Source organism: Microbacterium sp. RURRCA19A (genome assembly GCF_900156455.1).
GTDB lineage: Bacteria > Actinomycetota > Actinomycetes > Actinomycetales > Microbacteriaceae > Microbacterium.
This window is the reverse complement of sequence record NZ_FTNQ01000002.1, coordinates 286,781-342,574: the sequence shown is the minus strand read 5'-3', so window position 1 is coordinate 342,574 and position 55,794 is coordinate 286,781. Positions and strand designations below refer to the sequence as shown.

57 protein-coding genes and 1 tRNA gene (2 of these 58 only partly in view) are annotated in these 55,794 nt (G+C 70.4%); 28 read left to right on the top strand and 30 right to left on the bottom strand.

Translation table 11 applies throughout. The annotated features are described in order from the left end of the window. The 5 genes in view from BW982_RS09540 to BW982_RS09520 are tightly spaced (at most 46 nt apart) and all read right to left on the bottom strand, a layout consistent with a single transcriptional unit that may run on beyond the window. Positions 1–22 carry the beginning of a peptidoglycan D,D-transpeptidase FtsI family protein gene (locus BW982_RS09540; RefSeq protein WP_076492663.1) on the bottom strand. It extends 1,448 nt beyond the left edge of the window, so only the first 22 of its 1,470 coding nucleotides appear in the window; it begins with the start codon at positions 20–22; the stop codon falls past the left edge of the window. A gap of 46 nt (positions 23–68) precedes the next feature. Beyond that, complete coding sequence (locus BW982_RS09535; protein ID WP_076492661.1) at positions 69–1,469, bottom strand: FtsW/RodA/SpoVE family cell cycle protein; 1,401 nt, start codon at positions 1,467–1,469, stop codon at positions 69–71. Next, positions 1,466–2,704 (bottom strand): PP2C family protein-serine/threonine phosphatase, encoded by a 1,239-nt coding sequence (locus BW982_RS09530; RefSeq protein WP_076492659.1) that lies wholly within the window; start codon positions 2,702–2,704, stop codon positions 1,466–1,468. The genes BW982_RS09535 and BW982_RS09530 overlap by 4 nt, the downstream gene beginning before the upstream one ends. Before the next feature lie 9 nt (positions 2,705–2,713). Next, on the bottom strand, positions 2,714–3,256 hold the full coding sequence (locus BW982_RS09525; protein ID WP_076492657.1) for an FHA domain-containing protein FhaB/FipA: 543 nt from the start codon (positions 3,254–3,256) through the stop codon (positions 2,714–2,716). Then, positions 3,253–3,990: an FHA domain-containing protein gene (locus BW982_RS09520; protein WP_076492655.1), complete on the bottom strand. Its 738-nt coding sequence runs from the start codon at positions 3,988–3,990 to the stop codon at positions 3,253–3,255. The genes BW982_RS09525 and BW982_RS09520 overlap by 4 nt, the downstream gene beginning before the upstream one ends. Before the next feature lie 153 nt (positions 3,991–4,143). Here BW982_RS09520 and BW982_RS09515 point away from each other — a divergent pair. Next, positions 4,144–4,227 (top strand) — tRNA-Leu (locus tag BW982_RS09515). Positions 4,228–4,346: 119 nt separating this feature from the next. On the opposite strand, the gene BW982_RS18225 is transcribed toward BW982_RS09515, so the two are convergent. Further along, positions 4,347–4,517, bottom strand: a complete 171-nt coding sequence (locus tag BW982_RS18225; RefSeq protein ID WP_175611077.1) for a hypothetical protein — start codon at positions 4,515–4,517, stop codon at positions 4,347–4,349. An 8-nt stretch (positions 4,518–4,525) separates the two neighbouring features. After that, positions 4,526–4,714, bottom strand: coding sequence for a hypothetical protein (locus tag BW982_RS09505; protein ID WP_076492651.1), 189 nt, complete (start codon positions 4,712–4,714; stop codon positions 4,526–4,528). A gap of 237 nt (positions 4,715–4,951) precedes the next feature. Between BW982_RS09505 and BW982_RS09500 the strand changes: the two genes are divergently transcribed. The 5 genes from BW982_RS09500 to BW982_RS09485 all read left to right on the top strand — a co-directional run bounded on the left by BW982_RS09500 (position 4,952) and on the right by BW982_RS09485 (position 8,570). Continuing rightward, positions 4,952–5,641, top strand: coding sequence for a hypothetical protein (locus tag BW982_RS09500; protein WP_076492649.1), 690 nt, complete (start codon positions 4,952–4,954; stop codon positions 5,639–5,641). A gap of 33 nt (positions 5,642–5,674) precedes the next feature. Next, a complete protein-coding gene (locus BW982_RS18220; RefSeq protein ID WP_175611076.1) occupies positions 5,675–5,842 on the top strand; it encodes a hypothetical protein in 168 nt (55 codons plus the stop codon). A 69-nt stretch (positions 5,843–5,911) separates the two neighbouring features. Further along, on the top strand, positions 5,912–6,481 hold the full coding sequence (locus BW982_RS09495; RefSeq protein WP_076492646.1) for an exosortase/archaeosortase family protein: 570 nt from the start codon (positions 5,912–5,914) through the stop codon (positions 6,479–6,481). Continuing rightward, positions 6,481–7,833: an XrtP-associated glycosyltransferase gene (locus tag BW982_RS09490; protein WP_076492644.1), complete on the top strand. Its 1,353-nt coding sequence runs from the start codon at positions 6,481–6,483 to the stop codon at positions 7,831–7,833. Before BW982_RS09495 ends, BW982_RS09490 begins: the two co-directional genes overlap by 1 nt. A 17-nt stretch (positions 7,834–7,850) precedes the next feature. Then, positions 7,851–8,570, top strand: coding sequence for a hypothetical protein (locus tag BW982_RS09485; RefSeq protein WP_139327389.1), 720 nt, complete (start codon positions 7,851–7,853; stop codon positions 8,568–8,570). Positions 8,571–8,589: 19 nt separating this feature from the next. Here BW982_RS09485 and BW982_RS09480 read toward each other — a convergent pair whose 3' ends face one another. Continuing rightward, positions 8,590–10,446, bottom strand: a complete 1,857-nt coding sequence (locus tag BW982_RS09480) for a sigma-70 family RNA polymerase sigma factor (protein WP_083696615.1) — start codon at positions 10,444–10,446, stop codon at positions 8,590–8,592. A gap of 106 nt (positions 10,447–10,552) precedes the next feature. Between BW982_RS09480 and BW982_RS09475 the strand changes: the two genes are divergently transcribed. Both BW982_RS09475 and wecB read left to right on the top strand, forming a co-directional pair. After that, positions 10,553–11,560, top strand: a complete 1,008-nt coding sequence (locus tag BW982_RS09475) for an Lrp/AsnC family transcriptional regulator (protein WP_076492638.1) — start codon at positions 10,553–10,555, stop codon at positions 11,558–11,560. A 126-nt stretch (positions 11,561–11,686) separates the two neighbouring features. Continuing rightward, entirely contained in the window at positions 11,687–12,868 is a 1,182-nt protein-coding gene (gene wecB / locus BW982_RS09470; RefSeq protein WP_076492636.1) for a non-hydrolyzing UDP-N-acetylglucosamine 2-epimerase, read from the top strand. 38 nt (positions 12,869–12,906) lie between these two features. Here wecB and BW982_RS18215 read toward each other — a convergent pair whose 3' ends face one another. Both BW982_RS18215 and BW982_RS18210 read right to left on the bottom strand, forming a co-directional pair. After that, complete coding sequence (locus BW982_RS18215) at positions 12,907–13,308, bottom strand: type II toxin-antitoxin system VapC family toxin (RefSeq protein WP_175611075.1); 402 nt, start codon at positions 13,306–13,308, stop codon at positions 12,907–12,909. Beyond that, entirely contained in the window at positions 13,296–13,559 is a 264-nt protein-coding gene (locus tag BW982_RS18210) for a hypothetical protein (protein WP_175611074.1), read from the bottom strand. Before BW982_RS18210 ends, BW982_RS18215 begins: the two co-directional genes overlap by 13 nt. A gap of 186 nt (positions 13,560–13,745) precedes the next feature. Between BW982_RS18210 and BW982_RS18515 the strand changes: the two genes are divergently transcribed. The 3 genes from BW982_RS18515 (at position 13,746) to lanKC (ending at position 18,498) form a co-directional block, all read left to right on the top strand. Further along, positions 13,746–15,053 (top strand): sensor histidine kinase, encoded by a 1,308-nt coding sequence (locus BW982_RS18515; protein WP_083696613.1) that lies wholly within the window; start codon positions 13,746–13,748, stop codon positions 15,051–15,053. A gap of 1 nt (position 15,054) precedes the next feature. Next, positions 15,055–15,738 carry a response regulator gene (locus BW982_RS09450; protein ID WP_076492625.1) on the top strand — a complete coding sequence of 228 codons (684 nt, stop codon included), beginning with the start codon at positions 15,055–15,057 and terminating at the stop codon, positions 15,736–15,738. A 198-nt stretch (positions 15,739–15,936) separates the two neighbouring features. Continuing rightward, positions 15,937–18,498 carry a class III lanthionine synthetase LanKC gene (lanKC, locus tag BW982_RS09445; protein ID WP_076492622.1) on the top strand — a complete coding sequence of 854 codons (2,562 nt, stop codon included), beginning with the start codon at positions 15,937–15,939 and terminating at the stop codon, positions 18,496–18,498. A gap of 455 nt (positions 18,499–18,953) precedes the next feature. Here the strand turns inward: lanKC and BW982_RS09440 are convergent, their stop codons facing one another. From BW982_RS09440 to BW982_RS09430, 3 genes are all read right to left on the bottom strand, one after another. After that, the gene (locus tag BW982_RS09440; protein ID WP_076492619.1) at positions 18,954–19,307 is read right to left on the bottom strand and encodes a UBP-type zinc finger domain-containing protein; all 354 of its coding nucleotides are present in this window, start codon (positions 19,305–19,307) and stop codon (positions 18,954–18,956) included. A gap of 1 nt (position 19,308) precedes the next feature. Beyond that, positions 19,309–19,584 (bottom strand): hypothetical protein, encoded by a 276-nt coding sequence (locus tag BW982_RS09435; RefSeq protein ID WP_076492617.1) that lies wholly within the window; start codon positions 19,582–19,584, stop codon positions 19,309–19,311. Between the two features lie 105 nt (positions 19,585–19,689). Further along, complete coding sequence (locus BW982_RS09430; RefSeq protein ID WP_076492615.1) at positions 19,690–19,998, bottom strand: hypothetical protein; 309 nt, start codon at positions 19,996–19,998, stop codon at positions 19,690–19,692. 114 nt (positions 19,999–20,112) lie between these two features. Between BW982_RS09430 and BW982_RS09425 the strand changes: the two genes are divergently transcribed. The 6 genes from BW982_RS09425 (at position 20,113) to BW982_RS09400 (ending at position 25,129) form a co-directional block, all read left to right on the top strand. Next, entirely contained in the window at positions 20,113–20,859 is a 747-nt protein-coding gene (locus tag BW982_RS09425; RefSeq protein ID WP_076492612.1) for a 3-oxoacid CoA-transferase subunit A, read from the top strand. Further along, positions 20,856–21,503 carry a 3-oxoacid CoA-transferase subunit B gene (locus tag BW982_RS09420; protein WP_076492609.1) on the top strand — a complete coding sequence of 216 codons (648 nt, stop codon included), beginning with the start codon at positions 20,856–20,858 and terminating at the stop codon, positions 21,501–21,503. The genes BW982_RS09425 and BW982_RS09420 overlap by 4 nt, the downstream gene beginning before the upstream one ends. Before the next feature lies 1 nt (position 21,504). Then, positions 21,505–22,680 carry a thiolase family protein gene (locus BW982_RS09415; protein ID WP_076492607.1) on the top strand — a complete coding sequence of 392 codons (1,176 nt, stop codon included), beginning with the start codon at positions 21,505–21,507 and terminating at the stop codon, positions 22,678–22,680. 33 nt (positions 22,681–22,713) lie between these two features. Continuing rightward, a complete protein-coding gene (locus tag BW982_RS09410; RefSeq protein ID WP_076492605.1) occupies positions 22,714–23,505 on the top strand; it encodes an IclR family transcriptional regulator domain-containing protein in 792 nt (263 codons plus the stop codon). Between the two features lie 230 nt (positions 23,506–23,735). Beyond that, positions 23,736–24,500, top strand: a complete 765-nt coding sequence (locus BW982_RS09405; protein ID WP_076493628.1) for a hypothetical protein — start codon at positions 23,736–23,738, stop codon at positions 24,498–24,500. 38 nt (positions 24,501–24,538) lie between these two features. Beyond that, positions 24,539–25,129 carry a hypothetical protein gene (locus BW982_RS09400; RefSeq protein WP_139327388.1) on the top strand — a complete coding sequence of 197 codons (591 nt, stop codon included), beginning with the start codon at positions 24,539–24,541 and terminating at the stop codon, positions 25,127–25,129. A 323-nt stretch (positions 25,130–25,452) separates the two neighbouring features. Here the strand turns inward: BW982_RS09400 and BW982_RS09395 are convergent, their stop codons facing one another. The 3 genes from BW982_RS09395 to BW982_RS09385 are packed head-to-tail and all read right to left on the bottom strand — an operon-like array spanning position 25,453 to position 28,242. Beyond that, positions 25,453–27,660 (bottom strand): heavy metal translocating P-type ATPase, encoded by a 2,208-nt coding sequence (locus BW982_RS09395; RefSeq protein ID WP_076492602.1) that lies wholly within the window; start codon positions 27,658–27,660, stop codon positions 25,453–25,455. Beyond that, the gene (locus BW982_RS09390) at positions 27,657–27,944 is read right to left on the bottom strand and encodes a heavy-metal-associated domain-containing protein (RefSeq protein WP_076492599.1); all 288 of its coding nucleotides are present in this window, start codon (positions 27,942–27,944) and stop codon (positions 27,657–27,659) included. The genes BW982_RS09395 and BW982_RS09390 overlap by 4 nt, the downstream gene beginning before the upstream one ends. Positions 27,945–27,960: 16 nt before the next feature. Beyond that, positions 27,961–28,242: a metal-sensitive transcriptional regulator gene (locus BW982_RS09385; protein ID WP_076493623.1), complete on the bottom strand. Its 282-nt coding sequence runs from the start codon at positions 28,240–28,242 to the stop codon at positions 27,961–27,963. Positions 28,243–28,320: 78 nt separating this feature from the next. Between BW982_RS09385 and BW982_RS09380 the strand changes: the two genes are divergently transcribed. Then, on the top strand, positions 28,321–29,325 hold the full coding sequence (locus BW982_RS09380; RefSeq protein WP_076492596.1) for an endonuclease/exonuclease/phosphatase family protein: 1,005 nt from the start codon (positions 28,321–28,323) through the stop codon (positions 29,323–29,325). Positions 29,326–29,335: 10 nt separating this feature from the next. On the opposite strand, the gene BW982_RS09375 is transcribed toward BW982_RS09380, so the two are convergent. Further along, entirely contained in the window at positions 29,336–29,764 is a 429-nt protein-coding gene (locus BW982_RS09375; RefSeq protein ID WP_076492593.1) for a hypothetical protein, read from the bottom strand. A gap of 59 nt (positions 29,765–29,823) precedes the next feature. Continuing rightward, entirely contained in the window at positions 29,824–30,441 is a 618-nt protein-coding gene (locus BW982_RS18400; RefSeq protein ID WP_076492590.1) for a GntR family transcriptional regulator, read from the bottom strand. Between the two features lie 319 nt (positions 30,442–30,760). Here BW982_RS18400 and BW982_RS09365 point away from each other — a divergent pair, with 319 nt between their 5' ends. Beyond that, the gene (locus tag BW982_RS09365; RefSeq protein WP_076492588.1) at positions 30,761–30,967 is read left to right on the top strand and encodes a cold-shock protein; all 207 of its coding nucleotides are present in this window, start codon (positions 30,761–30,763) and stop codon (positions 30,965–30,967) included. A gap of 8 nt (positions 30,968–30,975) precedes the next feature. Here BW982_RS09365 and BW982_RS09360 read toward each other — a convergent pair whose 3' ends face one another. The 5 genes from BW982_RS09360 to BW982_RS09340 all read right to left on the bottom strand — a co-directional run bounded on the left by BW982_RS09360 (position 30,976) and on the right by BW982_RS09340 (position 37,036). After that, positions 30,976–33,039 carry a bifunctional lysylphosphatidylglycerol flippase/synthetase MprF gene (locus tag BW982_RS09360; RefSeq protein ID WP_076492586.1) on the bottom strand — a complete coding sequence of 688 codons (2,064 nt, stop codon included), beginning with the start codon at positions 33,037–33,039 and terminating at the stop codon, positions 30,976–30,978. Positions 33,040–33,066: 27 nt separating this feature from the next. Continuing rightward, complete coding sequence (locus tag BW982_RS09355) at positions 33,067–34,272, bottom strand: hypothetical protein (protein WP_083696610.1); 1,206 nt, start codon at positions 34,270–34,272, stop codon at positions 33,067–33,069. After that, a complete protein-coding gene (locus BW982_RS09350) occupies positions 34,265–34,966 on the bottom strand; it encodes an HAD hydrolase-like protein (protein WP_076492581.1) in 702 nt (233 codons plus the stop codon). The genes BW982_RS09355 and BW982_RS09350 overlap by 8 nt, the downstream gene beginning before the upstream one ends. Before the next feature lie 123 nt (positions 34,967–35,089). Beyond that, the gene (nucS, locus tag BW982_RS09345) at positions 35,090–35,785 is read right to left on the bottom strand and encodes an endonuclease NucS (RefSeq protein ID WP_076492578.1); all 696 of its coding nucleotides are present in this window, start codon (positions 35,783–35,785) and stop codon (positions 35,090–35,092) included. A 9-nt stretch (positions 35,786–35,794) separates the two neighbouring features. Next, positions 35,795–37,036 (bottom strand): MFS transporter, encoded by a 1,242-nt coding sequence (locus BW982_RS09340; RefSeq protein WP_076492575.1) that lies wholly within the window; start codon positions 37,034–37,036, stop codon positions 35,795–35,797. A 77-nt stretch (positions 37,037–37,113) separates the two neighbouring features. Here BW982_RS09340 and BW982_RS09335 point away from each other — a divergent pair, with 77 nt between their 5' ends. The 7 genes from BW982_RS09335 to mnhG all read left to right on the top strand — a co-directional run bounded on the left by BW982_RS09335 (position 37,114) and on the right by mnhG (position 44,607). Further along, the gene (locus tag BW982_RS09335; protein ID WP_076492573.1) at positions 37,114–38,163 is read left to right on the top strand and encodes a LacI family DNA-binding transcriptional regulator; all 1,050 of its coding nucleotides are present in this window, start codon (positions 37,114–37,116) and stop codon (positions 38,161–38,163) included. 95 nt (positions 38,164–38,258) lie between these two features. Then, positions 38,259–41,192, top strand: a complete 2,934-nt coding sequence (locus BW982_RS09330; protein WP_076492571.1) for a Na+/H+ antiporter subunit A — start codon at positions 38,259–38,261, stop codon at positions 41,190–41,192. After that, the gene (locus tag BW982_RS09325; protein ID WP_076492570.1) at positions 41,189–41,803 is read left to right on the top strand and encodes a Na(+)/H(+) antiporter subunit C; all 615 of its coding nucleotides are present in this window, start codon (positions 41,189–41,191) and stop codon (positions 41,801–41,803) included. Before BW982_RS09330 ends, BW982_RS09325 begins: the two co-directional genes overlap by 4 nt. Continuing rightward, the gene (locus BW982_RS09320; RefSeq protein ID WP_076492568.1) at positions 41,800–43,356 is read left to right on the top strand and encodes a Na+/H+ antiporter subunit D; all 1,557 of its coding nucleotides are present in this window, start codon (positions 41,800–41,802) and stop codon (positions 43,354–43,356) included. The genes BW982_RS09325 and BW982_RS09320 overlap by 4 nt, the downstream gene beginning before the upstream one ends. Then, positions 43,353–43,967 carry a Na+/H+ antiporter subunit E gene (locus BW982_RS09315; protein WP_076492565.1) on the top strand — a complete coding sequence of 205 codons (615 nt, stop codon included), beginning with the start codon at positions 43,353–43,355 and terminating at the stop codon, positions 43,965–43,967. Before BW982_RS09320 ends, BW982_RS09315 begins: the two co-directional genes overlap by 4 nt. Continuing rightward, positions 43,964–44,230, top strand: coding sequence for an MrpF/PhaF family protein (locus tag BW982_RS09310; protein ID WP_076492563.1), 267 nt, complete (start codon positions 43,964–43,966; stop codon positions 44,228–44,230). Before BW982_RS09315 ends, BW982_RS09310 begins: the two co-directional genes overlap by 4 nt. A gap of 2 nt (positions 44,231–44,232) precedes the next feature. Beyond that, a complete protein-coding gene (gene mnhG, locus BW982_RS09305) occupies positions 44,233–44,607 on the top strand; it encodes a monovalent cation/H(+) antiporter subunit G (protein WP_076493621.1) in 375 nt (124 codons plus the stop codon). A gap of 389 nt (positions 44,608–44,996) precedes the next feature. On the opposite strand, the gene BW982_RS09300 is transcribed toward mnhG, so the two are convergent. From BW982_RS09300 to BW982_RS09270, 7 genes are all read right to left on the bottom strand, one after another. Beyond that, positions 44,997–46,958, bottom strand: coding sequence for an MDR family MFS transporter (locus BW982_RS09300; protein ID WP_076493619.1), 1,962 nt, complete (start codon positions 46,956–46,958; stop codon positions 44,997–44,999). A gap of 208 nt (positions 46,959–47,166) precedes the next feature. Beyond that, positions 47,167–47,709 (bottom strand): SRPBCC family protein, encoded by a 543-nt coding sequence (locus BW982_RS09295; RefSeq protein ID WP_076492560.1) that lies wholly within the window; start codon positions 47,707–47,709, stop codon positions 47,167–47,169. A gap of 237 nt (positions 47,710–47,946) precedes the next feature. After that, entirely contained in the window at positions 47,947–49,842 is a 1,896-nt protein-coding gene (locus tag BW982_RS09290; RefSeq protein ID WP_076492557.1) for a YhgE/Pip domain-containing protein, read from the bottom strand. Continuing rightward, positions 49,839–50,453, bottom strand: coding sequence for a hypothetical protein (locus BW982_RS09285; RefSeq protein WP_076492555.1), 615 nt, complete (start codon positions 50,451–50,453; stop codon positions 49,839–49,841). The genes BW982_RS09290 and BW982_RS09285 overlap by 4 nt, the downstream gene beginning before the upstream one ends. After that, complete coding sequence (locus BW982_RS09280; protein WP_076492553.1) at positions 50,450–51,058, bottom strand: TetR/AcrR family transcriptional regulator; 609 nt, start codon at positions 51,056–51,058, stop codon at positions 50,450–50,452. Before BW982_RS09280 ends, BW982_RS09285 begins: the two co-directional genes overlap by 4 nt. Before the next feature lie 302 nt (positions 51,059–51,360). After that, entirely contained in the window at positions 51,361–52,803 is a 1,443-nt protein-coding gene (argG, locus tag BW982_RS09275) for an argininosuccinate synthase (protein WP_076492551.1), read from the bottom strand. Between the two features lie 10 nt (positions 52,804–52,813). Next, the gene (locus tag BW982_RS09270; protein ID WP_254845567.1) at positions 52,814–53,545 is read right to left on the bottom strand and encodes a Pr6Pr family membrane protein; all 732 of its coding nucleotides are present in this window, start codon (positions 53,543–53,545) and stop codon (positions 52,814–52,816) included. A 119-nt stretch (positions 53,546–53,664) separates the two neighbouring features. On the opposite strand from BW982_RS09270, the gene BW982_RS09265 reads away from it, so the two are divergent. Next, the gene (locus tag BW982_RS09265) at positions 53,665–54,951 is read left to right on the top strand and encodes an adenylosuccinate synthase (RefSeq protein WP_076492549.1); all 1,287 of its coding nucleotides are present in this window, start codon (positions 53,665–53,667) and stop codon (positions 54,949–54,951) included. Position 54,952: 1 nt separating this feature from the next. Then, on the top strand, positions 54,953–55,794 hold the 5' portion of the coding sequence (locus tag BW982_RS09260) for a lactonase family protein (RefSeq protein ID WP_076492546.1). The gene runs 358 nt beyond the window's last position; 842 of the gene's 1,200 nt are visible here — the first part of the coding sequence; it begins with the start codon at positions 54,953–54,955; its stop codon lies off the right edge, out of view.

Genomic DNA, 55,794 nt, shown 5'->3' with positions numbered 1-55,794 from the left:
GGCGTCGGAGCTCTTTGGTCACGGTGCCTCCTCCAGGGCTCGGGTGCGGACGGACGGGACGGTGCTCATCAGCCGATCACCACCCGGGGGCGGCTGCGGACGGCGTCCGAGATGCGCAGGAGGAACGCGACGATGATCCAGTTCGCCACCAGCGATGATCCGCCGGCGGCGAGGAACGGAGTGGTGAGGCCGGTGAGCGGGATGACCCGGGTCACACCGCCGACCATGATGAACACCTGCAGGGCGATCGTGAACGAGAAGCCGGTCGCGAGGAGCTTGCCGAAGTCGTCCTGACCGGCCAGACCGACGCGGATGCCGCGGCTGGCGAAGACCATGTACAGGGCGAGGATCGCGAACAGGCCGACAAGACCCAGCTCCTCGCCGAGGCTCGGGACGATGTAGTCGCTCTGCGACAGCGGAGTGATGTACGGACGCCCCTGTCCGAGGCCGGTACCGAAGAGTCCGCCGTGCGCGAGCCCGAAGATGCCCTGGGTCAGCTGGTAGCTGCCGCCGTCGGCGTCGACGACCGCCGGGTTGAAGGCGTCGAGCCAGTTGGTGAAACGGCCGTTGACGTACGGAAGGACACGGGATGCCAGGAAGGCCCCGGTCGCGGCCAGCACGACGCCGATCAGCACCCAGCTCGTCTTGCCGGTCGCGACGTAGAGCATCGCGACGAACATGCCGAAGATCAGCAGACCCGTGCCGAGGTCGCGCTGGAGCACGATGATCCCGAGCGAGACGAGCCAGATGATCAGGAGCGGACCGAGCTCCCGCGCGCGCGGCCACGTCATGAAGAGGAATCGGGTTCCCGTCGACGTGAGGCTCTCCCGGGTGCGGACCAGATAGCCGGCGAAGAAGATCGCGAGCGCGATCTTCGCGAGCTCTCCCGGCTGGAACGACACGAAACCGAGCGACACCCACACGTCGGCGTTCTGATCCGTCCCCAGGCCCGGCACGAAGGGGAGCAGGAGCAGCAGGATGCCGATGAGGCCCGAGAGGTACGTGTAGCGGAACAGCACGCGGTAGTTGCGGACGAAGATCACCACGAGCAGGGCCGCCACCAGCGCGATCGCCGCCCAGGCGATCTGGCGGATGGCCGTGGCATCCCACCCCTTCAGGCCCACCGCGAGGTCGATGCGGTAGATCATCGCGATCCCGAGGCCCGTCAGGACGGTCGCGATGGGAAGCACGAACGGGTCGGCGTCGCGGGCGCGCAGGCGCAGGACCACGTGGAGCACGAGGGCGAGCAGGGCGGGGATGCCGGCGAGCATAAGGTAGCCGGACTCGACCGCCCCGTTCACTCCGAGCTGCACCAGCACGATCGCCGCGCCGTAGACCGCGATCGCGAAGAGCAGCAGACCCAGCTCGCGGTTGCGCTGCTTGGCGGGCGTGCGGATCTTCTTCAACGCGCGCATGACGGCGGTGTCGGTGGACACCTCTCCCGATCGCGTCAGCTTCTGGTCGGTCATCCCGTGGCCTCCGGTTCCGGGCGCAGACGATCCACGATGAGCTCCGCGTCCGAGAGGGAACGCGCCGAGATCGTCGCTTCCACCGTCTGCCGATCGAAGTCCGACAGGTCGGCGAGCACGATGTTCGTGTCCTCGTACACCGTCGACAACGACAGCGGACCGATGGACTGCTGGATGCCGCGATAGATGACCACCGAGTTGTCGTCCGCCCCCACGTAGTAGCGGGTCTGCGTCCACTGGTAGCCCGCGAACAGGCCCGCCCCGATCGCCGCCAGCACGAGGATGAGGGCGGCGAGCCAGCCCAGTCGCCGGCGACGTGCGCGACGGCGATCCTCTTCGATGAGCTCTTCCAGGAACTCGGCGGCGGGCTCGAAGTGCGTCGGCTCGTTCGCGGCCTGGCGGGCCGAGTGCAGCCACGTCGATCGCGCCGGACGCACGGGCGAGACGACGACTCCGCTGGGGTTGGAGGCCGAACCGACGATCGTCGGCGTACCGATGAACACCGGATGCTGGCCGCCCACGTCGACGATCACGACCGTCACGTTGTCGGGGGCTCCGCCGTCGAGCGCCTGCTTCAGCAGCGCGTCCGCGGTGCGGGCGGGCGGCATCCCCAGCGCGAGGGCCTTGGTGGTGTGTGCGTCGTCGACGACGCCCGAGAGACCGTCGGAGCAGAGCAGCCACCGGTCGCCGTCCTGCGTCGGCATGATGAACGTGTCGACCTCGGGGTCGGGATCCATGTCGCCCAGCACGCGCATGAGCACCGAACGCCGGGGGTGATACCGCGCCTCTTCGGGTGTGATGCGGCCCGAGTCGACCAGACGCTGTACGAAGGTGTGGTCGGTGGTGATCTGGGTGAGCGTGTCATCGCGGTACAGGTAGACCCGCGAGTCGCCGATGTGACCGATGACGGCGTAGTCGTCGACCATGATGACCGCGCTGACGGTCGTGCCCATGCCGGCCAGCTCCGGACGCCGCGCGACCGTGTCGATCAGGTTCGTCGCCGTGTCGGCGAGCGCGTCGCGAAGCGCGTGCTCGGCCGCCGTGGTGCTGGGGAACGGCTGGTCCAGTTCGGTCAGGCGCGCGATCGCCAGGCTCGAGGCGACGTCACCTCCCGCGTGACCGCCCATGCCGTCGGCGACCACGAAGAGGTTGGACCCGGCGTAGCCGGAATCCTGGTTGTTGGAGCGCACCTTGCCCGTGTGGGAGATGGCCGCGCTCGAGCCCTGGAAGACCATGGAGGAGGGTTACTTCCGCAACTCGAAGGTCGTGGCGCCCACCTTGATCGGAGCGCCCACCTTCACCTGGACCGGGGATGCCACCCGTGCGCCGTCGTGCGTGGTGCCGTTGGTGGAATCGAGGTCCTGCAGCATCCACTGGTCTCCCCACAGCACGAGACGCGCGTGGTGGCTGGAGGTGTAGTCGTCGCGGATGACCAGACCCGACTCGCTCGAACGGCCGATGGTGAGGGGTTCCGCGCCGAGCGGCAGCTCGAGTCCGGCCTTGGGGCCGCTCGTGATGACGATGCGCGACACCGACGCGGTCGTCGCGAGGCCGCCGACCGGGGGGACGACCGGCGCGGCGGGACGCTTGACCTGCGTGGTCTCCGCGTTCGGTGACGACGTGGGCGCCGGTGCCGCCGGAGCAGCGGCGGATGCCGCGGGCTCGGGGAGCTTGCGGACCTTCACGCCGAACAGGTCGGCGCGCAGCGAATAGACGACGCCGAACACGAAGAACCACAGCAGGACGAGGAAACCGCCCTGAAGAAGAAGAAGAGTCAGTGGACTCATGACAGGGGCCCCCGGTCGCGGACGTCGAACAGCTGCGTCGCATCGGACGGCGCCGCTCGCCGTGCGGTCTGTGCCTGCGCGACCACACGGAAGACGATATCGGTGCGACCGATCGAGATGGTCGAGTCCGGCGGGAGAGCGGCCTCGGAGACCTTGCGTCCGTTGAGGGTCGTCCCGTTGGTGGAACCGAGGTCGCGGACCATGGCGCGCTCGCCGTCCCACAGGATCTCGACGTGCTTGCGGCTGGTACCGGCGTCGGGGATCGTGATGTCGGCGTCGCTGCCCCGACCGATGACCGTGCGGGCCTTCACGAGCGGATGCCGCGTGCCGTTGATGTCGACGACACCGCGCCACGACACCTGGCCCTCGCTGGTGCGCGAATCGACGCGCAGAGTGCCCGTCGACAGCGACGTGTCGCGCTCGATCGAGATCGTGACGGGACCGGCGAACGAGTAGCCCTGCGTGCGCGCGTGCTTCTTCACGAGGGTGTCGAGCTCGGTCACGAGGGTCGAACCGAGGGCGCTCATCTTCTCGTCGTCGGCGGGCGACAGCCGCACGGTGAAGGCGTTCGGCGCGAGGATGCGCTCACGACTGACCACGACCGCGTTCTTGTCGAGCTCGCTCCGCAGTGCGGAGGCGATCTCCACCGGCTGGATGCCACTGCGGAAGGTCTTCGCGAACGCACCGTTGACGGCGCGTTCGAGACCCTTCTCGAAACTGTCGAGTAGTCCCACGAGACTCCTTCAGGCAGGCAGACCAGTAGGCACATCGTAGTCAGCACGGCTGGACAGGTCATGGATGCCGGCTCCGGACACGGTTCGTCGGGGGCCCGGGGCCGTGATATTCTCGGGAAGTTGAGTGAGCGGCATCCCTGGATGCCACGACTCGCGCGAGTGGCGGAATAGGTAGACGCGCTGGCTTCAGGTGCCAGTGCCCGCAAGGGCGTGGGGGTTCAAGTCCCCCCTCGCGCACAGAATGACGAAGGCCCCGGATTCATCCGGGGCCTTCGTCATTTCCGTGTGGGAAGTCGCGTCATGGTCGGGTTCTGTCGGTGTCCTCCGCATACCTGTCGAGCTCGGCGGGAGTCATCTCACTCTCCGGCGACCCGTGACAGTCCGAACAGCAGGGCGAGAGCCGCGGAGATGGTGTCTCGCCGCGTCTCGATCGGGGCGTAGTGATGCGTGAAGCCGTTCTCGTCGACGACGGTGACTCGGACGATCGCGGAGCCGCGTGCGGGAAGGGAGGCTCCCGTTCCGGGCACATCTCGCATCATGACGCGGAAAGCCAGATGCTGATCGCGATCGCGACCGGCACCCAGAATCCGACAAGCGCGACGACGACACCGATGACGAAGCCGCGGGCATGCCGAACGTTCCACGATCGTTCGGTCTCCGTGGCGCGGTCGTCGAGGGCGGATCTCATCGTGATCGTCGTCGATCGCGCGTTGTGCTTCAGCACGTGATTCTCCTTCCAGGACCTGTTCTTCGTGGGGCCCGCACGGGGGATACCGATTCGGCCGGGAAATGACGCGACTCCGGGAATTCCGTTGAAGGTTCAGGCAATTCCCGAATATCGCGTCATGGAGTCGCGCGATCGACATCCCCTCTCTGGGGCCCAGTAATTCACGGCCCCGGTCGGCCCCGTACGGGGCCGATCGATCACGACCGAGAGATCGGCCGACAGAGGAGAAATCACATGAACGTCATTTCGAAAGCGTGGAAGGCGGGCGCGGTCGCGGTTCTGGTCGCCGCTGCCGTGTCGGGGAGTGCGATGGGTGCGTCGGCGGCGACGACCGTGGGCCCGGCGGATCCGAACCAGGTTCGGAGCCCCGGGCAGACCGGCACGCTGTACACCCCGACCGTCGTCTCATCGACCGCCGCGGGCACGAACGACGGCGCGAAGCTCGACTTCTTCGCGCCGCAGGGATCGACGTTCCCCTCGGCCGACGTCACCTACTTCAAGCGCGACGGGAGTGGTGCAGTGGTGTCAACGGGAAAGGCCGCCAACTGCACGCTCGTCTCGTCCACTCAGATCAGCTGCGATTGGACGACCGTCCGGCTGACCATCCCCGCAGCGGCGGCCAACGCCACCTCCGCCCCTGACCAGTACTACACGGTGCCGATCCAGGTGAACGCGGACGCTCCGTTCAACACCCGGTTCGACGGCCGGATGGTCGTCACCCGCACCGGCACGGACGCTCCCACCGCTCTGTCCGTGACCTCGGGTGAGGGGACCTTCGGGTTCTCGACGCCCGCCCAGGCCGACAGCCCGGTGATCGACCCGATGGTGGGCGGCGGTGTCGCCGCGGCCGGCGTGCTGGCTCTCGGGACGCTCGGATTCGCGGCTACCCGTCGCAAGCGCTCCGTCGAGTCCGCGGGCGTCTGATGGACGTGCGGAAAGAGTCGGCAGGGAACAGCCGTGTATAGCCCGGGCGCCGGTGCGCAGCCCGTGCTGATCACCGGTGGAACCCTCGCCGCGACCGGCGGTGTCTCACCGACGGCAGCCCTCGCGGTCGCCGCGGTGGTGCTCTTCGTCGGGGTGCTGCTCCGGATCCGCACGCACCGTCTCCACCGCACGACCCCCTAGAACCCATGGGGTCCGATTCGTTCAGGCACGAATCGGACCCCATGGCGGCAAGAAGAAAGGCAGGACGCCATGTCGTCCGATCAGCTTCGGCGTCGAAGCCGCACGCACGACAGCGCGACGCGACCCGGGTGGGGGCAGCGCGCCCTCGCTCTCGCCGCCATCCTCGCGGCTGCGGCATCCCTCGTCTTCATCGAGTGGATCACCGCCGCCGAAGCCCTGGCGACGGCATTCTGGACGAACCCGCTCTTGCCCGGGGGCGTCCTCGCGGCGAGGGACAACTTCGTCGTCCAGGTCGACGGCACGCCGATCGCCTTCCACGTCACGCCGGGATGTTCGGCGGCGGTGCTGCTGGCCCCGGCTCTCGTCGTCTACGGCGTGATCCTGCTGGTCCGTCGGATACCGCTCGTTCGCGCGGTCGTGGCGGGCGTGGTCATGTTCGTGGTCATCGTCGTGACCAATCAGCTCCGGCTCGGAATGATCGGGTGGGCGAGCCAGACGTGGGGAATGGACGTGGGATACCAGATCTCACACCGGTACGTGGGATCCGCCCTCGCCATCGTCGGGTTCTGTGCGGGTGTCGTCCTGCTGTTCCTGCTGACGAGCCGGCAACGCCGAACGCGACGGAACGTCACCGTCTGATGCTGTCGCTCTTCTCGTCGATCTCCTTGGTACTGACCGTCTCGTTCCTGACGTACGTGGCATTCATCCTCGTCCCGTTCATCCGACGCAGGCCCGAGGTCCCCGGTGATCCTGACCGCTTCCAGTGGCACATCTTCGTGCCGTGCCGCGACGAAGAGGCGGTGATCGCGACGACCATCCGCCGACAGCGCGAGCGATTTCCCGGAGCGCACCTGTGGGTCGTCGACGACGACAGTGACGACGAAACCGCCGCGATCGTGCTCGCGCACGCTGCCACGGACGATCATGTGCACCTCGTCCGCCGATTCCGCCCCGAGGCGCGCACCGGCAAGGGCGACGCGCTCAACAGTGCCTACGCCGCGCTGAACGACTGGCTGGGCTCGGATGCCGACCGCGAGGGCGTGATCGTCTGCGTGGTCGACGCCGACGGGGAGATGGCATCCACCGCCCTGAGCGCGGTCGCCTCCGACACCTGTTTCGGCGACCCCCGGGTGGGGGCCGCCCAGATCACCGTCTGGATGAAGAACCGCGACGACCGGCAGCCGTACCCCCACAAGGGTCGCGCGGCGAACATGCTGGCGCGGTACCTCATCCGCATGCAGGACATGGAGTTCCGCACGATCATCCCGGCCATGCAGGCTCTACGCTCGCGCACCGGCACGGTCGGACTGGGCGGGAACGGCCAGTTCACGCGCTTGTCCGTCCTGGATGCCATCGCAGAACAGTTCGGACGACCGTGGCACGGCGCACTGTTGGAAGACTACGAACTCGGGCTCCACGTCATCTTCGCGGGATACGAGAACCGCCACGTCCACTCGACCTACGTCGCCCAGGAGGCTCTCCCCAGCCTCCGGCGGCTCATCGTGCAGCGCTCCCGGTGGTCGCAGGGCAACATTCAGTGCGTCAAATACCTGCCGGAGATCATCCGCTCGTCGCACTTCGACTCCGGAGGGGTTCTCGAGAGCGTCTACTACCTCTTCCTCCCGTTCATCCAGCTCATCGGCGCCGTGGTGTTCGCCGTGCTGTGGGGACTCCTCGCTGCCGCGTTCATCGCGACACCCGTGAGCCTCGCGGACGACTGGACCTTCCTGGGCCTGTCGATCGTGCTCTGGGCCGTCTTCGGCCTGTCGCCCTTCTTCATCTGGGCGGTGCTCTACAAGGTCCAGTGCGAACCACGCTCGAGCTGGCCGACGACGCTCGCGCGCGGTGTCGGGCTCTGGATCTTCGTGCTCTACATCTTCCTGTCGACCGCGCGCGCCTTCTGGCGGGTCGTACGCGGCAAGAACGGCTGGGCCAAGACCCGCCGCAACGCTGAACTCCACGTCGTCGGACCGACGGCGAAAGACCAATGATCCGAAACGGAGCCCTCGTGAAGACGTCCGATCCCGCCACCGCCCCGCTCTCCTCCTCGTCGCGCATGTCGAAGAAGACTCCGCAGCGACGCAAGAGCTCGTCCGGGCTGCCGCCCCGTGCGGCCGTCGCTCTCCTGTACGCGCTCACCCTGATCGTCGATCTGACCATCGTCGGCGCCGGGGCGGCGCTGCTGTGGCAGTTCGCGGGGTCGACCGTGGTCGATGGTCCGTTCTGGCTCCGAGTGAGCGTGTTCCTTCTCCTGACGGTCCTCTTCGGTGTGCGCTCCGTTGCTCAGCGCGCATTGCTGCGCCGACTGACCGCCCGCTACCTCGCGCGCTTCCGCGCCACCGCGGTGCAGCTCGCGACCCATGCGGCCCTACTTCTGGCCGGAGTGATCGTCTGGTCCTCGACCAGCAGCTACTTCCTCGGGTGGGTGGTTTGCTTCGCGGCATCCGTCATGGCTGTCGGATACTTCTGGATGCTCGTGTCGTGCCTCGCCGTCGAACAGACGCTGTCGATCGTGGTCCAGCGACTGGTCGGCATGCTCGGGGGCGTCGTCGGTCTCATCGCGACCGCGCCCGTGCACGCGTGGGCCGACGGGATCATCGAATCGATCGTGGTGATGGTCACCGGGGCGATCCTCCTGGCCGCGATCACGCTCTTCTGGGGCGCCGCGCTCGCCGAGGACACGGCCGAGGAGGGGAGCACAGCCGAGGGTGCGACGTCAGATCACTGAGGCGGAGCGGTCGGTCGCCTCAGCCGTCCTCCGCCGTCAGCTCACCCGTGGTGCCCCAGGGCACGGTCATCGCCCACCGGCCCTCGGCATCGGCGACGGCCGTGCCGATGACGGCGGACGCCGCGCGGACCTTCACCGCGCGTCCCGGCGCCGTGTGCCCGGTGACGGCGATCGCGTCGCCGGTCGGATCGATCGTGTCGACCGCCGGGGCGCCCGCCGGGGGAGCGGGCGGTACGTCGACGGTCCACTCGCGGTCGAACGCTCGCTCGCCCGCCGTGGTCGTCAGTTCCAGATGGGCGGAGCCGTCGAAGGAACCCGAGGGGATTTCGTCGGCAACGGCGAGTCGCAGGTAGATCCGGCGCGTGTCACCCGTGCGCCAGACCCATTCCCGAGGGTCGGTGGCATCCTCGTTGACGGCGGTGACGTCGCATCGGAGAACCGAGCCGTCGGCGTCACCGACGCAGCCGGTGAATGCGAGCGCGGATGCCGATCTGCCCGCCCCGCCATATTCGTAGTCGTTGACGAGAACCTCCTGGGGCAGGAACCTCGTGCCGGCGGGTGCCTGGAAGATCGCGGAGGAGCCCGCGACTCCGCCCGTGCGCTGGGTCAGAGGCGGACCGTCGTTCTCGATCGCGACGGTGGCGATCCCCTGGCCACCCGCTCGAATGCTCGAGAGCGTGAACACGCTCGACAAGCTCGGGGATGCCGTCTGCTCGGCGTTCTCGACGCGGCCGGCCTCACGGCTCGCCAACGGCGAAGTCGAGGGCTCCGTGCGTGCCGGGATCCACACGGGATCGGCCTCGGCGGGGGGCGTCGGCCCGGCTGGCTCGGCGGTGGTGACCGTCGGGGGGATTGCAGGGGCACCCAGGCTGGTGGGCGCGGGCGCGGCGGCAGGCGCGGCAGCAGATGCGGTGGTCGGCTCGGGGAGGGGGGCCGAGAGGGCGCCCCAGGCGACCAACGAGGCGATCGCTGCTGCGGCGACGATTCCGGTTGCTGTCAGCGCCGCCGTGATCCCGGAGAGCGATGCGCGGGACAGCGTGCGTACCGACGGGCGTCGTCGACGAGCGGTCGTTGCTGTCAGTGGTGCGGCGCTGGCGCTGGGGGGTTCCACGAAGACGGGTCCGGTGACGCCGGCCAGGAGGACGATCACGCTCACCCCGATCGGCAGGACCGCCAGGTGGCCCGCGTCGCGGATCACCGCGGAGCACGGGATGCAGTCATCGACATGAGCCTGGAACCGCGCTCGCTGGCGCGGTGTCAGCGCGAGACAGACGTACCGCCCGACGCGCTCTCGCACCCAACGGTGTTCGCCGGTCCCCAGGTCCTCCCCGACGTGGGCCTGTACCCACGCCTGCTTCAAGGCTTCTCGTGCACGGTACGAGAGCGCCGCGACGCTGTTGGGCTGCAGTCCGAACCGTTGCGCCAGTTCGGCGGGTCGCTGCCCCTGGATCTCCGTCGCCCAGAGAATCTGCTGCCACTGATCGGGAAGGGAACGCAACGCCTCCTGCAGCTTGGCCCGGTTGGCGAGCGCGACGAGGGAAGCGCCCATCTCCGCGTCATAACCGGGCTCTTCGATGTCATCGAGCGACCGTTCCCCGGGAAGCTTGGCCCATCGAGCCGCGACGTTGCGGATCGTGACGAACAGATAGGGGCGGAAGGCCCCGGTCGGGCCCCCGCCTTTCTGCAGTGCCGAGAAGATCCGGAGGAATGCCTCGGATGCCAGGTCCTCCGGGTCGAAACGACGAGTCAGAGTGGCGGCATATCGCCGCGCCGCACTGTGGTGCTGTCGCCACAATTCGCGCATCGCCTCGGACGATCCGGCTCTGGCGGAATCGAGGAGATGACCTTCTGCCGGGGACTGTGCGGTTTGCGTCATTCTGCGCAGCTCCTTCGGTCGTTTCGGGTAAACGACCAAACGAATGATCACAAGGACTTCTTCTCGTTTGTGAAAATGCACGAACTACCCTTGATTGGCCCTCTCCATGCAGAAATCGACCGTCCCCGATGAAATCGACCTGGCGATCTTCCACGCGCTCGAGCTCGCTCCCCGCGCGTCGTGGACGACGGTGGGCGCTGCAGTCGGAATCGACGCGGCCACGGCTGCGCGGAGATGGGAGGCGATGCGAGCAGCGAACCGTGCGTACATCACGTCGTATCCGTTGTTCACTCGGGAAGGCCGCGGGGCGTTCGTCGAGATCGCATGCCGTGCGGATCGCGTTCGGGACGTCGCGTCGAGGGTGGCCCGTGATTCGCATGCGCTGCGCGTCGATATCGTCAGCGGACGAAGCTCGATCTTCGTCGTGACTGTGGCGACGAGCGCTGCAGGCCTCAACTCCTTCATTCTCGATCGCCTTCCGCGCATCCCGAACGTGGAGAGAGTCGTCGCGCATCCCGTTGTCGCTGTCCACGCGGAGGGGGGATTCGCGGCGGCCGGGGCTCTGTCGCGTAGCGCTCGTCGGATCCTCCCGAAGCCGCGCCGGGGCACCATCGTCCCGTCGGCAGTGCCCGTGGACGACCTCGATTGGCGAATCTGTGTCGAGCTCGCTCGCGACGGTCGTGCATCGATCGCGCAGCTCTCTCGCACGACCGGCGCGCCGCCGTCCACCGTCGCGCGTCGACTGCGTCGACTCGACGCGGAAGGCGCGCTGCGCGTGCGTGCCCTTCTCGCCCCGTCCGCATCGGTGGGCGGGGTTCTGGTGTGGCTGGGCGTCCGGGTCCCCCCGGTCGGTGTCTCCGAGGTGGTGCGCACCATCGCGCGCTTCGCCGGGGTGATCTCGGTGAGTCTGGTTGCGGGCGACTACAACCTCTTCGTGGAGGTCGCCCTTCCCCATTTGGCGGCTCTGGAACCCTTCGAGGCGAGCGTCCAGCGGGCGGACCCGGAAATCCGCATCGTGGCCCGCATGGTCGTGCTCCATCACGTGCGGCAACTCTCCCGGATCTTCGATGCGCAGGGCGACGTGGCCGAGATCGCGTCGATCGATCTGCGCTGAGCCGTCTCGGATCCGCGTCATTTTCGATGCGCGGCGCGCTCCTCTCTTCAGCGCCCGTGTCGGGCGCATCGGAATGAGCGGATGCGAGGAATTCGAGATGGTCAGAGTCGAGCCCAGGGGTGCGCGATGAGTCTCGCCGGGAAGGTCGCCGTCGTCTACGGCACCAGACCGGAGATCATCAAGCTGGCGCCAGTCATCACGCAGCTGGTCGACGATGCGTTCGTGGTCGACTCCGGTCAGCACTACGACCACGAGCTCTCCGGTCAGTACCGGGCCGTGTTCGGCATCGGTGAGCCCGACGTGCGCCTGGACGGGGTCGGGGGGAAGTCGCGGGCCGAGCAGATCTCCCGCATGCTGGTCGGCCTCACCCGGGTCTTCGAAGAGCAGCGGCCCGGGATCGTGCTCGTCCAAGGAGACACCAACACGGTCTCCGCGGCGGCTCAGGCGGCGAACTATCTCGGCATCCCCGTCGGTCACGTCGAAGCCGGACTCCGCTCCTACGACCGGGCGATGCCGGAAGAGATCAACCGCCTCGTCGCGGGCGCACTGTCCGATGTGCACTTCGCTCCGACTCGCCGCAGCGCCGTCAATCTCATCAATGAGGGTGTCGACCGCGAGCGCGTCATGGTGACCGGGAACACGGTCGTGGAGGCCACTCACCGGGCCATCCGTCAGAGCGCACGCCCGGTGGCATCCTGGTTTCCGAACGGGTCGATCCCGCCGGCCTTCGCGGTCGCGACGATTCACCGCCCGGAGAACACGGATTCCGCTCCGGCGCTCGCGCGCGTCCTGCGGGGTCTGCAGGGCCTGGCGATGCCGGTGCTCTTCTTCGTCCATCCGCGTACCCGCGCGGCGATCGAGCGTTTCGGGTTGCAGCGGGAGACGAACGGCCTGATCATGCACCCGTCACCCGGGTCAGCGGACTTCCTGCAGGTGCTCTCGGCCGCGACGGTCGTGGTATCCGACTCGGGGGGCGTCCAGGAAGAGTCGACCGTCCTGAAGGTGCCCGTGGCGGTCGTCCGGAAGAGCACGGAGCGTCCTGAGGCCGTCGACGCGGGGTGGGCGACTTTGGTTCGTCCGGGGACGGACATCGCCACCGCCGTGGCGCGGTTGCTCCGCTCCGATCGTCCCGATCCCTCCGTCCCCACCCCCTACGGCGACGGCGCGGCCAGCCTGCGCATCGCCGCAGTCGCGCGTCTCATCGCGGAGGGGCGAGAGCCGGCCGTGGCGCTGCGGCTCGCGAGCGATCATGCCGGGCAGGAGGCGCCGTCCGACGCGGTCATGGACTCCGGCTCCGCCACGCGATGATGTCTGTCTCGACGGAGCCCGAACGACGGGAGCGACGGTCAGGCCGCGTCGGGGATCGGGTGGCGGAGGCCGACGGTATCCGCGACGGCACCCAGGCGGTCATCGAAAGTGGCCAGCGGCAACCGAGCGTGGTGCGCGACCGCGAGAACGCACGTATCCGGCATCTTCATCCCGTGATCGGCTCGCAGGCGGGCGAGCAGCAGCGGCTCGGTGGGACCGATGTCGGCCACCTCGATGCCCAGGCTCTGCAGACGAGACCACAATGCGGCGTCTTTGTCCTGCTTCGCGGCACCGACCAGTGTCTCGGCGGCCGTGAGCGGGTGCATCAGGAAGGGACCGCGTTCGAGGGTGATCAGCCTCTTCGCACGCTCGTGATGTGCGTCGCCGGGGGAGAGCAGGGCGATGATCACTCCGGCATCCAGGACGATCACTCGGGCCACTCGGCCCTCAGCTCTTCGAGGTAGCCCTTGGGGGAGATGCCGGCGAATTCTCCGACGAGTGCGTCGATGCTCCGGCGCCGGGCCGCCACCGTTGCGGGCTCGAGCGCCTCGATCGTCCGGGCGCCCTCCAGTACGAGGTGAGTCAGCAGGACGGAGGGGCTTTCTCCGGGCCATCGAAGTCGTGCGATGCGCAGCGCCTCTTCGATCTCGGCCGTGTGAGTGACCTGCGTGCGCATCCGAGTCGTCGGCATGGAGTGAGTGTACCACTCTGGCGCAGGTGCACCACCTTCCGGATTCCACGACCCTCACGGCGGCGGGCAGTGGAAATGACGGCCTCATCGGCTCGCCCCGTCCGTCTCGCGCCGCGGGAAGGCGAGAATGCCGCATATGAGGCTCCCGCACCGATCGCCGTCCACCCCCTGCCGACCGGCCGTTCGATGACGTCCCGCACGACGGAAACGCGCGCGATTCCCGAGCCCGCGGCGGACGAGGGCGACCCGTCGACTCCGTCGACGAGCGGTGTCGCCCGCACGATGACGTCTCCGGTCTTCGTCGCGGTGGTGTTCGCGGCGACGGTGGTGCAGGTGTGCAGCGATCCGATCCTGGCCATCTCGAGCGGTACCGGACAGTGGACGCACACCCTCCCGCCGCAGGTGGTCATCGCGCTGACCGCCCTCGTCTGTCTCGTCCAGGCGATCTGCGTGTCGCGTGCGGCATCGCGGCCCGAGCTCGCGATGCTCGGCACGACCGCGTGCTACCTGCTGGTGGCCGTGGTGCTCGGCGTGCCCACCTGGGCGACTCCGATGCAGTTGGTCGTCGGGATCTCGATGTTCGCGCTCGGTGCCGCCCGGCCCGTCGCGGTGGCGGCGCCGTGGGCGGCCTCCGTCGTCGTCGTCGCGTGCCTGGCGCTGGGCGGATGGGCGGCGAGCGTGGGCGCGCCGCCGGAAGCGGTCGTCAGCTTCCTGCTCACGGAGGGCGTCGCACTGGCGTCCGTCTCCTTCGCGGGCGTCGCGCTCGGCATCCTCTACGCCGTGCTCGAGCGTCGGGCCGAGCGGGAGCGTCGGCGGGCCGCCGACCTCCAGCTGCAGCAGGCCGAGGCCATCGAGGCGTCGAGGACCGCGGAACGGGGTCGGATCGCGCAGGAGCTCCACGACGTCGCCGGCCAGCACCTCGCGGGGCTCGTGTCGCTGTGCGACGCGTCCGCCGACCTGGCGCCCGCGCACCCCCAGCAGGCGCTCCAGCTCATCGACGAGGTGCGGGCCGAGGGGCGCTACGCCGCGGCCAGTCTCTACGGCGCGCTCGGCGATCTCCGGGCGGTCGAGGCCACCGCGCATACGCCGACGCCTGATCTCCGCCACATCGACGGGCTCGTCGAGTTCTGGCGGGAACGCGGCAAGGACGTCTCGGCCGAAACCGAGGGCGACCCGGAGACGCTGCCGGCGGTGGTCTCGACGACGGCGTACCGCGCCATCCAGGAAGCGCTGTCCAACGCCGCCAAGCACGCGGCCGGCGCACCGGTCCGCATCCGGATCCACGTCGCGCCGGAACGCCTGGTCACGGTGGTGCACAACGATGCTCCCCGGCGCCTCCGCGACGGCGAACCCGGTCTCGGACTGGGCTGGGGGTTGGATAGCCTGCGCCAGAAGCTCACCCTGGTCGACGGGACGCTCGAGGCGGGTTCCGACGGGGCGGGGGGCTGGCGTGTGGAGGTGGACATCCCGCTTCCCCGGACGATGGAGGCATGACGTGACCGAGAGCGGATCGATCCGCGTGCTGATCGCCGACGACAACCGACCCTTCCGTCGGGGCGTCCGACTGCGACTGGAGCACGCGGACGGGATCGTCGTCGTCGGCGAGGCCGGGACGGGGCGGGATGCCGTGAAGGCGGCGATCGCCGAGCACGCGGACGTGGTCCTGATGGATCTGGAGATGCCCGAGATGAACGGCATCGACGCCACGCGCGCCGTGGTCGAGGAGTCGTACGGCGTCACCCGCGTGATCGCGCTGACCAGCCACGGAGAGGATCACCTGGTGATGAGCGCGCTGGACAGCGGGGCATCGGGGTACCTCCTCAAGACCCATGACAGCTCTCAACTCGTCGACGCGATCCGCGCCGCCCACCGCGGCGATGCCCTGATGTCGTCGCGCGTGACACGGTCGGTGCTCACCGACATCGCCCGCCGCCGGGTCACGGCGGAGGACCGCGCGCGAGCGGCATCCCTCAGCCCGTCCGAGGCGCGCGTCGTGAGCCTGCTCAGCGATGGCATCACCTCCAACGAGCAGCTCGCCGCGGAGCTCGTCGTCTCGGTGAACACCGTCCGCAGCCACGTCCAGTCGTCGATGCGCAAGGTCGGTGCCGCCGATCGCACTCAGCTCGCGCTCTGGGGAGTGCGCGTCCGATCGGTGCTCACGGCTCATCCGATCGGATGATTTCCGCCGACCGTCCCCCGCGGGGCGGCGTGGGGGCGGAATGTCGGAGATTCATCGGTTGACCTGCCCAATCCTCTGGGCGCGCCGCGCCCTCGGCGACCACGGAGTCGGCCCCGACGCGGCAGCGCGCGTCCGCGCACCCGCACACCATGTCCACGCGCCGTGGCCTTCCGGCGCGGGCGAGGCGGTGGGCGGGGCATGGACGCGATCTATCCGGTGTTCGCCCGCGCGGACCGCATCTTCTACGAGCACCCCGGGCGCGCCCGCGTCGCCGCCGACGACCCGGCTTTCGCCGCGACGGTGCCGGCGTCGTGGCGTCGAGCGGATGACGGCATCTGGACGTACTACGAGCCCGCCGGGGCGGTCCTCCCCGAACAGGGGTGGAAGATCCACCTCAGCACGACCCCGGCTGCGGCGCCGGCGATTCTGCGGATCGTCTCCGACCACTGCGTGCGTGGGCGTATCCCGTTCAAGCACCTGTCCCGCGAGAGCGTGCTCGCCGCCTCGAACGGCAAGGATGCCGGTCGCGAGGGGTCGGGCAAGTTCGTCACGATCTATCCCTCCACCATCGGAGAGCTCGAGCGATCGCTGAGGGAACTCGGACGGCGGACGGCCGATTTCGACGGACCGCACATCCTGTCCGATCTGCGATGGACCCGCGGGCCCGTGTTCGTGCGGTACGGCGGGTTCCTTCGGATGCTGATCGAGGTCGACGGCGTACCGACCCCCGCGGTCAGACACCCCGACGGGCACCTCGTGCCCGACGTCCGCAGCCCGGGCTTCGAGCCGCCCTCCTGGGTCGAGATCCCGCCGTTCCTGCGCGATGCGGTACGGGAACTCGGCGAGCTCCGGCCCCCGGACGGGTTCCCGCAGATCACGGGAGTGCTCCACCATTCGAACGCCGGGGGCGTCTACACGGCCGTCGAGGGCGGGCGTGACGCCGTGGTGAAGGAGGCCCGGCCGTTCGCCGGCGTCACGGTCGACGGCCTGACCGCCGTGGATCGTGCCGCGCGCGAAGCCCACGCCCTGCGCACGATCGCGGCGCCGGGGACGGTCGAGCTGATCCGCGAGTTCGAGGCGCTGGGGCACCGCTACCTCGTGCTCGGCCGCGCGCGGGGCGTGCCGCTGCACCAGGCGGTGGTCGCTCGGCATCCGCTGGTCTCCGCCGACTGCACCGCGTCCGACGTCGCGGAGTATCGGCGGTGGGCCGTGGCGCTGGCCGCCCGCATCGCCCGGGTGGTCGACGACGTGCACGCCGCCGGCTTCTCGCACGGAGATCTGCACCCGGGCAACGTCCTGGTCGACGACGACGGGGCCGTCACCCTCATCGACTTCGAGATGGCGCGGAGCGCCGCCGAGAACGCGCCGGTCGCCATCGGGGCACCCGGTTTCGTGGCCCCGGACTTCGCCGAGCCCGAGGCCCGCGCCGGGCGGGCGGGCGACCTGTTCGCGTTGCGTCGGATCCTGCTCTTCCTGTTCGCACCGCTCACGCCGGTCCTCGACCTGCACGTGGAGAAGGAGCGCGAGGTGCGGGCGTGGGTCGTCGAGCGCTTCGGGCTGGGCGCCGCCGACCGGGACGCGCTGGGCTTCGCCGCCGATCCGGTCCTCCCGGCCGAGGCCGTGGATCGGGACGACCGGATCGCGGCCGCCGCGCGACAGCTCGTCGCGGATGCCACCCCCGAGCGGGAGGACCGGCTGTGGCCGGGCGACCCCGCGCAGTTCGACGAGCCCGCGTACGCGGTCGCGCACGGGGCCCTCGGCCCCCTCCTCGCGCTGCACGCCGCGACCGGCACCGTCCCGGAAGACGCGGCCGGGTGGGCGGCCCGCGCCATGCGGACCGCGCCGCCGCAGTCCGGTCTGTTCGACGGACTGGCGGGCGCCGCGGCGGCGTGGGAGGAGCTCGGCGACGAAGCCCACGCGGATGAAGCGATCGCGCGCTGCCTCGATGCGCCGCTCCGATGGAGCTCGCCGGGTCTGTACGGCGGACCGCTGGGCACCGCACTGGGGTTGCTGCGTTCAGCGGGGCGGCATCCGGAGCTCGTCGATGTCGCTCGCCACATGTTCGACGAAGCGGCCGATCGCGCGGACGGATGGGCCGGCGCCGGGCCAGGGAAGGTGGCGACCGGGGCCGGCGGGCTGCTCCGCGGACCCAGTGGCGCCGCGATCGTGGCTCTGTCCCTGTACGACCGCCAGGCCGACACCGCACTCCTGGCGCTGGCCGAGGCGGCCGTCCGCCAGGATCTCGAGAGCTGTCTGCGGGCGTCCGACGGTTCCCTGCAGATGAACGAGGGCTGGCGTCTGCTGCCGTACCTGGGCTCCGGTTCCGCCGGCGTGGGGCATGCTCTCGCCGCAGTGATCGAACGACACCCGGCGACACCTCTCGCCTCGCAGCTCCGCTCGCTCGCGCGTGCCGCTGAACCCGAGTTCGTCCTCGAACCCGGCCTCTTCCAGGGCCGCGCGGGTCTCCTCCTCTTCCTTGCCGGGATGCCGCGCGCGGCGGACGGCACGGAGGATGCCGCCGTCGCCCGCGTTCGCGTCCGCCACGAACGGTCCCTCACGCTCCACGCGATCCCGCGGCCGGTGGGCACCGGGTATCCCGGTCGCGCGCTTCTTCGGCTCTCGTGCGACCTCGGAACCGGATCGGCGGGCGTGCTGTGGGCGCTCGCCGCCGTCCGCGACGGTCAGCGCCGCACGCTGCCGTTCCTCGACCTCCCCCCGGTCCACGCCGCCCGCGCGGTCATGACATCGGAGAGGGGGTGACACCGATGGGATATTTGCTCTCCCTGCAGACGCTCGAGCGCGCTGAGTCCGAGCGCAGCGAGGTCTTCGCGAGCTCGTGGAGCACCGGGATCTGCTACAGCAGCACATCGACCGGCCTCTGCCACTAGACCGAGACCGAAGGTGCGGGCACGGGGCCACGGCGCCGTCGCCCGCATCTTTCGTCTTCGGCGGGGCAGGGAGGGGCGAGGGCCGCCCCCAACTCCGGCCCCCGCCCGCATCGGCATCCGACCCGAACGGATGCCGCCTGCATCGAGACCATCGACGCGTGAGCGGAGTGTCCCTGCGTGCCGACGGTAACCCCGCGATTCACCCCATCGGCGCCCGAACATTCACCTCGCCGACCCGAATTCCGAGGAATTCCGCTGGATCCCGCCCGTCCGGCGCCTCACCGTCGCGAACAGACCGACCCGAAATGTCATCCGATCGGATGAGGGTCAGTCGTCGAGCAGCCGTTGCCAGTCGGCGGGGACGCGCCCGGCCGGCCCGGGGACGGGCTGGGTCACGGGATGACTACGCGGCGGGGCGAGCAGGGGTCCGTCGATGAACGCCGCGGTGCGGTAGTCCCAGAACCAGTCCTCGCCCGGCTCGAAGCTCTGGATCACCGGATGCCCGCTCGTGTGGGCGTGCCGCGTCGCGTGCCGGTTCAGGGAGTCGTCGCAGCACCCGATGTGACCGCATTCGGCGCACCGGCGCAGATGCAGCCACCACGAGCCCTCGGCCTCGCACTCGACGCATCCCGTGCCGCTCGGCGGGACCTCGGGGCGGATGGCATCCCGGTCGTCGCCCATGTCACTTCTCCGCCGTGGTGTAGCCGGCGTCGCGGAGGGCGCGGCGGATGTCCAGCACCGTCTGCTCGTCGATGTCCTTGTGCCGCGGGGGAGTGAGGACGAGGACGGTGTCGCCCAGGCGGACCTTCACCTTGCCGTTGTGCTCCTCGGCGACCTCGCCGACCTCGCGCAGCAACCCGAGCACGTCGTGCCACTCGAGGTTGTGCGAGGTGGGGTGCTGCTCGAGGTGGAACAGGGTCGTGCGGTGGTTCTCGGTGAGGTCGTGCGTGTCGGACATCGTGGTGCTCCTCGGTTCTCGCGTCGGTGCAGCCGAACGTACTCGCGGCCGCCGGGGGCGCCATCCGACGGGCGTCGAGACCTCGATGGACCGACGTCGAGCGGGTCAGGTCGCGCTCGTGCGTCGGTTGTGCCGGGCGACGACGACGACGTGCGGTGCGAGGAGGAGGAGCGCCAGGGAGCCCCCTACCGCGACAGCCGCCACCCACCCGGGGCGGCCCCAGGTGGCGCTGAACATCCCTGTCCCGAAGACGATGGCCGCCGTCGCGACCGCGCGCAGGACGACCGCTCGGCGGGGGGCCTTCGCCGGGTTCGCCCACACCGGCATCCGTTCGCCCGGGTAGGCCCTCAGGGTGAGCCCCAGCGACCACCACCAGAGCGCGAGACCGACGACGACCAGAACGAGCCACCCCATCGCCCCATCCGAACACGGAGGTGGAGAGCGCGCAAGGGATGCCTCTGGTGCGGCGGGGCACCCGAAGGTATGATCGCGTAACGAACAGACGTTCGCTGAACGAACAGAGGAACCATGATCGACAAGACCGTGCCGGACGTCGCGGTAGCCGTGGCGGGCATCGCCGACGGCGCGACCGTGATGATCGGCGGATTCGGCCGCGCCGGGCAGCCCGTCGAACTCATCGACGCGCTCATCGCGCACGGCGCCCGCGACCTCACCGTCGTCAACAACAACGCCGGCAACGGCGATACGGGTCTCGCCGCCCTGCTGAAGGCCGGGCAGGTGCGCAAGATGATCTGCTCGTTCCCGCGGCAGAGCGACTCGTGGGTCTTCGACGCGCTGTACCGGGAGGGGAAGGTCGAACTCGAACTGGTGCCCCAGGGGAACCTCGCCGAACGCATCCGCGCGGCCGGCGCCGGAATCGGCGGCTTCTTCACGCCGACCGGATACCGCACCCAGCTCGCCGAGGGCAAGGAGACGCGGCGCATCGACGGCCGCGACTACGTCCTCGAGTACCCCATCCACGCCGACGTCGCGCTCATCAGCGCCTTCCGCGCCGACCGCTGGGGCAACCTCGTCTACCGCGAGACCGCGCGCAACTTCGGACCGATCATGGCGGCGGCGGCGAAGACCACGGTCGTGCAGGTCGACGAGATCGTGGCCCTCGGCGACCTCGATCCCGAGGCCGTCATCACGCCCGGCCTGTACGTCGACCGGGTCGTGGCCGTGGGCGAACGCCCCTGGCTGCGCGACGGCGTCTTCGCCGGCGGAGTCGACATCGAGGGGCGCCCGCTCGCCCGGGAAGGGGTCGACGCATGAGCACCCGCGTCTCCCGCACCGCGCTCGCCGCGCGCGTGGCATCCGACATCCCCGAAGGGGCCGTCGTCAATCTCGGCATCGGCGCCCCCACGCTCGTGGCGGATTACCTGCCCGAGGGGCTCGAGATCGTGCTGCATACCGAGAACGGAATGTTGGGAATGGGTCCCGCGCCCATCGAGGGCTCGGTCGATCCCGACCTGATCAATGCTGGAAAGCAGCAGGTCACCGCCCTCGCCGGCGCAGCCTACTTCCACCACGCCGATTCGTTCGCGATGATGCGCGGCGGCCACCTCGACGTGTGCGTGCTCGGGGCGTTCCAGGTGTCGGCATCCGGTGATCTGGCGAACTGGTCGACCGGGGAGCCGGGGGCGATCCCGGCGGTCGGCGGGGCGATGGACCTCGCGATCGGCGCGAAGGACGTCTACGTGATGACCGACCTGCTCACCAAGCAGGGGGCGCCGAAGCTCGTCGAGGCGTGCACCTACCCGCTCACCGGCGTCGGCTGCGTCTCGCGTGTCTACACCGACCACGGCGTCTTCGACGTCACCCCCGACGGCTTCCGCGTGCGGGAACTGTTCGGCGACAACACGCACGCCGAGATCGAGCAACTGCTCGGTCTGACGCTGATCGACCGAGGAGCCTGACATGACCGCCAGCTACGTCTACGACGCCGTCCGCACGCCTTTCGGTCGCGCCGGGGGAGCCCTGGCATCCGTCCGTCCCGACGATCTCGCCGCGCTCGTGATGAAGGCCGCCGTCGAGCGCACCGGTCTCGACCCCGCGCGCATCGACGACGTGGTCTTCGGGGATGCCAACCAGGCCGGGGAGGACAACCGCAATGTCGCGCGATTCGGTGCGCTGCTCGCCGGCTTCCCGACGACCGTGACCGGCACGACCGTCAACCGCCTGTGCGCATCGTCGCTCGAAGCCGTGATCCAGGGGTCGCGCGCGATCGAGTCCGGCGACGCCGACATCGTGCTGGCCGGCGGCGTCGAGTCCATGAGCCGCGCCCCCTACGTCGTGGAGAAGGCGGCGAAGCCGTTTCCGGCCGTCGGCAACGCGACGATGTGGAACACCGCGATCGGCTGGCGCATGACCAACCCGGCCCTCCCGAAGAACTGGACGATCTCGAACGGCGAATCCGCCGAGAAGATCGCGCGCGAGTGGGGCATCACGCGGGAGGCGCAGGATACCTTCGCCGTCCGGTCGCACCAGCGCGCGGCATCCGCGTGGGCCGGCGGCGTCTTCGACGGCGAGATCGTGGCGGTGCCCGGCGTCGCGCTGACCCGTGACGAGGGGATCCGCGACGACACGTCGGTCGAGAAGCTCGCGGGGCTGAGGGCGCTCTTCGCCGCCGACGGGCAGGGGAGCGTCACGGCCGGCAACTCCTCGCCTATCAACGACGGCGCCTCGGCCGTGCTCATCGGCGGTGAGGGAGCCCTGGATGCCGAGCCGCTGGCGCGCATCGCGGGGCGCGCGGCGCACGGCGTCGACCCCGACGTGTTCCCCATCGCGCCGATCGAGGCCGCGAACAAGGCGCTCGCGCGCGCCGGCAAGACGTGGGCCGACGTCGATTTCGTCGAGCTCAACGAAGCCTTCGCGTCGCAGTCGCTCGCGTGCCTGGCCGGGTGGCCCGACCTCGACCCCGAGAAGCTCAACGTCCACGGCGGTGCGCTCGCGATCGGTCACCCGCTCGGCGCGTCCGGCGGTCGCATCATCGGCCGCGCCGCGCACGAACTGGGGCGCCGCGGCTCGGGCGTCGCGGTCGTCGCGATCTGCATCGGCGTGGGGCAGGGCCTCGCCGTCGTGCTGGAGCGGTGAGGTCGGTCACGGCTCGGCGGATAGGGTGAGCCGGTGACCGACGCAGCGCCCACGGACGACGTCGACGGCCCCGGCGAGGTCGTCCAGGCGTTCGTGCGGGGGCTCGCGGTCATCCGCGCGTTCGACGCCGAGAACCCCGAGCTGACGCTGAGCGACGTCGCGCGCCGTGCCGGCGTGACGCGCGCGGCCGCCGGACGGTTCCTCCGCACGCTGCAGAGCCTCGGGTACGTGCGAAACGACGGACGCTCGTTCGCCCTCACCCCGCGGGTGCTGGAGCTGGGCTACAGCTACCTCTCGGCCCTGTCGCTCCCCGAGGTCGCGCAGCCGCACCTCGAGGCGCTCTCCCGCACGGTCGGGGAGAGCGCGTCGGCGGCGGTCCTGGACGGCACCGAGATCGTCTACGTCGCGCGCGTGCCCGTGCGCCGGATCATGTCGGTCGGCATCACCGTCGGCACGCGGTTCCCGGCCGCGGTCACGAGCATGGGTCGCGTGCTGGTGGCCGCGGCATCCGTCGAGGAACGCGATCGGATCCTGGATGCCTCGCCCCTGACGCCCCGGACCCCCCGGACGCTGACCGATCCCGTCGCCGTGCGGCAGGAACTCGAGCGGGTGCGCGCGCAGGGCTGGGCCCGCGTCGACGGGGAGCTCGAGCCCGGGCTGCAGTCGCTCGCGGCGCCCGTCCGCGGCCGCGACGGCGCCGTGGTCGCGGCCATCAACCTGTCGATGTCGAGCGGCCGCTACGCCGAAGCCGAGGTCACCGACCGGCTGATCCCCGCGCTGCTCGCCGCGGCCCGCGACATCGAGGCCGACCTGCGGATGGCGTGACCGGCCGTCAGGGCGTCGGTTCCGCGCGGAACCGACGCAGCCGCAGGCTGTTGGTGATGCCTCTCCATCGCGGTGGTGAAGGAAGTGAACCCGGGACTTCCTGCTGATTGTGTGGCCCGGGTTTCGCGTTTCTCAGAGGCGGGAGCTCGACCATCACGGCTAATGGACTCCGTACTCGAGATGTGGGCGAACAGACGGTCATGTCGGTGGTCACTGACACGATGAGTGTCGTGACAGCACTCGCATGCATGACCTTGTCTGACTGGGGCCAGCATGGGACCGCGATGGCACCGCAGAGCGCCCGCATCCGGGAGTGGCTCGGTGAGGAGCCGTATCTGTTCGCAACGGCGAGCATGAAGCAGTACAAGGACCGTGCGAGCCTCGACCGCTCGATCGTTGACCACATCGCCGCGCCTCCCACGAAGCTCAGCGTCGTAGAAATCCAACGGCTCGATGAGCTGCTGCCTCATGACGTGGCGCTCCAGCGGGCCATCACGGTGCTCCGACCGAATGAGGAGGAGGACTGTGACCTCGTCGCCGAACTCGTTCACGATGGACGGCTGCAGAAACTGTTCGTGATGGTGCACCACGAAAAGTACGCCATCCGAGTCTGGCTCGATGCGATGGGCGCGCTCAACCTTCACGCCGGGGTGGCTGCGGAACGTGTGAACCCGGTTCTACTGGCGGCCGCAGAGGCTATTCAGCGGGAGGAATACAACGGCCTCAAGTCAGGACGCGGGAAGGACGCGATCGTGCAGCTCGTTCGCGCGTTCGCGGCCCACGGGCACCCGGCAGACCCCGAGCTGTGGGCGCGCGCATACTTCGCTGTCGGGGGCTCGTTCCGCCATGCTGCGACGATTTCCGAACTGGTCAGTGAAGTCCGACGTGGGGTACGCCACCGGGTCAAGCCCGCCTACCGGGACGACGTTTATGACGTTCTCCTCGCGCAAAGTGCGGAAGAAGGGGAATCTGAGGCTCGCTCCGACGGTCGCTAGCCCCGGGATGTGTCCGTGCCCCAGCGTAATGTTGAAAGGTGTTGCTGAGTTCCTTCCGGGCATTCGTCGACGAGTCGTCGGCGGTTCGTTCCGGCACGCGGCAGGAGTACCTCATCGGCGCCGCCCTCATCCCGCTCGAGGCGTGCGATGAGATCCGGGAGCAGCTTCGCTCCCTCGCCCTGCCTGGTCAGGTCAAGTTGCACTGGACCAACGAGAGCGAGTCGCGGCGTCGCGCCATCGTCTCCCGCATCTCAGAGCTCGCCCCGATGACCGTCGTGGTTACGCACCTCAGCGAACGGGTGAAGAAGAACGAGCGCTGCCGCCGCAAATGCCTCGAAGCCTTGTACCACGACATGGTCGGCATGGAGGTGTTCGATCTCCTGCTCGAGGACCGCTCCCCCAGTCAGAACAGCCGGGATCGCGAACATATCGTGGCATTGCAGGGCCAGGGTCTCGACAGCCGCGTCCGGATTGCCCATCAGCGAGGTGGCGACGAACCGCTTCTGTGGATTGCCGATGTTCTTTTGGGAGCGATCAACTCTGCGGCGCTCGGCGAGCCGGCGCACCTAGAGACGTTGCAGGAGACCCTGATGCTTCGGCGCCGGACAGTGGACTCGTTGGAGTCTTGAGAAAGCGAAGGGCCCCAGATCCAGTCGTCCGGCTGGGGTTCTGAGGCCTTCTTCCGATCCCGTCGTAACGGGTGGCAGGTTCTATTCTGACACGTATTTGGTCAGGAAGCCATGGCTGCTCGGTCTCCGCGGCCGGTCCGAGCTGTGACCTCTTCGAGACTTCGCACGTCCTTATGGCCGAAGTTGCACTGGGCGCGAAGGCGCCGCGTTCGGCGTCGACGAGTATCGGCATGTGGGCGCAACGAAGGAGATCCGGCATCGCGGCCAGGGCCGGCCGGTGACCGGCGGCTCCGTCGGAGCAGATCTCCCTCGTCATATCCGCGTCAGCGCGCCGCGCTCGGTTCCGCGCGGAACCGACGCAGCCGCAGGCTGTTGGTGACCACGAACACCGACGACAGCGCCATCGCGGCGGCGGCGACGACCGGGTTCAGCAGCCCGGCCATCGCCACCGGGATCGCGGCGACGTTGTAGGCGAAGGCCCAGAACAGGTTGCCCTTGATCGTGCCGAGCGTGCGGCGGGCGAGGCGCACGGCGGCGGCGACGACGAGCAGATCGCCCGAGACGACCGTGACGTCGCTCGCCGCGATCGCGGCATCCGTCCCTCCGCCCATCGCGATACCGAGGTCCGCGGCGGTGAGCGCCGCAGCGTCGTTGACGCCGTCGCCGACCATCGCCACGACGCGGCCCTCGGCCTGGAGCGCGCGGACGACCTCGAGTTTCTCGGCCGGCGTCACCTCGGCCCGGACGTCGTCGATCCCGACCTCGGATGCCACGCGGGCGGCGGTCGCCGTGTTGTCGCCGGTGAGGAGCACCGGTCGAAGGCCGAGGCGGCGGAACCGCGCGATCGCCTCGGCGCTCGTCGGCTTCACCGTGTCGGCGACGACGATCGCACCGAGATACTCCCCGTTGCGCGCGACGGCGACGACCGTTCCGCGCGCCGACAGGGCGTCGACCTCGGATGCCACCGCCCCCACGCTCCATTGCTCGCGCAGCCACGACGGCCGGCCGGCCACGACGGCGGAACCGTCCACGACACCCTGGACGCCGTACCCCGCGTGCGCGGCGAACGACTCCACGGGGGCCGCAGCGCCCGCGGCCGCGGCGATCGCGCGACCCACCGGGTGCTCGGAACCGCTCTCGACGGCCGCGGCGACGGCGAGCAGCTCGGCGCGGTCGACGCCCGCGACGGGCATCACGTCGGCCACGGCCATGCGGCCGGTGGTGACGGTGCCGGTCTTGTCGAGCACGATCGTGTCGACACGGCGCGTCTGCTCGAGCACCTGCGGACCGCGGATCAGGATGCCGAGTTGCGAACCGCGTCCCGTGCCCACGAGCAGCGCGGTCGGGGTCGCGAGTCCCAGGGCGCACGGGCAGGCGATGATGAGCGTCGCCACGGCGGCGGTGAACGCCAGCTCGAGCGGGGCGCCCGCGACGAGCCACCCGACGAACGCCGCGATCGCCAGAAGGATCACGACGGGGACGAACACCGCGGACACGCGGTCCGCCAGACGCTGCACCTCGGCCTTGCCGGTCTGCGCGTCCTCGACCAGGCGACCCATGCGGGCGAGTTCGGTGTCGGCGCCGACGCGCGTGATCTCGACGACCAGGCGGCCCCCGACGTTGATCGTGGCGCCGACGACGCGGGCACCCGGGCCCACCTCCACCGGAACGGATTCGCCCGTGAGCATGCCGGCATCCACCGCCGAGGTTCCGTCGACGACCAGGCCGTCGGACGGGATCTTCTCGCCCGGACGCACGACGACGACATCGCCGACGACGAGGCTCGCGACCGGGACGGTCCGTTCGCGGCCCTCGTCGAGCTTCGTGGCAGAGGTCGCGCCGAGGCTCAGCAGCGCCTTCAGTGCGCTGGCCGAGGCCGTGCGCGCTCGCGCTTCCGCGTAGCGGCCGGCGAGGAGGAACACGGTCACGAGGGCGGCGACCTCGAGGTAGATCTCGTGCGCGCCGGCGGTGGGTGCGCCGAAGAGCGTGAAGCTCATCGTCATCCCGGGCATGCCGGCCCCGCCGAAGAACAGGGCGTACAGCGACCAGCCGAACGCGGCGATGACGCCGAGGCTGATGAGCGTGTCCATCGTGACGGCGCCGTGGCGGGCGTTGACCGCGGCCGCGCGGTGGAACGGCCACGCGCCCCATACCGCGACGGGGGCGGTGAGCGTGAGCGCGAGCCACTGCCAGTTCTCGAACTGCAGCGGGGGGATCATCGACAGCAGCGCGACCGGCGCGGCCAGAGCGAGGCTGATGAGCAGCCGCCGGCGGAGGGCGTCGGTCTCGGCGTCGGTCGTGACCTCTTCCGGCACGGGCGGGGCGGGCACGGCGGCCGCATATCCCGCGGCCTCGACGACCGCGATGAGGTCCGCCGGGTCGAGGTCGTCGCCGCGCACGCGCGCCTTCTCGGTGGCGTAGTTGACGGAGGCCTCGACGCCGGGGAGCTTGTTGAGCTTCCGCTCGATCCGGGTGGCGCACGAGGCGCACGTCATCCCGGTGATGTCGAGCTCGACGTCGGTGGTGCTCATGCCGGATCGGCCGCCAGGGTGTAACCGGCCTCCTCGACGGCGTCGCGCACGAGGGCGGCGGCGAGCGGGGTCTCGCTGGCGATCGTGACGCGCGAGACGTCGCCGACGCGCAGGTCGACGGACACGCCCTGCACCCCCGCGATCTCGGAGATCTCCTCGGTGACGCTGCGGACGCAGTGCGCGCACGTCATTCCGGTCACGCCGATCTCCTGGATCACCGCGCCTTCCGGCAGGGGAGTGGATGCCACGGCCTCGCGGAGGCCGAGATCGATGCGGTCGTTCATGGTGTTCTCCTCGGGGTCAGGACCGGACGAGCCGGGCGATGGCGTCGTTGGCTTCGCGGATCTTCTCGGCGGCGACCTGGCCGCCCTCCGCGCTGGCCTCGGCGACGCAGTGGCTGAGGTGGTCGGACAGGAGCGACAGGGCGACGGTCTCGAGCGCCTTCGTCGCGGCGGACACCTGCGTGAGGATGTCGATGCAGTACTTGTCTTCGTCGACCATCCGCGCGATTCCGCGCACCTGCCCTTCGACACGGCGCAGCCGCTTCTGCAGGTCGTCTTTGTGTCCGTCGTATCCGTGCATGCTGGATACCATACCCCCCTAGGGTATGCGGGGGGGCCGATCCGGCGAACATTCATCGGACTCCGCTTCACTGTGGGGATGCCGACCGCCGCGCGCCGCCGCCTCCCGCTCCTGGTCACACTCCTCGTGGCGGGCCTCCTCGCCGCCCTCGTCGTCTGGCCGCAGCTCATCGGTGCGGAACGGTGGCAGGGCATGGCCCTGCTGATCTCCTTCCGTGCACCGGTGGCGATCGGCTGCGCCGCGCTCGCCGTCGTGGCCGGGATCGTCGCTCTCCTGCGTCGGCGGGCCGCCGTCGCCCTCGGTCTCGCGATCGCGCTCGGAGCGGCCGCGCTCGGCAACGGCGCCGTGCTCCTCGCGCGCGGCTTCGGCGGATCGACGGCCGAGGGCGACCTGACCGTCGCCCTCTGGAACACCTACGGCGGCGGCGCACCGCCGGAGGCCATCGCCCGGCTCGTCCGCGAAAGCGGGGCCGACGTCGTCAGCCTGCCGGAGACCGATGCGGACGCGGCGGCGGAGGTCGTCGGCATCCTGGAGCGCGACGGGATCCGGATGACGGCCGCGACCGTGGACGCCGCACCCGGTGATCGCCCGGTGCCGACCTCGCTCCTGGTCGCGGACGCGCTCGGCCCGTACGTCCTCGACCCCGCCGCAGGATCGACGCCGGGTGCGCCGAGCGGCGTCTGGCGACCCGTCGACGGCACGGGGCCGACCCTCGTCGCCGCTCACCCGCTGCCTCCGCTGCCGTTCATCATCGACGAGTGGTCGACCGGCATCAACTGGGTCGCCGCGCAGTGCACGGGGCCGGACGTCATCGTCGCCGGCGACCTCAACTCCACGCTCGATCACCTGTCGGGTCTCGGGCGCGACGGCGCTGCCGTCGGCGAGTGCCGGGATGCCGCCCAACAGGCGGGCGCGGCCGCCCGCGGCACGTGGCCCACCTCGATGCCCGCGGCGCTCGCCGCCCCGATCGACCACGTCCTCGTCGGCTCGGCGTGGATCGTGCGCGGCTTCGAGGTGCGCACCGACTTCGACGACGCCGGCAGCGATCACCGCCCCGTCGTCGCCGTCCTGTCACGCCGCTGAGGTCAGCGGATCACTCCAGGGTCGGCGGCAGCACGTAGACGATGTCCGCCCCGTCGCGCCCGTGCTCGACGAAGCCCAGCCCGGCCAGCGTGTCGTGCGAGGGGTCGTCGTCGGCCGCGACGCACGCGTACAGCGGGCGCTCGGGCTCGGCGATCGTGAGCAGCCGGAGCGCCTCGGTCGCCGCCTCCCGGGAGGTCTCGGGCGACACCGCGAGCAGGGCCTCGCGCTCCCCATCGACGTCGAGGGTCACGGCGAGCCCCACCACCTCGTCGCCGTCCACGATCGTGCGGGCCGTGACCCGGTCGGCATCCACCCACGCGTCGAACGCCGCGCGATCGGCGACCTGCCCGCGCGGCCACGTCGACGCGCTCGCGCGCAGCACCGCATACACGGCATCCCGGTCGTCGTCACGGAGATCTCGGAGCTCGATACGGGTCATGGCGTCACGGTAGCGGGGCCGCCCGGGGGACGGGATGCCTTGCGCTCGCGGCCGCGCACTCAGTACAGGCCGTGCAGCCGCAGCCACAGGTGTGCCGACCGTGCCGTGTCACGCTCCCGGATCCCGTCCGCGAGGAGGAGGAACAGCTCCTCGCAGCCCTCGACGTGCGCACACATCCAGCCGCGCAGGTTCCGCCGCAGCAGGAAGGCGGTCTGCTTCAACGTCTCGATCAGCACGATGTTCTCCGAGGCGCGCGTGAAGTGGGCGAGGAGCGCGTACCCCGCATCGACGTACGCGGGAGACGAGTCTGCGCGCGCGGCGTCCACGAGGACACCGAGCAGTCGGGCGCCCTCCGCGATGTCGTCATCGGAACAACGGGGAAGAGCCAGGTGCATGGTCATCGCGATCATGTGGACCGCGTAGTCCTGCATGTCCGCGATCTCCTTGTCGCTCGGCGACGTCACGCGGGTGAAACGGTGGGGGGCGATCTCGACCAGACGGATCGCCGCGAGTCGTTGCAACGCCTCGCGCACGGGGGTTCGGGAGATTCCCATCCGGGCGGCGAGTTCGACGTCACGCAGTCGGTCTCCGGGCCGCAGGCGCCCGTCGACGATCGCCTCGCCGAGGGCCGCATATGCCTCGTCGACGAGGGCGGAAGGCTGTCGCCGCTCGTCCACACGCGGATTCTATGACGACCGACTATCACAGATCATCGTCATACGTGAAGAATTCACAGCTTTCGTGTCGCGCGAAGGGCGTGCGCGGCGGTACAGTTATCGCCGTCACGCCTCGCGTGACATATCCGGGGGGATCCGTCGACGCCCGGGCTTCGAGCTTCTGCTCAGCCCGGGCGTCGTATGGGCTTAAGGGCCAGATCACCTCCGTGACGCCGTGCAACGTTTCTGTCACGGGCCGGTGCGCTGTCCGGGCACCACCCGTTAGCGTGAGCACTGATCGGCGCGCTGGGCGCCGGCGCAAACGGGAAACGGCACGTCGATGAGCACGCAGGGCACGGTCAAGTGGTTCAACTCGGAGAAGGGTTTCGGCTTCATCGCGCCCGATGAGGGCGGCCAGGACGTCTTCGCCCACTACAGCGCCATCCAGTCGGGCGGCTACCGCTCGCTCGAAGAGAACCAGCGCGTCGAGTTCGACGTGGCACAGGGCCCGAAGGGCCTGCAGGCGGAGAACATCCGCCCCCTCTGAGCCCGGCGCTACCGTTCGGTCCGCACGAGGTCCACGCCCGCGGCGGCGAACTGCCGCAGCGTCGCGTGCGGCAGGAATGCGCGGGTCAGGGCGGCACCGATGCGGGTGAGATCGGCTTCGTCCCGATACAGCAGGTACATCGTCTCGTACCGAGGATGGAACTTCTGCTTGAACCGGTGCAGCGACGCGAAGCCGTAGACGGGCTCGAGCATCGAGGCCATGCGCTCCTGCAGCTCGGCGATCGCTCCGGCATCCGGCGGATAATCGTGCGCGAGCGGTGCCCCCGACAGCGACATCACCTCCGCGCCCTCGGCCGAGAACTGCTGCGCGGAGGATCCGATCAGATACTCCATGACCGGGCCGAATCCCCCGTCGCGGCGGCGCATGAGATCCAGCGTCCACCCGCGCACGCCGCCCTCGCCGTACACCGGCAGCCACGACAGGAATCCATCCACGTCACCGGCCGGTGAGACCGCCAGCGCGACGCGCACCTCGGGGTCGCCGGCCTCGTGGAGCGTCCCGAGCGTGAACCCCATCTCCGGCAGCCCCTTGTCGCCGACCCAGCTCTCGGAGATGGCCCGCAGCTGCTGCCGCACCCCCCACGTCTCGTCGGCCAGACGCGACAGACGGAACGTCATCCCCTCGCGTTCGGCGCGGTTCAGCGACGTGCGGACCGCGCCCCACGCTTTGCCCGTGAACTGCAGGCCCGGGAGGTCGACGATCGTGTCGTCCGCGACGACGATGCTGCGCCATCCCTCGGGGACCGCAGCCCGGGTCGCCTCTCCGGCGCTGAAGAAGCAGGGGGCGAGCCCCGCGTTCTCGGCGCGCTCGACGAACGCGCGCACGGTCGACGCGCGGGTCGCCTCGGGGCCGAGCGGGTCACCCAGCACCAGCGCGACCCCCGACCGGCGCTGGAAGGCGACGATCCCCCGCCCGAACCGGGCGTAGGCCATGCCGTCCCACGTCGTCATCCACGACAGGGTCCCGCCGCCGCTGGCGCGAAGCTCCGCCTTCACGTCATCGACGGTCGGAGCAGGCGCGTCGCCGAGGACCGCCTTGGGGCGTGCGCGGAACGCGGCGCGCACCAGGACGAGATAGACCAGGGCGATCGTCCACGTCGCCGACGACGCGAGCGTCACGGTGAGGTCGACGTCGACCGCGCCCTCGACGGCCCCCGTGCCGATCGCGACGATCAGCAGTGCCACCAGCGCGAGGAGAAGGGCGTTCAGGATGCCGTACGCCACCAGAAGCACCCATGCCCACCGGCGTCCCCGCCGGATGCCGTTCGCGACGACCAGCACCACGACGGTGTTCACGGCCACGTCGACCCACGAACCGGACACGGGCTCGGAGCTGCCGAACGGTCCCGTGGTCGGGCTGAGGTACGTGAGGATATCGATCGCTCCGAGCCCGCACACCACCACGAAGGCGATGAGGCGCTGCTCCCGGACCGGCACCCGCTGCGGGCGCAGCGACCGGTCGACGATGAGGACGAGCGCTGCGGCGAGGACGTGTTCGAGGTCGTTCAGCGATCCCCAGTAGAGGAACGTGACCGACAGGACCGCGATCAGCACGGTCCACGCGCGGAGTCGCCAGGGGGACGGGAGCAGCGACACCGCCGCCGCGAGACACGCGATCACCCCGGGGGAGGGACCCACATCGAGCGACCCGGCCTGCTCCTGAGCCCACGTCCAGGGGAGCAGCGCCGCGAGCCACAGCACCAGCGACGCCCCGAGGACCGCACCGAGCTGTCCGCCGACGAAGTAGGACGCGGCCACGCGCGACCCGCGGCGGAACTCCAGGAAGCCCATCCCGACGAGCCCGACGATCACCGGTGCGTACAGCCACGGCACCGACACGAAGAACGTCCCCGTGACGGGGGTCCACCAGCGGCCGGCTTCGAGCGCCGGGAGTCCGTATGCCACGGTGTCGTGGAGCGGTGACGCGGCGAACGGCGACCACAGACCCGCGGATGCCACGCCCACCCCGAGCAGGACGAGCGCGAGCACCGTGGTCGCCGGGAGACGGCGGGCGGCGGTGACGACGCGTTGGACGGTGACGGGCTCCCCCATGCCGCCCACGATATCGGGCGGTGCGTCTCAGCCGGGGGAGACCGCGCGCCAGGCCGCCCGGGCGGAGGCGAGCGCCTCGAACGCGTCCTGCGCCGCCCGAGCGGCCGCCAGGTCACGGCGGGCGGCGTCGAGGCGCAGCCGGTCCTCGATCGACGGGGCGTCGGCGAAGGCCTCGGCCGCGGCGACCGCCGCGCGCGCGCAGGCGAGGGTTCCCGGCAGCGCGGTCCGCGCAGCGTCGAGGCGTCGGCGTGCGGTCAGGGCGCCTCCCACCGCCTCGTCGCGGACCTCGCGGACGCGCGCCACGGTCTCGATCGCTGCGCGCGGGCGACGAGGGAGCCCCTCGGACGCGGCGCGGAGTGCGGCGGCCGCGGTGCGCAGACGTTCGGCGGCATCGGGCGCTCCGTCGGCGGGTCGCGTCTCGGCGAGTTCGAGAGCCGCGACGACCTCGCCCTCGGCGACGGAGACCTCGGTCGCCGCGTTCTCGGCCGCCTGCAGCACGATCCGGTGCGCATCCTCGACCGCGCGCAGCAACCGGGCGGCCCGGCGGAGGGCGACGGATGCCTCGAGGACGCGGGCGTCCGCGGTCGCCGGGTCGTCGATCACGGCGTCGGCGGCATCGAGCGCCGCGTCGGCATGCGCGAGCGCCGCCCGCGCCTCGCGGTCGGCCCGGTCGGCATCCGCCCACTCCGTCTCGTCGAACCGCGACCGCGCCTCGGCGACGAGACGCGCCGGGTCGCCCGACGTGCGGGCGATCTCTGCGCGACGTGCGCGCGCGGCGACGATGCGCGACGTGACACTCCCGTGCGTGCGCGCCCACGCGGCCAGCCGGTCGCGGGCGTCTCCGGTCGCGGCGATGCGGCGTTCGAGATCGTCGCGGAGATGCACGGCATCGATGCGGCGCTGAGCGGGGAGCCGCGTCGAGGTCGCGAGGGCCGCCACCTCGGCGAAGCCGCGATCGCGTCCGCGGAGGACGGCGGCGCGCGACCGGCGCAGGTCGGTCGGGGTGTCGTCACCGGTCAGGGCGTCCGCGGCCTCGAAGGCCACGTCGAGCTCGGTGGCCTCGTCGTCCAGTCGGAGAAGCGCCGCCTCCGCGGCCGAGCGTGCGGCGGCCGCCGCCGTGGCCGCCCGCGGCGACCTCCGCCGGGCACGCACCACGATGACGACCCCGCCCGCGATGAGGAGGGCCGCGAGCAGGGCGATCGACGCGGGCAGCGCCCAGGAGATGTCAGACACCGTCGGTGGGACCGGAATCCTCGTCGGAGACGAGAAGCAGGGCGCGCAGCTCGTCCGCGGTGTCGACGGCCGCCTGAGCCCCGTCGGCCTCGTGCGGCCAGCTGAAGCCCCAGCGGACGAAGATCACCGGCACATCGGCATCCGCCCCGCCCTCGACATCGTGATGCCGATCGCCGATCAGGACCGGGCGCGAGGTGTCGTATCCGCGGACCTCCAGGCGCCGGAGCGCCTCGCGCACGATGTCGGATTTCGCGCTGAGCGTCCGCTCGTCGGGACTCGCGCCGACGATGGCCTCGAGGTCGGGGGCCAGGCCGAAGTGGTCCATCAGTGCCACGACCTGCACCTCGGGCTTCGAACTCGCGGTCGACTGCGGGATGCCGGCGGAGTGGAGCTCGTGCACGATGTCGGCGACGCCCGGGTAGAGCTGCGCACTGCCGGTGTAGCCCTCGCTCTTGTTGAGCGTGCGGTAGTACGTGACCGCCTCGGTCGCCTGCTCGGGGGTCATCCCGACGTTGACCTGGAACGACTCGAACATGGGCGGACCGATCCACCGCGACAGTTCGCCGCGCGTCGGAGGCGTCCGTCCGAAGTGCTCGAGGGTGATGGTGAGACGGCGGAGGATCCCCTCGGACGCGTCGACGAGGGTTCCGTCGACGTCCCAGAGGACGCACGACCAGGGGGAGCGCACGGGCATGGCCTCCACGCTACCGGCCGAGCGTCGGTGTGACGGTGGCGAAGGGAGGACCCGGAAGCGGCAGCGCGTCCTCCGTTCCCCGTTTCTCCTCCGCTCCTCACGCCGAGCGACGGCGGTGACGGCTCAGAACAGGCGCGGAGCCCCCGACTCGATGCCCTTCATCTCGTCGTAGTCGAGCGTGAGGCAGCGGATGCCGCGATCGGTGGCGAGCACGCGAGCCTGCGGCTTGATCTCCTGCGCGGCGAAGATACCGCTGACGGGGGCCAGCAGCGGGTCGCGATTGAGCAGCTCGAGGTAGCGAGTCAGCTGCTCCACGCCGTCGATGTCACCGCGACGCTTGACCTCGATCGCGACCGTGCCGCCGTTGTCGTCGCGCAGCAGCAGATCGACGGGGCCGATGGCCGTCGGGTACTCCCGGCGGACCAGCGTCAGACCCTCGCCGACGACCGAGACCTGCTCGGCGAGCAGCCGCTGCAGGTCGGCCTCGACGCCGTCCTTGATGAGACCCGGGTCGACACCGAGGTCGTGCGAGGTGTCGTGCAGCACCTCGTAGATCTTCACCACGAGCGCGTCGCCGGTCTTCTTGTGCGTGACGCGCCACTGTTCGGTGACGCCGACGCTCGCCGCCTCTTCCTCGGGCTCCTCCACCGTCAGCGTGCACGGCGGGCTCATCCAGTTCAGCGGCTTGTACGACCCGCCGTCCGAGTGCACGAGCAGCGACCCGTCCCCCTTGTGCACGAGCAGACGCGTGGCGAGGGGCAGGTGGGCGTTGAGCCGACCGGTGTAGTCGACCGAGCAGCGGGCGATGACGAGACGCACCCGACGAGCCTAATCGCGGCGGCCGGCCTTCTCCGCCTCGGGCTCCGTGACGACGAGGGGCTTGGCCGCCCCGGAGAACAGCCCGGATGCCACGATCAGGCCCACGACGATGAGCAGCGTGTTGAGCAGCCCGATGTGGTCGCCGATCCAGCCGAGGATCGGGGGTCCGCAGAGGAAGGCGACGTAGCCGATCGTGGCCGCGGCCGCGACGCGCGAGGCGGCCTTGGCGGGGTCGTCGGCGGCGGCGGACATGCCGATCGGGAACCCGAGCGAGGCGCCGAGGCCCCACAGCGCAGCCCCGATGTAGACGAGCGGTCCGAACGGCGCGACGATGAACAGCAGCAGGCCTGCGGCAGCGGTGACGGCGAGGATCCGCAGCACCCAGACGCGTCCGAACCGGTCGACGACCGGGCCGCCGAGCAGGCGCCCCGCCGTCATCGCGACCGAGAACACGGCCAGCACCGCGGGCCCGGCCTCTTCGGGGGCGCCGTGTCCGAACACCACGGCGGACGGCAGCCAGTCGTTCGCGCTGCCCTCCGCGAACGCCATGCCGAGCATGATCACGCCGAGCGTGTAGGTGCGGGGCTCGCGCCACGCCGACATCGAGGCGGCCAGGCGTTCCCGCCAGTGCGCGCGCTCCTCCGCGGCCGGCGCGTCCATGGCGATCTCGCGGTTCGGGACGTTGGCGATCGCGGCGAAGGCGACGACCGCGATGACGATACCCATCGCCACGCAGTGCGCGACCACGGGGACACCGCCGCGGACGGCGAGGAAGCCGATGCCGGCTCCGATGACGGTTCCGAAGCTGAAGAACGCGTGCAGCAGCGGCATGACGGTGCGGCCGGTCGCCTTCTCGAGCGCCGCACCCTCGACGTTCATCATGACGTCGACCGAACCGTTGCCGAAGCCGAAGAGGGCGAGGCCGACGAGGGCCACGCCGAACAGCTGCAGGGTGTCGGACCCGAACCCGATGATGGCCACGCCGACCGTGACGAGCAGCAGCGCGATGAGCATGCCCCGACGTGCCCCGACCCGCGCCATGATGGCGGGTGCGACGGTGAGACCGATGATGGATGCCACGCCCATCCCCAGCAGCAGCAGCCCCACTCCGGAGTTCTCGATGCCGAGCGCCTCGCGGATCGCGGGGACGCGCGAGGCCCAGGTCGAGATGCTCAGTCCGCTCGCCAGGAAGATCGCGCAGATCGCGATGTACCAGCGCACGAGGCGCGAACGGGTGAGCGTGGAGTCCATGCGGCAACAGTATCCAGGATTCCCGCTCGGATCGAATCGATTCGAGAGATCGGTTCCACGCGGGGTACGATCGGGCGGTGAGCACGCGCCGCGCGACCATCAGCGACGTCGCCCGAGAAGCGGGCGTCTCCGCGTCGACGGCATCCGTCGTCTTCAGCGGGAAGACGCCGACGTCGGAGGCGACCCGGGCGCGCGTCCTCGCCGCCGCCGAGAAGCTCGGCTACACCGGTCCCGACCCCCGCGCCGCCTCGCTGCGCCGCGGACGGTCCGGCATCGTCGGGGTGGTCTTCGACGAGCACCTGGGCACGGCCTTCCTCGACCCCGTGGCGACCCACATGATGGACGGTCTCGCCGACGGCGTGTCCCGTCTCGGCGCCGCCCTCCTGCTCCTGCGCGACGACGGACGCACCGTCAGCGAGCCGTCGCTGCACACCGCGCCGATCGACGCCGCGGTGCTCATCGGCTGCAGTCCGCGCATGCGCGATTCGCTCGAGATCGTCCGAGCCCGCGGCATCCCGGTCGTCGTCATCGAGGGCGACGCGGGCGACGGCGTCCCCCGGGTCCTGCTCGACAACGTCGAGGCGCAACGGCAGGCGGCGCAGCACCTCGCCGACCTCGGGCACACCGACGTCATCATCGTCACCCTGCCGATCGACATCGAGCGGCGCCGGGGCTGGATCCCCGATGACGCGGAGCCGCGCGTCGACGTCACCGCCGACCGCCTGGCCGGCGCGCGCCAGGTCTTCCCGCACGCGCCCGCGCTCGCCGCGGCCTTCAGCTCGATCGATGAGGGAGCCATCGCCGGTCGCACCATCTTCTCGGACCCGTCCCGCCGCCCGACCGCGGTGATCGCCCAGAGCGACCTGCTCGCGGCGGGCGTGATCCGCGCCGCCGAGGAGGCGGGTCTCCACGTGCCGCGCGACGTGAGCGTCACGGGCTTCGACGGTGTCGTCGTCGACGGGCTCGCGCCGCACGTCCTCACCACCCTCGTGCAGCCGGCGACGGCGAAAGGCCGGGCGGCGGGCGAGGCCGTGGCGGCGATGCTCGAGGATGCGACGCCCGCCGGTCTCGACCTCACGTGCGCGTTCCGCGCGGGGACGACGACCGCCCCACCCCGTATCACGTGAGGTCTGTCGCGCGGGGAGACGAATGCTCCGGGTAGAATAGATCCGACACCCCGAGAGCCCGGGCATCAGCCCGTCGACCCCGAGGAGGCCTTCTCGTGCTGGCATTCCTCGGCGCCTTCGCCCTCGTCCCGATCCTTCTGCCCTTCCTCGTGGCGAAGATCGGCGCCCGCGCCTTCTACGTCGCCGCGGTCCTCCCCGCCCTCGCCTTCGCTCACGCGATCGCGCTCGCGCCGACCGTGCTGGCCGGCGGCATTCCCTTCGAGGAATACAACTGGATCCCCGGTCTCGGCGTCTCGCTCTCGATGCGGATGGACGTCCTGGGGTGGCTCCTGACGCTCGTCGTCACCGGCGTCGGCGCGCTCGTGATGCTCTACTGCCGCTGGTACTTCCGCGGCAAGACGCAGGGCGTCGGACAGTTCTCGGCCGTCCTGCTCGCGTTCGCCGGAGCGATGTACGGGCTCGTGCTCACCGACGACATCGTCGTGCTGATCATGCTGTGGGAAATCACCAGCGTGCTGTCGTACCTGCTCATCGGCTACTACCACGGCCGTGCGGCCAGCCGACGCGCGGCGCTGCAGGCGCTCCTGGTGACGACCCTCGGCGGGCTCGTCATGCTGATCGGCGTCGTCCTCCTCGTCGTGCAGTCCGGTACGACGAGCCTGTCGACGATCCTCGCGGCGCCGCCGATGGGCCCGGTGGTCGACGTCGCGGTGCTGCTGCTGCTGGTCGGCGCCCTCAGCAAGTCCGCGATCTTCCCGTTCCACTTCTGGCTCCCCGGTGCCATGGCCGCGCCGACCCCGGTCAGCGCGTACCTCCACGCCGCGGCGATGGTGAAGGCGGGCATCTACCTGATCGCGCGCCTGGCACCCGGCTTCGCCGACACCCCCTTCTGGCGCCCCACGCTCATCGCGCTCGGCGTGTTCACGATGCTGCTCGGCGGCTTCCAGGCCCTGCGCGAACGCGACCTCAAGCGCATCCTCGCCTTCGGCACGGTGAGCCAGCTCGGTTTCCTCACGGTCATGCTCGGCTACGGAACCCGGGATGCCGCCCTCGCCGGTGTCGCGCTGCTCCTGAGCCACGCGCTGTTCAAGTCGTGCCTCTTCCTCATCGTCGGCGTCATCGACCGGCAGCTCTCCACGCGTGACATCGGCGAGCTCTCCGGTCTCGGGCGGCAGGCGCCGGTCATGGCGACCGCGGCGTTCATCTCGATCGCCTCCATGGCGGGTGTGATCCCGACCCTCGGCTTCGTCGCGAAGGAGACGGCGCTCACGGCCCTCTGGCACGAAGCCACCTCGGGCGCCGCCTGGGGTGTCGTCGCGCTCGTGGGCGTGGTCGCCGGTTCCGCGCTGACGGCGGGGTACGGCATCCGGTTCCTGTGGGGGGCGTTCTGGACGAAGCGCTCCGTCGCGCGCACCGAGTGGCCCGACCCGCCCATCGGCTTCCTCGCCTCGCCTGTGCTCCTGGCGGCGGCGTCGCTCTCGCTCGGCTTCCTCGCCCCGGTGGTCGACGGCTGGCTCGCGCCCTACGCCGACACCGTGCCCGAGGCGACCGCCGGCGTCCCGGCGCCGGAGTACCCCTACCACCTCGCGCTCTGGCACGGTCTCGAGCCCGCACTGTTCCTCTCGCTCGGCACCCTCGCACTCGGCGCCGGCATCTTCTGGCTGGTGCGTCGCACGCAGCTGCACCGCCGCAAGCGGATGCTCCCCTTCACCGCGAACGACGTCTACAACCTCGCCCTGCGCGGCATCGACCGCTCGTCCGAGTGGACGACCGCGCGGTTCCAGCGCGGCTCCCTCCCGTTCTACGTCGGGACGATCTTCGTCGTGCTCGTGGTGGCCGAGGGCACCGCGCTCCTGGCATCCGACGAGTGGCGCGCGCAGCTCGACGCGTGGCAGTCGCCGGCCCAGCTGCTGGCCGCGCCCGTCATGATCGCGGCCGGGATCCTCGCGGTCCGCGCCCCCAAGCGGTTCACGGGCGTCGCGCTGGTGTCGGTGACCGGTCTCGGCATGGTGGTGCTCTTCGCCACGAGCGGCGCGCCCGACCTCGCCCTCACGCAGGTGCTGATCGAGACCATCACCCTCGTCGTGTTCGCGCTCGTGCTGCGGCGCCTGCCCGCGCGCATGGGGGAGCACAACGCCTCGGTGGCGCCGCTCGCGCGCGCCGCGCTCGGCGTCGGCGTCGGGCTGACGATGGCGCTCGTCGCCGTCGTCGCCACCGGCGCCCGGCAGGACGCCCCGATCTCCCTCGAGTGGCCCGCGCTGGCGTACGAGATCGGCCACGGGCGCAACGTCGTCAACGTCGCGCTGGTCGACCTGCGCGGATGGGACACGATGGGCGAGCTGTCCGTGCTCATCCTCGCGGCCACGGGCGTGGCATCCCTCGTGTTCATCACCGACCGCAGCGACAACCTGTCGCGCCGACGCTCGGGAACCGCGCGCAGCCGCGTGGGCCTCGGCCGACGCCGACCGCTCATCGAGACCGACAGCGGCGTCCGCGACCAGCGTGCCGGCGAGGCCGACGCCCCACGTGCCTGGCTCATCTCGGGTTCGAAGGTGCAGCCCGAGAACCGCTCGATCCTGATGGAGATCATCATCCGCGTGCTCTTCCACGCGATCATGCTCATCTCGCTCTACCTGCTCTTCGCCGGGCACAACCTCCCCGGCGGCGGCTTCGCCGGCGGCCTCGTCGCGGGCATGGGTCTCGTCATGCGCTACATCGCCGGCGGCCGTTGGGAGCTCGGCGCCGCAGCTCCCACCGACGCCGGGCGCCTGCTCGGAGCCGGGATGGCCCTCGCGGTGCTGTGTGCGATCGTGCCGCTGTTCTTCGGCTTCGCGCCGCTGCAGAGCTTCACGTTCGAGGGGGAGCTTCCTCTCATCGGGCACTGGGAGTTCGTCACCAGCACGATCTTCGACATCGGCGTGTATCTGGTGGTGATCGGGCTCGTGCTCGACGTGCTCCGCAGCCTCGGCGCCGAGGTCGACCGGCAGTCCAAGGACGCCGCCGACACCGAGGCGGTGACGGTGCCGTGAGCGTGTCGTTCGTCCTCATCGTCGTGATGGCGGTGCTGTTCGCGTGCGGGGTGTACGCGATGCTCGAACGCAGCCTCACGCGCGTGCTCATCGGCTTCCTGCTGCTCGGGAACGCGGCCAACCTCCTTCTGCTGATCGTCATGGGCCAGCCCAAGATCGCCCCGTTCTACGACGGGGGGACGACGGATGCCGCGGACATGTCGGACGCCCTGCCCCAGGCCCTCGCGCTCACGGCGATCGTCATCACCTTCGGCATCTCCGCGTTCCTGCTGGCACTGATCTACCGCTCCTGGCAGCTCGGTCAGGCCGACACCGTGATCGACGACGCCGACGACGTCGCGCTGCGCGAGCGCACGGCATCCGAGGCCGAGGACGCCATGGACGAGGAGTCCCGCTCCGACGACGAAGACGTCACGACCGACTTCGTCGGCGACGCGGTCTCACCGATCCGCGTGCTGCACCAGGGCGACCTGTCGCAGCTGATCGACGACGCCCCGGTCGATCGTGTGGCGGTCGGGCGCGACCGGCCGCAGGGCGACACCCGGCACCCCGAGGGTTCCGACCCCTCCGACGACGACACCCGCGACCCGGAAGACGGTGATCGCTCGTGAGCGCCCTGGTCCCCCTGCTCGTCGGCATCCCCCTCATCGGTGCCGCGATCAACCTCATCTTCGGTCGGCGTAAGAAGACGCAGATCGCGGTCTCGGTCGTCTCGCTCGCGACCGTGCTGGTGCTCGGGGCGATCCTGCTCGTCGCCGTCGACACGAACGGGCCGATCGCGGTGGCGATCGCGGGGTGGCAGATCCCCCTCGGCATCGTCCTGTACGTCGACGTGCTCGCGGCGCTGCTCGTCGTGGTCACGGCGATCGTGCTGCTCGCGGTCCTCCTCTTCTCGATCGGCCAGGGAGCTGCCGACAACGACGAGGACACGCCCGTCTCGATCTTCTACCCGGCGTACCTGATCCTCGGCGCGGGGATCTTCAACGCCTTCATCGCCGGCGACCTGTTCAACCTCTACGTCGGCTTCGAGATCCTGCTCGTCGCGTCTTACGTGCTCATCACGCTCGGCAGCACGGAGTCGCGGATCCGTACCGGCGTCGTGTACATCGTCGTGTCGCTGGTGTCGTCGATCCTGTTCCTCGCCGCGATCGCGATGGTCTACGGCGCGCTCGGCACGGTCAACATGGTGCAGATCAGCGAACGGATGGCGCAGCTCCCGCAGGACGTGCAGACGATCCTGCACCTCATGCTGCTGCTCGCTTTCGCGATCAAGGCGGCCGTCTTCCCGCTGTCGTTCTGGCTGCCCGACTCGTACCCGACCGCCCCCGCCCCTGTCACGGCGGTGTTCGCGGGCCTGCTGACCAAGGTCGGCGTCTACGCGATCATCCGCACCGAGACGCAGCTGTTCGTCGACAACGACCTGAACTTCGTGCTGATGATGGTCGCCCTCGCGACGATGATCGTCGGCATCCTGGGCGCCGTCGCACAGGCCGAGCTCAAGCGCATCCTGTCGTTCACGCTCGTCAGCCACATCGGCTACATGATCTTCGGACTCGCGATCAACACCCCGCTCGCCGTGGGGGCGACGATCTACTACATCGTCCACCACATCATCGTGCAGACGACGCTGTTCCTCGCCGTCGGCCTCATCGAACGTCGGGCGGGCAGCACGTCGATCCTCAAGGTCAAGGGGCTCATGCGCGCGGCCCCGCTGCTCGCCGTGCTGTACTTCATCCCGGCCGTGAACCTGGGCGGACTGCCCCCGTTCTCGGGATTCATCGGCAAGTACGCGCTGTTCGACGCCGCCGCCCAGGTGGGCACGCCCGTGATGATGGTGCTGATCGTCGGCGGCATAGCCACATCGATCCTGACGCTGTACGCCCTGATGCGCGCCTGGAACCTGTCGTTCTGGCGCGAGGAGAACGACTCCACCGAGACGCTCGAGCGCATCGCCTACCTCGGCAACGCCCCCGCGGCCGCGATCTCGACCGAGCGCCGGACGATCCCGCGCATCATGACCGCGGCGACGGCGGGGATGGTGGCCGTCACCGTCGCGCTGACCGTCTTCGCAGGTCCCCTGCTCGACGTCTGCTTGCGCGCGGGTGAACGGATCACCGACGGCATCACCCTCGTCCAGTTGCAGGACCAGGGGGCGGAGCGATGAGCCCCTCGCGTCGTTCGCAGGTCGGCTTCTTCCTGCACCAGCTGCCGTTCTTCCTCGTGCTGGTCGCCCTGTGGATGCTGCTGTGGGGGCAGTTCACCTGGCTCGCCTTCGTGACCGGTGTCGGCGCGGCGATCTTCGTGACCCGCGTGTTCCGCCTCCCGCCGGTGGACCTGTCCGGGCGGTTGAACCTCTGGTACGGCCTCGTCTTCGTCGTGACGTTCTTCGCCGCCGTCGTGCGCGGCTCGCTGGTCGTGGCGTGGCAGGTCCTCGACTTCCGTCGCGCGCCCGGCGCCGCCATCATCGCCGTCCCCCTCCGTGTCGACGACGACGTGATCATGGCGCACACGGCGGTCACGGCATCCTTGATCCCCGGTTCCCTGATCGTCGACGTCGACCGCGAGGGGCGCACGCTGTTCCTCCACACCATCGGGATTCGCAGCGATGCGGACGCCGAACACCAGCGCCGCGTCGTGCTGGGGTGGGAGGCGCGCATCACGCGCGCGGTCGGGTCGCGCGCGCAGCTCGTGGACCTCCGTCGGCAGATCGCGGATGCCGAGGACCATGAGCACCTCGGCGCCGAGACGCCCCGCGACGGACGGACCCCGCTATGACCGCTCTCATCGTCGTGATCCTGGTCGTCTTCGCCGTGGCTGCGGTGCTGGCTCTCATCCGGCTCGTCATCGGCCCGTCGATCCTCGACCGGGCGGTCGCCGCCGATGTGCTGCTGACCGAGGTGATCTGCATCCTGGGTGCCGACATGGTGATCAATCACCACACGCGGTCGCTCCCCGCGATGCTCATCATCGCTGCGGTGGGTGTGTTCGGCTCCATCGCCGTCGCCCGCTTCGTCGCGCGGAAGGAGAACCCGCGGTGACCCTGGAATCCGTGCTCGACGTCGTCGCACTCGTACTGGTGCTGATCGGTGCGGTGCTGTGCCTCACGGCGACCATCGGCCTCCTCCGCTGGGCCGATGTCCCCACCCGCCTGCACGCGGCGACCAAGCCGCAAGTGCTCGGTGTGCTGCTGATCGTCACCGCCGTCGTGCTGTCGGTGCGCACGTGGGAGGCGCTGGCCTTCGGCATCCCGATCGTCCTCATCCAGTTCGCGACGGCGCCCCTCGCCGCCCACATGGTCGGTCGCGCCGCGTACCGCAACCGCACGATGGACGAGCCGGGCCTCTACGTCGACGACCTGCAGCACCGCACCGAAGAGGGCGGCTCGATCGCCGCCCCCTCACGCCCCGAGAGCTGAAGCGCCGCGTCCGCGGGGGCGGGTGAGGCCGCCGTCGGGGCGCGTTGCGGCTGCGTCGGGGGTTGTGCCCCACCTTTGGCGATAAACGCGATTCGCGCCCAGACACGGCTTCTCCCGCCGTTTATCGCCGTGGATGCCGTTTATCGCGGCGCTTTCCCGCGAGACGGGACCGGGGCCGAGACCGCGCCGCGCCGTGCGGGCCGCGGTGCTCTGCGGCACCGCACCGCACCGCGGCGCCGCGCCGCAGATCGCGCTGCATCACACCGATAAACGCGATCGGCGGGTGGAAACGGCTTCGCGTACCGTTTCTCCCCGCCGATCGCGTTTATCGCGCAAACCCCGCAGCCGCATCCACACCCCTCGCAGCGCGCGCAGCCGCAGCCGCGGGCTCAGCCGAGCGCGATGGGCTCCGCGTGGCGGGCGGCGTCGGCCGATTCCTGCAGAGCCGACTTCTGGCGCAGCGGCGGCGTGCGGAAGAAGAGGGTCAGCACGAACGCGATCAGCGCCACGCCCATCGCGACCCAGTACACGCTGATGCTCGACTGGTTGAAGGAGACCAGCAGCGGCTTCGTCAGACGCGGGTCGGCGCCGTTCAGGAACGACGTGTCGTCCATCGTGCTGTTGTCGAACGAGGTATCCGACGAGTTCGACATGCCGTCGATGATCTGCGGAACGGCCTGGTCGACGAACGCGCGGCGGGCCGTGGCATCCGAGAAGTCGAGGGTGACCGTCCCATCGGAGGCGACCTTCGCCACGGGCAACTGCTGCTGGATCGCGGCGGCCGCCTGCTGGATCGCCTGCTCCTGTGCGGCCGCGGTCACCTGCGCTTGAGCTGCCGCGGGGATCGTGCCGGCCGCGACCTGCTGCGCCACGGCGTCGGCCGCGGCGGTCTTGGCCTGCTCGACGCCCTGCTGCGCGCCGCTGAGCGCACCGTCGGTGAGCTTCGCGACGAACGGGTCGTAGACCTTCGACATGATGCCGGCGTTGGCCGGTGCGGTTGCGACGGTCGGGTCGAGGGCGGCGTCCAGCGCGTCGGACAGCGTGGCCTGATCCTTGAAGTTCGTCTGCAGGTTCAGCGGCACGAGCGTGAACAGCAGCGACAGCAGCACCGCGGTTCCGAGCGTTCCACCGATCTGGCGGAAGAACGTCGATCCCGAGGTGGCCACGCCGATGTCGCGCGGACCGACGGAGTTCTGCGACGCGATCGTGAGCGTCTGCATCAGCTGACCGAGACCGAGGCCGATCAGGAGCATCGCTCCCGCGATCTGCCAGTACGACGTGTCGTAGCGCACGAAGGTCAGCGTGAAGAAGCCGAGCGCCATGAACGCCGTGCCGATGGTCGGGAAGATGCGGTAATGACCGGTGCGCGCGATGATCTGGCCGCTGACGATCGACGAGATCATGAGGCCCAGGATCATCGGCAGCAGCTGGAAACCGCTCTCGGTCGGCGAGGAGCCGAGCACGAGCTGCAGGTACAGCGGCAGCGTGAGCATGGCGCCGAACATCGCGAAGCCGACGAACACGCCGATGATCGTCGCCATCGAGAAGGTCGAGGAGCGGAAGAGCTTCAGCGGGATCAGCGCGTCGTCCCCCATGCTGCGCTCGATCAGGATGAAGGCGAGGATGCCGAGGCCGCCGATGATGTAGCACGCGATGGCGATGGGCGAGGTCCAGCCCCATTCGCGGCCCTGCTCCGCGACGAGCAGCAGGGGCACGAGGGCGATGATGACGGCCATCGCGCCGAACCAGTCGATGCGCACGGCGCCGTGCGGGTGGCGAGGGATGTGCAGGAACCGCAGCACGATCGCGAGCGCGACGAGGCCGATCGGCACGTTGATGAGGAACACCCAGCGCCAGCCGGCCAGGAAGAGGATCTCCGGTGCGCCGGCGAACAGGCCACCCACGAGCGGGCCGATCACCGAGGAGATACCGAAGACGGCGAGGAAGTAGCCCTGATACTTGGCGCGCTCGCGCGGGGCGAGGATGTCGCCCATGATGGCGAGCGGCATCGACATGAGGCCACCGGCGCCGAGGCCCTGGATGGCGCGGAACGCGGAGAGCTCGATCATCGAGGTCGAGAAGCTCGCGGCGATCGATCCGACGATGAAGATCACGATGGCGATGATGAAGAGCGGACGGCGACCGAAGATGTCGGAGAGCTTGCCGTAGATGGGCGTCGCGATGGTGGACACGATCAGATAGGCGGTGGTCACCCACGCCTGCTGGCTGAGGCCGTTGAGGTCGTCGCCGATCGTGCGGATCGCGGTGCCGACGACGGTCTGGTCGAGCGCGGACAGGAACATACCCGCCATGAGCCCGAAGATGACGAACAGGATCTGGCGGTGAGTCATCACCGGGGTGCTTCGGGTGGTCGGGGTCGACACGGCAGCAGTGGTCACGTTTCCTCGATACAGAGAGGGGCCGAACAGAAAGTGCCGCGTGAAGGGTCATACGCGGCGGGGAAGGCGGGGCGAACGGGCGTCGCCGGCACCGGAAAGAAGTTGTGTTTTGTCAACTATAAGGGTGCCGAACGGCTGCGCATTCCCGTTTGCCGCAGGTTCAGATATCCGATTCCCGTGCGTCGCTCTCGGCCTGGGGCGACGCCGCGCCCTCGGCGGGGTCGGGGGTCGCCGGCCGTGCCTCGAGTTCGCCCGCTTCCCGCTCCTCGCGGCGGCCCTCGGCGAGGAACGCGAGCCGGTTGAGGCACTCGTGGTTGCGGAGCACCAGCAGCGGTCGCCACAGGATGCCGGGGAGCACCGCCGGCAGCCCCGAGACGGGCTCTTCGGCGATCGTCACGGCGATGCCGTCCCCGTGCGGGCGTACGTCGAACCGGATGACGCCGCGACCGAGCAGCCCGGCTTTCGGGCGCAGGCGAACGCGCCGCGGCGGGTCCCACTCGACCATCTCGGTGGTGTCGTGGATCATCAGCGGCCAGACGCCGAGCGAGTGGTGGATGCGCGCACCCTCCCGCGGCCATTCGCGGTCGACGTCGCGCATGCGCGCCGCCCCGACCACCCACACCGGGTAGAGCCAGCCGTCCGCGAGCACCGCGAACAGGTCGTCGGGCGTGCAGCGCATCAGGCGGGTGTTGCGGGCGGCCATGGCATCCCTCCGTGATCGTCGTGCCCCGACCCTACGTCGCGACCCGTCTCGGCGCACGGCCACCGCTCCGCAGCATCGACAAACGGCATCCGCCACGAGAAACGACGGGACGTCCCGTTTCTCGCCGCCGATGCCGTTTATCGCGAGGGAGGTCGCGCGAGCGCGCGCACGCCGCCCCGCCCGGCCACGCCGCGGCACAGCGGGGGAGCCGCACGCCGCGCCCCCGGCGCCGCTGACTCAGCCGATCAGGCTCGGCTGCAGGTCGCGGAGCGTCCGGTGGTGCGTCATCCGGGTCACGCCGATCGCCGCGAGCAGCACCCCGCCGACCATCCACGCGCCGAGCACCAGCAGGTCCGTCCCCACGCGGCTGATGTCGCCTCCGTACATCACCTGGCGCATGGCATCCACGACGTACCCCATGGGCAGCACGTGGTGAAGCGCCGCGAGCGGCCCGGGGAGGGTCTGCCACGGGAACGTGCCGCCGGCCGTCACCAACTGCAAGACCATCAGCACGAGGCCCAGGAACTGCCCCACCGACCCGAGCCACACGTTCAACGCGAGCACGATCGCCGCGTACGTCGCCGAGGCGAACAGCAGGATGCCGAGGGCGGCCCACGGGTTCGCGAACGAGAACTGCAGAGCGACGGCGAGCACCGTGAACAGTCCCACCATCTGCACCGCGCCGAGACCGGCGGGGGTCAGCCAGCCCGCGAGCGTCACGCGGAACGGCGAACGCAGCGCCGTCACCGCCCGCTTGGAGACCGGCTTCACGATGAGGAACAGCGCGTAGATGCCGATCCAGCCGGCCAGGGCCGCGAAGAAGGGGGCGAGGCCGGCGCCGTAGTTCTGCGCCTTGGTGACCGACGTCGACCCGACGCTCACGGGATCGGAGATCGTGTCGGCCTGCGCCTGCCGCGTCTGGTCGTCGGAGTCGGGGATCTGCTGCACGCCCGACGCGAGGCCGTCGCGCAGCTGCGTCGCGCCGTCCGACAGCTGCCCGAGGCCGCTGTCGAGCTGTGCCGCGCCGTCGCGCAGCTGGGCGGCGCCCGTGGCGGCGGATGCGGCGCCGTCGGCGAGGGCGGACGCACCATCGGCCGCGGTGGACGCTCCGGATGCCACCTGGGCGCTGCCGGCGGCGACCTGACGCGCCCCGTCGTCGAGGGTGTTGATCTGCTGGACGGTCTCCTGTACCCGGGTGTTCGCGGCCTGGAGGCGGTCGCCGACCGGGTCGAGGCGGGAGAGGATCTCGTCGATCCGCTGCTGATCGAGACCGGCGTCGGCGAGGGCCTTCGCGATGTCGGCGCGGGCCTGCGGCAGCTGGGCGGCGGCATCGTCGGCGATCGTGCCCACCTGGCGCGCGGCGGAGTCGATGCGGTCGACCCCACCCGCCACCTGCTGCGCACCGTCGGCGACCTGCGCCGAGCCGTCGCGCAGCTGCGCGGTGCCGTCGCGCAACTGTGCGGCACCGTCGGAGAGCTTCGCCGTCCCGTCGGCGAGCTGCGCCGAGCCGGAAGCCAGCTGCGTCGACCCCGACTTCGCGGTGCCGAGGCCGTCGACGAGCTGTGTCGCCCCGGTCGTGGCATCCACCAGGTTCACCCGGATGGTGTGCAGCGCGTCGAGGAGCGTGAGACCGGCCTCGTCGGTGACCTTCTTCGCCACCGAGGCCTGGATGCGCGCGACGGCTTGCGAGCCGATCGTGGAGGCGAGGTAGTTGTTCGCGTCGTTCGTGCGCAGCTCGATCGACGCCTGCCGCGGGGAGTCGCTCGAAAGCGAGGCGACGGCGTCGCTGAAGTCGGCGGGGAGCGTCACGATGAAGTCGAAGTCGCCGCGTTCGAGTCCGGTCGAGGCCTGGTCGGCGTCGACCCGGTGCCACTCGAACGTGTCACTGTCGAGGAGCTGATCGGCGGCCTCGTCACCGAGGTTGCGCTGCTCGCCGTTGATCTCGGCGCCCGTGTCGTCGACCACGAGGGCCACGGGGACGTGCGAGAGATTGCCGTAGGGGTCCTGGTTGGCCCAGAGGTACAGGCCGCCGTAGAGGATCGGCACGGCCAGGAGCGCCACGAGCGCGATGACCGACATGCGCGTGGAGGTGAGGCGGCGCAGCTCCGCCGTGATCATCTGGGGGATCTTCACCGGACCTCCTCCTTCTCGGTGTCGAGGGCGTCGAGTGCCGTGCGCGAGGCGTGGCCCGCGATGACGAGCACGGCGTACCCGCGCTCGGCGAACTCCTCCGCGATGCGCCACCAGGCGGCCGGCTCGCCACCGTGCCGGTCGGGTGCGACGAGCACGAGCCCTTCGACGTCTTTCCGCAGCGCCGCGAGTTCCAGCAGCAGCCGGATCCGCGCGGCGGCGTCGACGTTGCCGATCGGCAGGGATGCCAATGACTCGAGCCCCAGCCCTTCGAGCCAGCGCTGCGCGGCGAACGGCGTGGGCGCGTGACCGGCGAACATGAGCTCTTCGGCGACGACACCGGTGACGGTGACGTTCGGCTCCGGCTCCGAGACGACGGGGGCGTCGACGAGGGCGACGCGGCGGCGGATGGCACCGGCGTCGGCGCGTCCGTCGATCGTGACCGATCCGCTGTCGATCTTCATCCGAGCGGAGGCGACCAGCCCGAGAACGGTGGGTCGCTGCTCGGTCTCGGCGACCGCGAGGGTCGCCCGTCCGGTCTCGTACGAGGTGGAGGTCTCGGGGAGGGCGCGCTGCGCCCGTCCTTTCGCGACCGCGTCGAGCACGATCTTCATGGCGTCTCCAGGTCGGGGTTCTGATCCAGCAGTTCGCGCGCTTCGGTCCACGAAAGACCGGCGATTCCGAGGACGGCGGTCACCGCGATCGCGCGGGCGCTGGTGGATTCGGCATCCACTCGCGCGATCACCATGCGACCGGTCTCTTCGAGTAGGCGCGACAGGGTCGGGGCGGGGAGGTCGGTGCGCAGTTCGCCGGAGTCCTGTCCGCGACGGACGATCGCATCGATGCGGCGGCGGAGCGGCGCCAGGGCGGCGGACGTCTCGGGCAGGTGCGCGTCGTCGAGGGCGAGGGCTGCCGAGGCCTGAACGTGCGCGGCCTCGCGCCACAGCTCGGACGCGAGCCGGGCGAGCGCGAGGCGGGAGTCGGAGTCGTCGATACGGTCGGCGATGGCGTTGAAGCGCGCTGCTCCGGCCGCGATCACCTCGCGGACGATCGCGTTGCGGTCGTCGAAGTGTCCGTACAGGGCGCGGCGGGACAGCCCGGCGCGGGCGGCGATCGCGGCGATCGAGGCGTGCGGGTCGTGGCCGATCGCCGCGGTGGCGGCATCGACGATGCCGGCGCGGTTCTCGACGGCGTCACGGCGGCGGGCGGGTGTGGACACGGAACCTCAGTGTACGCCACAACTTGCACTTGCGTGTGCACTTTCTTCCTCCGCCTGCGCCCTGGTTCGGGGGCCCATTTCACGCGAAACGGCCGAGATCACCCGCGGTGGCGCGGCATGACGGGTGATCTCGACCAGTTCACGTGAAATGACGCGCGACGCACGACGCACGGCGCACGGCACACGGCGGCGAGGGCATCGCGGTGCGCGGCGGCGGGCGCGCAGCACGGGACCCACGCGCCCAGCACGACGCCGCCCGACCGAAACGGCGGGGCGGCGTCGAGGGAGCGCGGGAGCCCGCGTCAGTCGGTGCCGGAGTCGAACGCGGCGGACTCGCCGGCGGCGTCCGTCGCGTCGGCGAGGCGCTCGCCCTCGGCCGACAGCGGAGCGGCGGGCTCGATGATCTCGCGGGCACCGCCAGCGGCGACGTCGCCGACGAGCTCGCCGGTCGGCCCGCCGATCAGCCCGAGGCTCGCGTACTGCTCGAGACGGGCGCGCGAGTCGGCGATGTCGAGGTTGCGCATCGTGAGCTGGCCGATGCGGTCGACGGGGCCGAACGCGGCGTCGCCGACGCGCTCCATCGACAGCTTCTCGGGCGAGTACGACATTCCGGATGCCACGGTGTCGAGGATCGTGTAGTCCTCGCCGCGGCGCAGACGCACGGTGACCGAGCCGGTGATCGTGGACCCGACCCACTTCTGGATCGACTCGCGCAGCATGAGGGACTGCGGCTCGAGCCAGCGACCCTCGTACATGAGGCGGCCGAGGCGGCGACCCTGCTCGTGGTAGGTCGCGAGGGTGTCCTCGTTGAGGATGCTGTTGACCAGGCGCTCGTACGTGAGGAACAGCAGCGCCATGCCCGGGGCCTCGTAGATGCCGCGCGACTTCGCCTCGATGATGCGGTTCTCGATCTGATCGCTCATGCCGAGGCCGTGGCGGCCGCCGATCGTGTTCGCCTCGCGGACCAGCGCGACCGGGTCGTCGAAGCGCGTGCCGTTGATGGCGACGGGACGACCGGCCTCGAAGGTGACGGTCACGTCTTCGGTCTCGATCTCGACCGCGGGGTCCCAGAAGCGGACACCCATGATGGGCTCGACGATCTCGAGCGACACGTCGAGGTGCTCGAGGGTCTTGGCCTCGTGCGTGGCGCCCCAGATGTTGGCATCCGTCGAGTACGCCTTCTCGGCGCTGTCGCGGTAGGGGAAGTCGTGGGCGACGAGCCATTCGCTCATCTCTTTGCGGCCGCCGAGCTCGGTGACGAAGTCGGCGTCGAGCCACGGCTTGTAGATGCGCAGCGCGGGGTTGGCGAGCAGGCCGTAGCGGTAGAACCGCTCGATGTCGTTGCCCTTGTAGGTGGAGCCGTCGCCCCAGATGTCGACGCCGTCCTCCTTCATCGCGCGGACGAGGAGGGTGCCGGTGACGGCGCGACCGAGCGGCGTGGTGTTGAAGTACGTGCGTCCGCCCGAGCGGATGTGGAACGCGCCGCACGCGAGGGCGACGAAGCCCTCTTCGACGAGCGCCGTCTTGCAGTCGACCAGGCGCGAGATCTCGGCGCCGTACTGCGTGGCGCGGCCCGGGATCGACGCGATGTCGTCTTCGTCGTACTGGCCGAGGTCGCCGGTGTACGTGCAGGGCACGGCACCCTTGTCGCGCATCCACGCGACGGCCACCGAGGTGTCGAGACCACCCGAGAAGGCGATGCCGACGCGCTCGCCGACGGGAAGGGACTGCAGGACCTTGGACATGCGCTCGATTCTATTCGTGACGGGCGCCGGGCCTCGAAACGCGGGGATCGGTCGGGGCGGCCGACCCCCGCGCGCGTCCGAGCGCGACGGCGCCGACGGCGGCGACGATGATCGTCACGGCGATGCCGATGATGTAGCCGATGACGCTGCCCCAGCTGCTCTCGTACGGGTTGAGGAAGGGGTACGGGTACCAGTAGGGCTGCCCGGTCGTCGGGTTGGTGATGAAGTTCGCGCGCAGCAGCGTGTAGACGATCCACGCGATCGGGAAGATCGCCGCACCGAGCGCTGCTCTCCACGGCAGGCGTCGGCGGCACGGTCCGAGGAACAGGTCGAGCAGGAGGAACAGCGGACCCCAGACGTGCATGACCTCGTTCGACCACGCCACCGTCTCGGGCTGCAGCGGAAGCCCGCGCAGGAGCAGGTTGTACACGACGCCGGTGATCACCATGTACGTCGAGACCCACGCCAGCGCCGCGGCCAGCGGGAGCGGGTCGGGCTCGGTGCGGCGTCCGCGCGCGAGGAACCGGATGCCGGCCCACGCCAGCACTCCCACGCTCGCCGTGTTGGAGAGGATCGTGAAGAAGCTGAAGAAGTTGGTCACGATGGTGAGCACGTCGCGCCCGTTGTCGACGGCGCCGGCGACGGAGGACACGAACTGGGCGATGATCGCCGCGGCGACGAGCGCGGCCATCGCGAGGCGGAGGGCGGTCCAACCGGTCGCCCAGGAACGGGAGCGGAACATGCGCTCAGAGTAGTGACGCCGCCACGCCGCCGGGTGGGCTTGTGGACAACCCCGCCGGGGTGCTGTCGGACCGCTCGATAGGATGGGGTGTACCGCCGGATAACACGCGAGGAGCGCACATGCCCGGAATCGTGATCGTCGGCGTCCAGTGGGGCGACGAAGGCAAGGGCAAGGCCACCGACTTGCTCGGTGAGCGCACCGACTGGGTGGTGAAGTTCAACGGCGGCAACAACGCCGGCCACACCGTCGTCATCGGCGACGAGAAGTACGCCCTGCACCTGCTGCCCAGTGGCATCCTCTCGCCGGGCGTCACCCCCGTCATCGGCAACGGCGTCGTGGTCGACCTCGAGGTGCTGTTCAACGAGCTCGAGGCGCTCAACGCCCGCGGGCTCGACACCAGTCGCCTCAAGATCAGCGCGAACGCGCACATCATCACGCAGTACCACCGCACGCTCGACAAGGTCACCGAGCGCTTCCTCGGCAAGCGGATGATCGGCACGACCGGCCGGGGCATCGGTCCCGCGTACGCCGACAAGATCAACCGCGTCGGCATCCGCGTGCAGGACCTCTTCGACGAGAACATCCTCCGGCAGAAGGTCGAGGGCGCCCTCGACCAGAAGAACCACCTGCTGGTGAAGATCTTCAACCGCCGGGCGATCACCGCCGACGAGGTCGTCGAAGACCTCCTCTCCTACGCGGACCGCGTGGCGCCCATGGTCAGCGACACCTCGCTGCTCCTGAACGACGCGCTGGATGCCGGTGACGTCGTCGTCTTCGAGGGCGGCCAGGCCACGATGCTCGACGTCGATCACGGCACCTACCCGTTCGTCACGTCGTCGTCGGCGACGGCCGGGGGCGCGGCCACCGGTTCGGGCGTCGGACCCAACCGCCTCGACCGCATCGTCGGCATCGTGAAGGCGTACACGACCCGCGTCGGTTCCGGTCCCTTCCCGACCGAACTGTTCGACGAGAGCGGCGAATGGCTGCGCTCGCGCGGCTTCGAGTTCGGCACCACCACGGGCCGTCCCCGCCGCGTGGGCTGGTACGACGCTCCGATCACGCGCTACGCCACGCGCATCAACGGCATCACCGACCTGGTGCTCACGAAGCTCGACATCCTCGGCGGTCTCGAGCAGATCCCGGTCTGCGTCGCCTACGACGTCGACGGCGAGCGGTACGACGACCTGCCGGTCAACCAGACCGACTTCCACCACGCCAAGCCGATCCTCGAGTACCTGCCCGGGTGGAGCGAAGACATCTCCACCGCGCGCACGTTCGACGAGCTGCCGCAGACGGCGCAGGACTACGTCCTCGCGCTCGAGGAGATGAGCGGCACGCGGATCTCGGTCATCGGCGTCGGGCCCGCACGCGACCAGGTCATCGTCCGTCACGACCTGATCGACTGACGTGCGGTTCTGGGTCGGCGCCTACGCCCCCGACGCCGGGTCGGCCGAGGGAATCGGCATCCTGCAGGCCGGTGACGCCGACTCGGTGTGGGCGTCCGGGCCCCTCGGCATGGTGGGGACGGCCGCCGCCGCCCCGGGTTCGCCGTCGTGGGTCGCGGTGCACCCCCAGCTCGACGTGCTGTACGCCGCCCTCGAGGCGGAGGGCACGGTGCAGGCGTACCGCCGCACCGGAGAGACGAGCCTCGCTCCGCTCGGCGCGCCGGTGCCCGCCGGCGAGGCCGTGTGCCACGTCGCGGTCGCGCCCGACGGATCGTTCCTCGTCGCCAGCTGCTGGGGCGACGGTCGCGTGGTGCGCATCTCGTTGGATGCCGCGGGCCGACCGTCTTCGCCCGTGATCGCCGCGGCGGCGGGCGACCCGTACGGGTCCACCGACGCCCCCTTCGCCCTCGACACCGGCGCCGCCGTGTCGGGCGCGGTGGTCCCCGACCTCGCCGCCGCGGCCCGCGCGTTGCGCGAGGCGGTGGGCGAGGAGTTCGGGCACCTCGTCCCCGAGTACGACGCCGTTCCCGATACCGACGCCGAGTCCGAGGAGGCGGCCGCGGGGGCACGCGTCTCCCGCGCGCACGAGACGATCGTCCTCCCGAGAGGGCTCCTCGCCACGACCGACATGGGCCTGGACCTCGTGCGGTTCTGGCGTTCGAGCGGCGCCGGTCTGCGCCTCGTGCAGGAAGTGGCGCTGCCGAAGGGCAGCGGCCCGCGGCACGGGGTCTGGCATCCGTCCGGCCACCTCTACGTCGTGACCGAGCTCAGTCGCGAGGTGTTCGTCCTCACCCCGGATGCCGA

What these genes read in the sequence shown, in the direction of transcription:
- BW982_RS09315 (WP_076492565.1), top strand. Translation starts at nt 43,353, where the DNA reads ATGAGCCCCTCGCGTCGTTCGCAGGTCGGCTTCTTCCTGCACCAGCTG.
- BW982_RS09350 (WP_076492581.1), bottom strand. Translation starts at nt 34,966, where the DNA reads ATGCCCGTGCGCTCCCCCTGGTCGTGCGTCCTCTGGGACGTCGACGGA.
- BW982_RS09530 (WP_076492659.1), bottom strand. Translation starts at nt 2,704, where the DNA reads ATGGTCTTCCAGGGCTCGAGCGCGGCCATCTCCCACACGGGCAAGGTG.
- BW982_RS09440 (WP_076492619.1), bottom strand. Translation starts at nt 19,307, where the DNA reads ATGGGCGACGACCGGGATGCCATCCGCCCCGAGGTCCCGCCGAGCGGC.
- BW982_RS09525 (WP_076492657.1), bottom strand. Translation starts at nt 3,256, where the DNA reads ATGAGTCCACTGACTCTTCTTCTTCTTCAGGGCGGTTTCCTCGTCCTG.
- BW982_RS09420 (WP_076492609.1), top strand. Translation starts at nt 20,856, where the DNA reads ATGAGCACCCGCGTCTCCCGCACCGCGCTCGCCGCGCGCGTGGCATCC.
- lanKC (WP_076492622.1), top strand. Translation starts at nt 15,937, where the DNA reads ATGGACGCGATCTATCCGGTGTTCGCCCGCGCGGACCGCATCTTCTAC.
- BW982_RS09385 (WP_076493623.1), bottom strand. Translation starts at nt 28,242, where the DNA reads ATGCACGGATACGACGGACACAAAGACGACCTGCAGAAGCGGCTGCGC.
- BW982_RS09490 (WP_076492644.1), top strand. Translation starts at nt 6,481, where the DNA reads ATGCTGTCGCTCTTCTCGTCGATCTCCTTGGTACTGACCGTCTCGTTC.
- BW982_RS09480 (WP_083696615.1), bottom strand. Translation starts at nt 10,446, where the DNA reads ATGACGCAAACCGCACAGTCCCCGGCAGAAGGTCATCTCCTCGATTCC.
- wecB (WP_076492636.1), top strand. Translation starts at nt 11,687, where the DNA reads ATGAGTCTCGCCGGGAAGGTCGCCGTCGTCTACGGCACCAGACCGGAG.
- argG (WP_076492551.1), bottom strand. Translation starts at nt 52,803, where the DNA reads ATGTCCAAGGTCCTGCAGTCCCTTCCCGTCGGCGAGCGCGTCGGCATC.
- BW982_RS09500 (WP_076492649.1), top strand. Translation starts at nt 4,952, where the DNA reads ATGAACGTCATTTCGAAAGCGTGGAAGGCGGGCGCGGTCGCGGTTCTG.
- BW982_RS09395 (WP_076492602.1), bottom strand. Translation starts at nt 27,660, where the DNA reads ATGAGCACCACCGACGTCGAGCTCGACATCACCGGGATGACGTGCGCC.
- BW982_RS18515 (WP_083696613.1), top strand. Translation starts at nt 13,746, where the DNA reads ATGACGTCCCGCACGACGGAAACGCGCGCGATTCCCGAGCCCGCGGCG.
- BW982_RS09365 (WP_076492588.1), top strand. Translation starts at nt 30,761, where the DNA reads ATGAGCACGCAGGGCACGGTCAAGTGGTTCAACTCGGAGAAGGGTTTC.
- BW982_RS09285 (WP_076492555.1), bottom strand. Translation starts at nt 50,453, where the DNA reads ATGAAGATCGTGCTCGACGCGGTCGCGAAAGGACGGGCGCAGCGCGCC.
- BW982_RS09425 (WP_076492612.1), top strand. Translation starts at nt 20,113, where the DNA reads ATGATCGACAAGACCGTGCCGGACGTCGCGGTAGCCGTGGCGGGCATC.
- BW982_RS09360 (WP_076492586.1), bottom strand. Translation starts at nt 33,039, where the DNA reads ATGGGGGAGCCCGTCACCGTCCAACGCGTCGTCACCGCCGCCCGCCGT.
- BW982_RS09375 (WP_076492593.1), bottom strand. Translation starts at nt 29,764, where the DNA reads ATGACCCGTATCGAGCTCCGAGATCTCCGTGACGACGACCGGGATGCC.
- BW982_RS09380 (WP_076492596.1), top strand. Translation starts at nt 28,321, where the DNA reads ATGCCGACCGCCGCGCGCCGCCGCCTCCCGCTCCTGGTCACACTCCTC.
- BW982_RS18210 (WP_175611074.1), bottom strand. Translation starts at nt 13,559, where the DNA reads ATGCCGACGACTCGGATGCGCACGCAGGTCACTCACACGGCCGAGATC.
- BW982_RS09475 (WP_076492638.1), top strand. Translation starts at nt 10,553, where the DNA reads ATGCAGAAATCGACCGTCCCCGATGAAATCGACCTGGCGATCTTCCAC.
- BW982_RS09340 (WP_076492575.1), bottom strand. Translation starts at nt 37,036, where the DNA reads ATGGACTCCACGCTCACCCGTTCGCGCCTCGTGCGCTGGTACATCGCG.
- BW982_RS09415 (WP_076492607.1), top strand. Translation starts at nt 21,505, where the DNA reads ATGACCGCCAGCTACGTCTACGACGCCGTCCGCACGCCTTTCGGTCGC.
- BW982_RS09430 (WP_076492615.1), bottom strand. Translation starts at nt 19,998, where the DNA reads ATGGGGTGGCTCGTTCTGGTCGTCGTCGGTCTCGCGCTCTGGTGGTGG.
- BW982_RS09435 (WP_076492617.1), bottom strand. Translation starts at nt 19,584, where the DNA reads ATGTCCGACACGCACGACCTCACCGAGAACCACCGCACGACCCTGTTC.
- BW982_RS09265 (WP_076492549.1), top strand. Translation starts at nt 53,665, where the DNA reads ATGCCCGGAATCGTGATCGTCGGCGTCCAGTGGGGCGACGAAGGCAAG.
- BW982_RS09495 (WP_076492646.1), top strand. Translation starts at nt 5,912, where the DNA reads ATGTCGTCCGATCAGCTTCGGCGTCGAAGCCGCACGCACGACAGCGCG.
- BW982_RS09270 (WP_254845567.1), bottom strand. Translation starts at nt 53,545, where the DNA reads ATGTTCCGCTCCCGTTCCTGGGCGACCGGTTGGACCGCCCTCCGCCTC.
- BW982_RS09390 (WP_076492599.1), bottom strand. Translation starts at nt 27,944, where the DNA reads ATGAACGACCGCATCGATCTCGGCCTCCGCGAGGCCGTGGCATCCACT.
- BW982_RS09535 (WP_076492661.1), bottom strand. Translation starts at nt 1,469, where the DNA reads ATGACCGACCAGAAGCTGACGCGATCGGGAGAGGTGTCCACCGACACC.
- BW982_RS09310 (WP_076492563.1), top strand. Translation starts at nt 43,964, where the DNA reads ATGACCGCTCTCATCGTCGTGATCCTGGTCGTCTTCGCCGTGGCTGCG.
- BW982_RS09295 (WP_076492560.1), bottom strand. Translation starts at nt 47,709, where the DNA reads ATGGCCGCCCGCAACACCCGCCTGATGCGCTGCACGCCCGACGACCTG.
- BW982_RS09300 (WP_076493619.1), bottom strand. Translation starts at nt 46,958, where the DNA reads ATGACTCACCGCCAGATCCTGTTCGTCATCTTCGGGCTCATGGCGGGT.